Genomic DNA, 57671 nt, shown 5'->3' on the forward strand with positions numbered 1-57671 from the left:
CGTACTCGACGTCGCCGCGGGTGCGTTCGTACATGAGCTGTGCGAGCTCGCCGCGGAAGATCTCCACGTCGCCGCTCATCATCTCCGACGGCAGGTCCACCCGCGGCGAGCCGTCCGCGCCGACGACGATCTGGCGGCCCATGTGCGTCTGCCGGGCGTGGATCTCGTCCCAGATGCCCATGGCGGTGAGGATCTCGCGGTGGACGTGCCCGCGGAAGTCGACCGCGAAGCCGCCCGCGCGCAGGTCCGTGGACTTCTCGACGACGGTGACGCGGGCGCCGTACCGCAGGAGGTTGAGCGCGAGGGCCGGGCCGGCGACGCTCGCGCCGGAGATCAGGACGTCGAGATGGCTGAGGCTGTGCCGTGTGTTCGTCATGTGCGGAAGCCTCGCGGCGGCCGCTGACCGTCCGCGTACCGTTCTCCTACCGTGCGCTGACCGCCGCCGACCGCAGCGCGCGCCCCCGCTCGAACGCCTCGTCGTACGCCCGGCCGTGCCCCTGGCCGTGCCCTCGGCCGTCCCCCTGGCCGTCCGCCTGTGAGGACAGCTTCGTACGGGCGTCCCGTTCGATCCGTACGACGTCGGGGTCGCCGTGGGTCTGCGCGCCCCGCAGGCCCGCCGCCGCGCCCAGCAGCTCGGCGGCCCGCTCGGGTCCCGCGGCGACCTCCGCCAGCGCCTCGGCGACGGCGGCGACGGCCTCGGCGCCGGGCTGCTCCTCGGCGAGGGCGAGAGCCTGCGCGCACCACTCACGGGCCTGCTCGACGTCCCCCTCCGCGGCGGCCGTACGGCCCAGCCCGACCAGGATGAAGACGGTCTCGCCGAGGCTGAACCAGTTCGCCGAGCACGCCTCCAGGGCGCTTTCGTAGTGCACGCGCGCGTGAGCGGTGTCCCCGGACAGCCGGGCGGTGTCGCCGAGCCCGCGCCGGGCGGACGCCACCTTGTCGGAGGCGCCCGCGGTGCGCGCCAGGGCCGCGGACTGCGTGAAGTGCGCGGCGGCCGCCTCGGCGTCGCCCCGGTGCAGCAGCACGAAGCCGCGCGAGCGCAGCAGGTCCGCCGTCTCCTCCGGCGCCTGGAGCTCGCGCACGTACGTCAGACCCTCGTCGAGCAGCTCCAGGGCGCGTGCGTACTCCCCGCGCCGGTTCGCGTACCCGCCGAGCGGATCGAGGCAGTTGGCCATGCCCCAGCGGTCGCCCGTCTCCCGGAAGCCGGCCAGCGCGCGCGTGAAGGCTTCCTCGGAGGCGGGCGCCTCGCCCGAGAACTGGTGCTGGTAGGCGGTCCCCAGGTCGAGCAGCGCGCGCCGCCAGGCGCCCTCGCCCAGCTGCACGCGCACGTGGTCGTTGAGCGCCGTCGACATGGGGCCGCCGGTCAGCGACCACAGCACCATCGTGAACGGCAGCCGCAGCGGCCCCTTCAGCGACTCCATGAGCGTGTGCACGCGCGCGATGCGGTCGGGCTCGGCGGGGTCGTCGCCGCGCCCGGTGACGGTGTTCATCAGGCACAGCGCGTACTCCTCGACCAGCCCCTCGGGCGGCTCGTCGCCGACGGCCGCGAGGAGCGCGCGGGCTTGCGGCACCTGCGCGCCGTGCAGCCCGCGCAGCCGCCGGAACCAGGTCAGCGCCGCCGTCAGCCGCAGTGCCGCGCGGGAGTCGACGGCGGTCAGCCGGCCCACGGCAGCGTCCAGGTCGCCGAGCTCGGCGTCCAGCCGGGCCAGCCAGGGGAGCTGCTCCCGGCCGCGCAGATACGGTTCCGCGCGTTCGGCCAGCTGCAGGAAGTAGCTGGCGTGCGCGGCTCGCGCGGCCGACTCGGCGGTGCGCTCGTCGGTGTGCCGGCCTTTGTGCTCGTCGGTGTGCCGGCCGGTGTGCTCGTCGGTGTGCTGCTCGGCGGCGAACGCGCGGATCGTCTCCAGCATGCGGTAGCGGCCCTCGGTCACCTCCAGGAAGGACTTCTCCACCAGCGAGGCCAGCAGATCCTCCGGGTACGGCACCGCGCACACCGCCTCCACCGCGTCCAGCGTGGCACCTCCGCAGAACACCGTGAACCGCCGGGCCAGCTCCCGTTCCTCCTCGTCCAGCAGGTCCCAGCTCCACTCCACGACCGCGCGCAGCGTGCGGTGCCGGGGCGCCTTGGAACGGTCGCCCCGGGACAGCAGCCGGAAGCGGTCGTCGAGCCGGTCGGCCAGCTCCTGCGGGGTCAGGGTGCGCAGCCGGGCCGCCGCCAGCTCGATCGCCAGCGGCAGTCCGTCGAGCGCCGCGCAGATGTCGGCCACGCGCGCGTGGCCCTCGAAACCGGGCCGCACGGCACGCGCGCGGTCCAGGAACAGCCGCACCGCGGGATCCGGCGGCAACGGCGGCACGGGCATCAGCGCCTCGCCGGTGATCCCGAGGGACTCCCGGCTGGTCGCCAGCACCCGCACCCCCGGGCAGGCCGCGAGCAACAGGGCGGCCAGCCGGGCCGCGTCGTCGACCAGGTGCTCGCAGTTGTCGAGGACCAGCAGCAGCTCCCGGTCCTCCAGCGCGACCAACAGCCGGTCCGTGCCGTCCCCGGCGGGCGTGCGGAACCCTTCCCGCACCCCGAGCGCCGTGAGGACGGCGTACGGGATCCGCGCCCCGTCGGTGAGCGGCGCGAGTTCGACGAAGCACACGTCCGCACGCGTGCGTGCCGCCTCGATCGCCAGTCGGGTCTTCCCGGCGCCGCCCGGTCCGGTGAGGGTGACGAGCCGGGCGCCGGCGTCGGAGAGGGCCTCGGCGATCCGGGCGAGTTCGTCCTCCCGGCCGATGAACCGGGTGAGCTGCACGGGGACGGCGGGCCGCGCGGGTCCGTCGCCCCGGAGCAGCTCCAGGTGGAGCGCGGCCAGCTCGGGCGACGGGTCGGCGCCCAGCTCGTCGGCGAGGGTGCGCCGGGCCTGTTCGAACACCGTGAGCGCCTCGGCGGGCCGCCCCGCCGCGTGCAGGGCGCGCATCAGCTGTCCGTACAGCCGCTCGCTCAGCGGATGCGCGTCCAGCAGCCCCCGCAGCTCGGCCACCAGTTCGGCCCCGCCGCCGAGCCCGAGATCCGCTTCGACCCGGTCCTGGACGGCCGTCAGCCGCAGCTCGTCGAGCCGAGCCCGCTCGGCGTGCGCGTCGGGCAGGTCGGGCAGGGCCGGGCCGCGCCACAGGGTGAGGGCCTCGCGCAGCAGCCCGGCCGCGCCGGGACCGTCCCCGGCGGCCAGCGCGGCGCGCCCCTCGGCGGCCAGGCGCTCGAAGCGGTGCCGGTCGACGGCGTCGGGCGGGACGGCCAGACGGTAGCCGGTGGGGGTGGCCTCGATCTCGGCGTGCGGGGCCAGTCGGCGGCGCAGCCGGGAGATCTGGGACTGGAGCGCGTTCGCCGCTCCCGCGGGCGGCTCGGCGCCGTACAGACCGTCGGTCAGGCGCTCCAGCGAGACGCCGTGCCCCGCGTCGAGCAGCAGCAGGGTCAGCAGGGCCCGGGGGCGGGGACCGCCGGGGTCGACGGGGGCGCCGTCGTCGGTGCGGAGATCGAGGGAGCCCAGGATGCCGAAGCGCATTCACCCGAGTCTGGCAGGCGCCGGGCTCCCGAGGCCTGCCCTTTGGCCGGTCGAGGGTTCCTGAACAGGCAGAACACAGCAGAAAGCCGGCCCACCCGAGGTGGACCGGCTCAATGCAGCGAACCAGCAGTGGCCGCGCACTTAGCTGTGCGTCAGCGCGAGACCTTGCCGGCCTTGATGCACGAGGTGCAAGCGTTCACGCGCTTCGGCGTCCCGCCGACCACGGTACGCACGCGCTGGATGTTCGGGTTCCAGCGACGGGACGTACGGCGGTGCGAGTGCGAGATGTTGTTGCCGAAGCTCGGCCCCTTGCCACAGACGTCGCAGTTGGCAGCCACGGGTCACTCCAAAGACTTCAGATGCACTTACGGTTGATCCCGGCATGCCGGGATCAGGATCTAGGATCTGAGTGGCGGTGCCAGGGGGAAAGCCCGACGGGATCGGGCAACCGGAGCAGCATACAACGACTGCGCCAGTACAACGAAACTACCATGGCTGCTCAGGGCCCCTGCCCCCGGCCCCGGCGGTCCCGGCCGGTCTCCCGGCCCGGTCCGGCCCGTTTTCCGGCGGACCCCGGCGCTGGGTTTACGCTGCGTCCAGTCCAGCAGCTCAAGGAGGCGCAGGTGGCGCAGGTGCCGCAGACATTCTTCGATGCTCTCGCGGTGCGCACCTGGTGCGGCCTCGCGCTCACGGCGCTGGGCCGGGCCCGCGAGGAGATCGACGCGATCAACGTCTTTCCGGTCGCGGACGGGGACACCGGCACCAACCTGTATCTGACCGTCGAGTCGGCGGCCACCGCGGTCGAGGCGGTGTTCGCCGGGTACGAGTTCGGCTCCCGTTCGGGCGGCGCGTTCGTCGATCAGCCCTCGCTCGCCGACGCCTCGCGCGCGATGGCGCACGGTGCGCTGATCGGGGCGCGCGGGAACTCGGGGACGATCCTCGCGCAGCTGCTGCGCGGCATGGCCCAGGTGCTCGCCGCCGAGGGCGCGGGTCCGCACACCGACGGGGACGGGCTGCGCCTGGCCCTTCGGCACGCGGCCGACTCCGCCCGCCTCGCCGTCGCCCACCCCGTCGAGGGCACCGTCCTGTCGGTCGCCTCGGCCGCCGCCGACGCCGCCGACGCGGCCGGGGGAGCGGAGGGGGACTGCGGGACGGTCGCCAGGGCCGCCTACCGGGGCGCGTGCGCGGCGCTCGCCGCGACCCCGGGGCAGTTGGCCGTACTGGAGCGCGCCGGGGTGGTGGACGCGGGCGGCCGGGGGCTGGTCGCGGTCCTCGCGGCCCTGGTGGAGACGTTCACGGGAGAGACGCCGGGGCTCTCCGGCGCGGTGTCCGCGTCCACGGGGTCGCACACGCGCGTGCAGCAGACCCGGGCGGCGGCCGCGACGGACGCGGCGGACGGCGCCGGCACGGACAGGGAGGACGGGGTGGACGGCGAGGGCGGTCCCGCCTTCGAGGTGATCTACCTTCTGGAGGCGGAGGACGCGGCGGTGGCCCGGCTGCGGCAGCGCCTGGACGCCCTGGGGGACTCGCTCGTCGTGGTCGGCGGCGACGGCCTGTGGAACGTCCATGTGCACGTGGACGACGCGGGCGCCGCCGTGGAGGCCGGCGTCGAGGCGGGCCGGCCCTACCGGATCCGCATCACGCACTTCGGCGTCGGTGACGCGCACACGCGCGGGGGCGAGCGTCCGCCCCGCGAACGCGTCCAGCGCGCGGTCGTCGCCGTCGTGCCCGGCGAGGGCCTGGCCGGGCTGTACACCGAGGCCGGCGCGACGACCGTGCTCGCGCGCCCCGGGGAGCCGCCCGCCAGCGGCGAACTCGTCGAGGCCGTCCGACGGGCCCACGCGCGCGAGGTCGTGCTGCTGCCCAACGACGCCGACCTGCGGCACACCGCCGCCGCGGCCGCCGAGCAGGCCCGCGCGGAGGGCATCCGGGTGGCCCTGATCCCGACCCGCTCCGCGGTCCAGGGCATCGCCGCGCTCGCCGTCCACGAGCCGGACCGCCGATTCGACGAGGACGTCGTCTCGATGACCTCGGCGGCCGGCGCCACCCGCTACGCCGAGGTCGTCGTCGCCGAGCGCCAGTCGTGGACCATGGCCGGCATCTGCCAGGCCGGCGACGTCCTCGGGCTCGTCGACGGCGATGTGGCCGTCATCGGCTCCGACGTCACCGCCGCCGCCGAGACCGTCCTGAACCGCATGCTGTCGGCCGGCGGCGAACTGGTCACCCTCGTGCTCGGCGACGAAGCCCCCGAAGGCGTCGCCGAGCACCTGGAGGCGCGGGTGCGGGAGGCGTACCTCGCCGTGGACACGGTGGTGTACCGGGGCGGACGGCAAGGGGCGTTGTTGCTGATCGGGGTCGAGTGAGCGTGAGCCGGTAGGGAGCGAAGGGATCGTTCAACGATCGGATCGTTCAACGATCCCTTTGTTCCTCCGCCGCCTGCAGCAACTGCTCCGCCTCGGCCCGCCGCGCCCGCACGGTCTCGTCCTCCTCCTGATCACCGCTGCCCATGCCGATGTCGTTGCCCCCGACGCCGTCGGCATCGACGTCCGCGTAGGCCCGCAACACCGCACGCGCGCGTGCCGCCGCGTCCGCGGGGCGTCCCAGGTCCGTCTCCAGCCAGCCCGCGGCCAGCTCCGCGCCGGTCCGGGCGTGCAGCGCGTCCTCGCCCAGGGTGACGAACACCGCGACGGCCTCGGACATCTGGGAGAGCGCCCCGTCCAGGGCGGCCCGGATCGAGTCGTCGTCGGCGTCCTCGGCGGCGGAACGCGCGAGCAGGTCCCCGAACTGGCGGTGGGTGTGGCCGAGTTCGCCGACCAACCGGCGGCGGGCCGCGTCGTCGTCCGCCGCGTCGAAGGCGTCCGCGCACTCCTCCACCGCGCGCTGCATCAGCTCGCGCGCGGTGTCCGGGGTGTCCTGCGTGCGCAACGCCAGCCACGCGCGGGCGCGCAGGGAGCGGACCAGCCCGTGCACATTGCCCAGGTCCCGCCACAACCCGCCCGCGCGCGCGTAGGCCTGGTCCGCCTCGGCGTGCAGACCGGCCTGGGCGAGCGACTCCGCGGCCAGATGGGCGAGGGTCGCGTGGTCGTGCTGCTCGGGCCAGTGCCGGGCGATCTCGGCGGCCTGGAGGCGACGTTCGGCGGCGTCCCGGTGCTCCCCGAGCTCGCTCAGACAGTCGCCGAGCCACCACTGCGTCTGGACGACCGCGCCGTCGCCGTGCGTCTCGGCGGTCAGGTCCGCCAGCGCCGACTCCAGCACCTCCGCCGCCTCCGCCCAGCGGCCCAGCCGGACCAGGAACCCGCCGAGCTGGTGCCGCGCCCATGCGCCGAACGTCGGGCCCGCGCCCGCCTCGTCGGCCCAGTGCGCCGCCTCCAGGGCGTGCTCAGCGGCCTCGTCGGCCTCGCCCCGGCCGCCGACGACCTCGGCGAGCTGAAGATGCAGCTGGGCCCGCCCGACGGCCTCCAGGAACGGCCCGCCGTGCTCCAGGGCCGCCCGCAGCGCCCGCTCCGCCTCCACCATGTCGTCCAGCTGGTGGGCGAGACCGGCCAGCCGGGCCTCGTACTCCACGGCGAACCACGGCAGACCCGCCTCGACGAACTCGGCCGCGGCCCGCGCGAGCAACTCCGCGCCCGCCTCCGGGTCCCCGGACTGCGTCGCGAGCTCCGCGAGCATCGCGTGCCCCTCGGCGACCCGCGCGGCGAGCCGTACGTCGTTGCCGGCCCGCCCGTCCACGAGCGCCAGCAGCTCTCCCACGGCCGCCTCCGCCGCCGTCAGAACGGCTTCGGGCACCTGCCCCTCGGCCTCGTGGACGCGGCGCATCAGGATCCTTGCCCGCGCCATCAGCACGCTCGCCGCCTGGGGCACCTCCGTGCCGCCCTCGGCGTACAGCGCGAGGACCCGGTCGTACGGGTCGGCGACGGCCGCGAGCGCCTCGTCGACCTCGCCGGCGAGCGCACGGACGTACGCCGCACGCGCGCGTGCCGCGAGAGCCTCTCCGGGGTCGCCCGCCTCCGCGTACAGCTCGGCGGCCTGCTCGAACGTTTCCGCGCCCTCCGGGCCGAGACCGATCGCCTCATGGTCGGCGATCTCCGCACGGTCACGCGCGGCCAGCTCGACGCGCTCCGCGCCGTCCGCCCCCGCGGCCAGCTCGGCCACCCGTGCCCACGCCTCCACGGCCTGCGGCCGGAGCGTGTCCGACAGCCGCCGGGCCTCGACCAGCAGAGCCGACAGATCCGGCTCACCGGCCTCCTCGGCCGCAGCCGGCGCCACGGGCGCCGGTGCGGACACCGCGGCCGCCGGGCGCGCGGCCCGCACCCCCAGGGGCAGCCGTTCCACCAGCGGCCGCTGCTCCATACGCGCGCGTGCCCGCTCGCTGACGTGCGCGGTGCCGTTGCGCTCGTCGAAGCGCGCGGCCAGCGCGAGGGCCTCCGCGCGCGCGTGCGCCGCGAGTTCGACGGCCGTCCACTCCCGCCCGGCCGCCCCGGGCACCCGCTGCCCGCCGAGCCCGAGCGCGCACAGGCGCTCCATGAGCAGCACGACGACGCTCAGGAACTCCATCCTGCTGCGCGGCTGCCCCTCGTCCGTGAAATACGCCGGCCGCTCCGCGAGCAGCTCCAGACCCCGCGCCTCGTTGCCGGTCAGCGCGCAGAACTCGACGTGGTCGGCGTAGGCGCTCCGCATGCTCTCCATGGGCCGCACCAGCCGGAAACCCCGCAGATGGTGGGCGCGCGCCTCCTCCACCCGCCCCAGCCGCAGCAGCGGCAGCAGGGACGACGCGAGCACGGTGTGCGGCTCGTGCGCGCACGAGTACTCGCCGTCCAGGACCGGCGCCCACACCTCGAGCGCCTGCGCGTCACGCCCGCGTTCCGTCTGCCACCAGCCCTGTCCGTGCAGCTCGCACGCATGGCAGTCGGCCATGGCGTCCCGGTCCGCCGCCAGCCAGGCGGCGAACGCCCGCTCGGCCCGCTCGCCGTCCCCGATGTGCGCGGCCACGCTGAACTCGGCGCTGCGCACCGCCCGCTCGGAGTGCCCGGCGAGCCGGTAACGGTGCTCCATCTCGCCGAGCCACTTCTCCACCGACGCCAGCGGCACATGCGGCTGGTCGAGCATGCCGGCCGACACCCACTTGAAGACCCAGTGCAGCGAATGCGTCTCGAACTCGTCGAAGTCCTCGGGTCGTTCGTCCCACATCCGCAGCAGCCGCGCGAAGGGGACGAACATCTTCGCCTTCTCGGAGCTGTAGTTGTAGACCTTCAACTGGTGCCCGAGCGCCTCGATCACCGCCAACGGGATCTTCAGCGCCTCGGCGTCGACCAGCAGCTGCTCCGCGCGCGCGTTGCGGGCCGGCCCCTCCGGCTGCTCGCCGTTGTCCGCCATCGCCCGGCGCAGGGAGTCGAAGTCCGTGATCTCACCCATCAGTGTCCCCCTGCCCGTCCGCAGCGTGCCCGTCCGCCGACTGCCCGTGTGTGGCCCATTCCAGGAGCCCGATGAACGCCCGGTTCAGCAGCGCCGAGTCCGCCGGCCGCAGCGGACGCTGAGCCATCAGCAGCGCCTGCCCGTAGAGCGACTCCGCGGCCGTGCCGATCAGCTCAGGATCGTTCAACGAACTGATCCGCCGGATCAGCGGGTTGAGATGGTTCAGCACCAGACGCGCGCGCGGGGCGCTCCCGCGCAACGAGCCCAGGATGCCCGCCCACAGATCGTCGGCCTGTGTCTCGGCCTGCGCGCGTGCCTGTTCGTGCCGAGCCCCCCGGTCGTCGAGATGCAGCGCGGGCACCGACAGCGGATGAAAGGCCCGCAGGACGACGTCACAGCCCAACGGGTCGAGCTTCGCCCGCGCGGCGGCCAGGAAGCCCGCCAGCGCCAGCTCGTCGGCCGGGGCGACGGCGTCCAGATGGGCGGTCACCGTGTCCGCGTCCAGCTCGGCGACGACCGTCCCCGGCCGCACCGACGGCAGCGCCTCGACCAGCTCGCTGTCGTACGTGTAACCGCCGTTGATCACCCCGATGCCCTGCGCGGACGCGATCGGCGCGACCTGCCGGTACTCCTCCACCGTCCGCGTGAAGTGCACCACCGGGTGCCGCTGCGCGAACTCCTCCAGCGACAGCCGTCCGTCGGTCGTCTCGAACGGCAGCCACGGCAGCATCGTCCGCAGCATCTCCCGGTCGTGCCGGGCCAGGGACTTCACGCCCAGGTGGTGCACCGCCAGGAACGCCGCGAGCCGCTCCGGATCACCGGCCGCCAGACCCGTCAGCCATGACCGGATCCGTTCTCCCAGCGCCTCGCGGACCGCGGCCAGCGTCTCGTCCTCGTACAGCGACTCGCGCGACGCCGTCGGCCGCAGACTGTCGGTGTCCAGGACGCAGCGCACGAAGAACGCCCAGTCGGGCAGCAGCTGTTCGCCCCGCTCGGTGAGCAGCATGCCCTTGAGATGCACCCGGTGCGTCGCCCGCTGCGCCGGACTGACCGCCGCCGGCAGCACGTACGCCACCCCGCGGATCCCCGCCAGCGGCACGTCCAGCTCGACCGAGTCCAGCGGCGTGAACCCGAACAGCTCATGGCAGTGCCGGGCCAGCGCCACCCGCCGGTTGGCGGGGGAGGCGTACGTCCGGTCCCAGGGCGCGGGCAGATCGGTGACCGCCTCCTCGCCGACCCGCACGTCGTAGGGCAGCAGCGAGCCGAAGTCCCGGGCCAGCGCCAGCACCCGCGCCTCGGCGAGCCACTCCCCGGCGCCGGCCCGCGCCACCAGATGCACGGTGGTGCCCGGCTCGGGGCGCTCGGAGTGGGGCAGCGTGCGCACGGTGTACGAACCGTCGTCGCGCGCCGTCCACTCCACGGGCGGCGCGTCGGGGGTACGGGCGCTGCGGCTGACCACCCGGATCCGCTCGGCGACCACGAAACAGGCCAGCAGCCCGATGCCGAACTGCCCGAGGAAGTCCGAACGCACGTCCTGGAGGCCCTCGGCGCGCTTGGAACTGCGTCCGATGGTCGCCAGCAGGCTGTGCACATCGGCCTCGGTGAGCCCGATGCCGGAGTCCTCTACCCGCAGCCGGCCGTCCGCCGCGAACAGCCGTACCCGCGCCGGGGCGTCCGGGTCCTCGGTCCGCCGGGCGGTGATGGCGTCCACGGCGTTCTGCAGCAGTTCGCGCAGGTAAACCTTGGGACTGGAATAGAGGTGATGGGACAGCAGGTCCACCAGACCGCGCAGGTCGACCTGGAACGTATGGGGAGGCTGTGATGCCTGGGATGACTGTGAGGTCTGGGAGTCCATCGCTGCAGCGCCGCGGGCTGGGGGATGAGCACGGCGCGGGGTCGGGCGGTCCCGGTGGGGCGGTGACCGCGGATGATGGCCGGAGCGCGCCATCCTAGAGCCCGAGCGAGCCGTCTGACCAGGGGTTTCAGGACACGTATACGTCAATGTCAGTGGCGTGGTGTGCAATGGATCTCGTGCCCGCACTGGAAGAACCACTGAAAAAAGTGCTCGGCCCCGCCACCGCGAAGGTGATGGCCGAGCACCTCGGCCTGCACACCGTCGGCGACCTCCTGCACCACTACCCCCGCAGATACGAGGAGCGCGGCCAGCTCACCCACCTCGCCGACCTCCCGATGGACGAGCACGTCACCGTGGTCGCCCAGGTCGCCGACGCCCGTCTGCACAGCTTCGCCTCCGCCAAGGCCCCCCGGGGCAAGGGCCAGCGCCTGGAGGTGACGATCACTGACGGCAGCGGCCGGCTCCAGCTCGTCTTCTTCGGCAGCGGCGTGCACAAACCCCACAAGGAGCTGCTCCCCGGCACGCGCGCGATGTTCGCGGGCAAGGTCTCGGTCTTCAACCGCCGCCTCCAACTGGCCCACCCGGCCTACGAACTGCTGCGCGCGGACACCGGCGAAGCGGGCGCCGAGGAATCCGTCGAGACCTGGGCCGGCGCCCTCATCCCGCTCTACCCCGCCACCGCGAAACTGGAGTCCTGGAAGATCGGCAAGGCGATCCAGACCGTCCTGCCCCATGCGCAGGAGGCCGTCGACCCGCTGCCCGACTCCCTGCGCGGCGGCCGCGGCCTGGTCTCCCTCCCCGAGGCCCTCCTGAAGATCCACCGCCCGCACACCAAGGCCGACATCGCCGACGCCCGCACCCGCCTCAAGTGGGACGAGGCCTTCGTCCTCCAGGTCGCCCTCGCCCGCCGCCGCCACGCCGACGCCCAACTCCCCGCCGTCCCCCGCAGACCCGCCCCCGACGGCCTCCTCACCGCCTTCGACGCCCGCCTCCCCTTCACCCTCACCGAAGGCCAGCAGAAGGTCTCCAAGGAGATCTTCGACGACCTGGCCACGGACCACCCGATGCACCGCCTCCTCCAGGGCGAGGTCGGATCGGGCAAGACCCTGGTGGCGCTGCGCGCCATGCTCGCCGTGGTCGACGCCGGCGGGCAGGCCGCGATGCTCGCCCCCACCGAGGTCCTCGCCCAGCAGCACCACCGGTCCGTCGTCGAGATGATGGGCGATCTGGCCGAGGGCGGGATGCTCGGCGGGTCCGACCAGGCCACCAAGGTCGTGCTGCTGACCGGGTCCATGGGCATGGCCGCCCGTCGGCAGGCCCTGCTCGACCTCGTCACCGGCGAGGCCGGCATCGTCATCGGCACGCACGCGCTGATCGAGGACAAGGTCCAGTTCCACGACCTCGGCCTGGTCGTGGTCGACGAACAGCACCGCTTCGGCGTCGAACAGCGGGACGCCCTGCGCGGCAAGGGCAGGCAACCCCCGCACCTGCTCGTCATGACGGCCACGCCGATCCCGCGCACCGTCGCCATGACCGTCTTCGGCGACCTGGAGACCTCCGTCCTCGACCAGCTCCCGGCCGGCCGCTCGCCCATCGCCAGCCATGTCGTCCCGGCCGCCGAGAAACCCCGCTTCCTGACCCGCGCCTGGGAACGCGTCCGCGAGGAGGTCGAAAGCGGCCATCAGGCGTACGTCGTCTGCCCGCGCATCGGGGACGAGGAGGAGGACGCGAAGAAGTCCGGCAAGGCCAAGCAGAAGTCCCCCGAGGACGAGGCCGAGAAGCGGCCCCCGCTGGCGGTCGTCGACATCGCCGAGCAGCTGAGCGCCGGCCCCCTGCACGGCCTCAAGGTCGAGATCCTGCACGGCCGGATGCCCCCGGACGACAAGGACGCCGTCATGCGCCGCTTCGCCGCAGGCGAGACCGGCGTCCTGGTCGCCACGACCGTCATCGAGGTCGGCGTCAACGTCCCGAACGCCACCGCGATGGTGATCATGGACGCGGACCGCTTCGGCGTCTCCCAGCTGCACCAGCTGCGCGGTCGCGTGGGCCGGGGCTCGGCACCCGGTCTGTGCCTCCTGGTCACCGAGATGCCGGAGGCGAGCGCGGCCCGCCGGCGGCTCGACGCGGTCGCCGCCACGCTCGACGGCTTCGAGCTCTCCCGCATCGACCTCGAACAGCGCCGCGAGGGCGACGTCCTGGGCCAGGCCCAGTCCGGCGCCCGCACCAGCCTGCGCGTACTCGCCGTCATCGAGGACGAAGAGGTCATCGCGGAGGCGAGAGCGGAGGCGGTGGCGGTGGTGACGTCCGACCCGGAGCTCACCGGGCTGCCCGGCCTGCGGACGGCTCTGGACGCCCTCTTGGACGACGAAAGGGAGCAGTACCTGGAAAAGGGCTGAGGAGCAGCCGACCCCGAGGCGCGCGGAGCTGTACCGGAGATGCGGCTACCGCCGCGCGTGCGCGACCAGCCACACTGAAACCTGAACCTGAACCTGAAACCCGCAACCTGAAGCCGCCCACGACCAAGGACCCAAGATGACCCGCGTGATCGCCGGCACAGCCGGCGGACGACGCCTGGCCGTCCCGCCAGGGACCGGCACCCGCCCCACCTCCGACCGCGCACGCGAAGGACTCTTCTCCACCTGGCAGTCCCTCCTGGGCGGCCCCCTGGCCGGCGAACGCGTCCTCGACCTCTACGCCGGATCGGGCGCCGTAGGCCTGGAGGCCCTCTCCCGAGGCGCGAGCCACACCCTTCTCGTGGAGGCGGACGCCAGAGCCGCCCGCGTCATCCGGGAGAACGTCAAGACCCTCGCCCTCCCCGGCGCCGAGGTCCGCGCGGGCAAGGCCCTGCAGGTGATCCAGACGGCGCCGACGGCCCCCTACGACCTCGTCTTCCTCGACCCCCCGTACGCCGTCACGGACGACGATCTTCGGGAGATTCTGCTCACACTCCGCACGGGGGGCTGGCTCGCGGCCGACGCCCTCGTCACCGTGGAGCGCAGCACCAGAGGCGGAGAGTTCGGTTGGCCGGACGGCTTCGAAGCGCTCCGGGCCCGTCGCTACGGCGAGGGAACGTTTTGGTACGGTCGCGCCGCCTCTACGTGTGAAGACGCACGATGACCGGACTGGAGAGCGAGGGACCACAAGTGCGCCGTGCCGTCTGTCCCGGGTCGTTCGACCCGATCACCAACGGACACCTCGACATCATTTCCCGCGCCTCCCGTCTCTACGACGAGGTCTATGTCGCGGTCATGATCAACAAGTCCAAGAAGGGCCTGTTCGAGATCGACGAGCGGATCGAGCTCATCCGCCAGGTCACCGCCGAGTACGGCAACGTCCGGGTCGAGGCCTTCCACGGCCTCCTCGTCGACTTCTGCAAGCAGCGCGACATCCCGGCCATCGTCAAGGGCCTGCGCGCGGTCAGCGACTTCGACTACGAGCTGCAGATGGCCCAGATGAACAACGGCCTCTCCGGCGTCGAGACGCTCTTCGTGCCCACCAACCCCACCTACAGCTTCCTCTCCTCCTCGCTCGTCAAAGAGGTCGCGACCTGGGGCGGAGACGTCTCCCACCTGGTTCCGCCGCTGGTCCTGGAAGCCCTGAACAAGCGCCTTCGCGGCGACTGATGGGGCTACAGTCGTCCCGTCCGTCTCCAACACAGCTGTAGAGAGTGGCGAGCAACCGGTGGACGTGCAGAAGAAGCTCGACGAGATCGTCACCGCGGTCTCCAGTGCCCGGTCGATGCCGATGTCGGCCTCGTGCGTGGTCAACCGCGCCGACCTGCTCGCTCTGCTGGAAGAGGTGCGCGCGGCCCTTCCCGACTCTCTCGCCCAGGCCCAGGAGCTGATCGGCGGCCGTGAGCAGATGGTCGAGCAGGCCCGCCAGGAGGCCGAGCGGATCATCTCCACCGCCCACGCCGAGCGCGGCTCCCTGATCTCCGACACCGAGATCGCCCGCCGCTCCCAGACCGAGGCCGACCGCATCCTCGCCGAGGCCCGCAAGGAGGCCGAGGAGGTCCGCGCGGACGCCGACGACTACGTCGACTCCAAGCTCGCCAACTTCGAGGTCGTCCTCACCAAGACCCTCGGCTCCGTCGGCCGCGGCCGCGAGAAGCTCCTCGGCACCGGTCCCGGCCTCGACGAGAACGGCTACGACGACGAGGACGCCCCGGAGCGCAGCCACGACCCGGAGACCCTGCGCCGCGACGCCGACGCGTACGTCGACACCAAGCTGGGCGCCTTCGAAGCGGTGCTCGCCAAGACCCTGGAGGCCGTCGGCCGCGGCCGCCAGAAGCTGCACGGCCGCATCGCCTCGGACGACCTCGGCGCCCTCTCCGAGGACCTCACCACCTTCCAGCACTCCTCCGACGCCGACTACCTCGCCGACCTGGCCGCCCTCGCCGAGCGGGACACCGCGGCCGAGCAGCCCGTCCAGCAGCCCTACGAGCAGCCGCAGGAGGCCTACGCCTACCAGCAGCAGCCGCAGCAGTCGGACCCGTACGGCGGCGGCTACGGGCAGCAGCCGGCCTACGGCCAGCAGGACGCGTACGGCTATCAGCAGGCCGATCCCTACGCGTACCAGGGCTACGACACCCAGCAGGCCCCCTACGACCCGAACCAGGCCGGGCAGCAGCCGCAGACGCACCAGGACCCCCAGCAGGGGTACGCCCTCGACGAGACCAGCCTCTTCGACACCGGCATGATCAGCGCCGAGCAGCTGCGCGCCTACGAGCAGGGGCGCGGGCTGTAGCAGCCCCACCGACCCCGGATTGGGCTGTGGGCGAAAGCTCCAGTATCCTGGCTCTTCGGTCGCGTGTACGTCCGCGATCACCGCTGCCCGCAACACCGAGGGGCAGCGTCCCCTGAGCTCAGAAGATCGAAAGCAGGAATGGCCCTGAACGCCCGCCTCGACCACCGCAAGCCTCTCGTGTTCGACACACACGAGCTGGGGCGGCGGCCTGGTGCGCTGCAGCGCCTGACCCGTGAGATCGACGCCCCCCAGGATCTCGGGATCCCGGGAGTCGTCGGAGTGCCGGAAGGCGCTCCGACGGAGCTCGAACTCCGACTCGAGTCGGTCATGGAAGGGGTGCTCGTCACAGGCACCGTCCGTGCGCAGGCCGAGGGGGAGTGCGTAAGGTGTCTGGAGCCGCTCGAGCTGGAGCTCGAAGCGGACTTCCAGGAGATGTTCTCGTACCCTGACGCCGACGACCGGGGCCGCCCCAAGGCGGAGCCGGCCGACGACGCCGAGGAAGACGAGGACACGCTCTTCATCGAGGACGGCCTGTTCGACCTCGAACCCGTGCTGCGCGATGCGGTGGTGCTCGCACTGCCGATGCAGCCGGTGTGCCAGGACGACTGTCTGGGCCTGTGCTCCGAGTGCGGAGCACGGCTCACGGACGACCCGGACCACCACCACGATGCCACCGACATCCGTTGGGCGGCACTGCAGGGACTCGCCGGTTCACTCGGAGACGGCGAGAAGGACGAGATGAGCGGCGGCGCGCTTCCTTCAGCGCACGCCGACGAGAAGCAGGAGAAGTAGCCGTGGCTGTTCCGAAGCGGAAGATGTCGCGCAGCAACACGCGCCACCGCCGGTCGCAGTGGAAGGCTGCGGTCCCCACCCTGGTTGCGTGCGAGCGCTGCCACGAGCCCAAGCTGCAGCACATCGCGTGCCCGTCTTGCGGCACCTACAACAAGCGCCAGGTCCTCGAGGTCTGAGCGGCTGGTGAGAGGCTTCATGTCTGACGCCAAGGCGGACACGACCGCCAAGAAACAGGCGGACAACACGGCCTCGTCCCACACGCTTCTGGAAGGGCGGCTCGGCTATCAGCTCGAGTCCGCCCTTCTGGTGCGTGCACTGACCCACCGTTCCTACGCGTACGAGAACGGCGGTCTGCCGACGAACGAACGGCTGGAGTTCCTCGGGGACTCCGTGCTCGGCCTCGTCGTCACGGACACGCTGTATCGCACCCACCCCGATCTGCCCGAAGGCCAACTGGCCAAGCTGCGGGCCGCGGTGGTCAACTCTCGTGCGCTGGCGGAGGTCGGTCGTGGCCTCGACCTGGGCTCCTTCATCCGGCTCGGCCGGGGTGAAGAGGGCACGGGCGGCCGGGACAAGGCGTCCATCCTCGCCGACACCCTCGAAGCGGTGATCGGCGCGGTCTATCTCGATCAGGGCCTCGACGCGGCCTCCGAACTGGTGCACCGCCTGTTCGACCCGCTCATCGAGAAGTCCTCGAACCTCGGTGCCGGCCTGGACTGGAAGACCAGTCTCCAGGAGCTCACCGCGACCGAAGGGCTCGGCGTCCCCGAGTACCTGGTCACGGAGACCGGCCCCGACCACGAGAAGACCTTCACTGCTGCCGCCCGCGTCGGAGGCGTCTCGTACGGCACCGGCACCGGCCGCAGCAAGAAGGAGGCGGAGCAACAGGCCGCCGAGTCCGCTTGGCGGTCCATCCGGGCCGACGCGGACGAGCGAGCCAAGGCGGCGAAGGCGGCCCCGGCCGCTCCGGCCGCCGACGGCAGCCCGGACCCCGAGTCCGCCTCCGCCTGACAAAGCAGTGAAAGCGGCACAACCGTAGAACAGCAGTAGGACATCAGTACGAGACGAGCGCCCGCCTCCACTGGAGGCGGGCGTTCCGTACAGGGGGGCCCATGCCCGAGTTGCCCGAGGTCGAGGTCGTCCGGCGCGGACTGGAACGGTGGGTCGCCCATCGCACGGTCGCCGAGGCCGAGGTGCTGCACCCGCGTGCCGTACGCCGTCACCTGGCCGGCGCCGACGACTTCGCGCACCGCCTCAAGGGCCACCGCATCGGCGCCCCGAGCCGCCGGGGCAAGTACCTGTGGCTGCCGCTGGAGGACACCGACCAGGCGATCCTGGCCCACCTCGGCATGAGCGGCCAGCTTCTGGTCCAGCCGCACGAGGCTCCCGACGAGAAGCATCTACGCGTGCGCGTGCGCTTCGCGGACGAGGTGGACACCGAGCTGCGCTTCGTCGACCAGCGCACCTTCGGCGGCCTGTCGCTGCACGACACCACCCCCGACGGCCTCCCGGACGTCATCGCGCACATCGCCCGCGACCCCCTCGACCCGCTCTTCGACGACGAGGCCTTCCACCAGGCGCTGCGCCGCAAGCGCACGACCATCAAGCGGGCCCTGCTCGACCAGTCCCTGATCAGCGGCGTCGGCAACATCTACGCGGACGAGGCGCTGTGGCGCGCCCGGCTGCACTACGAACGTCCGACCGCGCACCTCACGCGACCGCGCACGCTCGAACTCCTGGGCCACACCCGCGACGTGATGAATGCGGCGCTCGCCGTCGGCGGCACCAGCTTCGACAGCCTGTACGTCAACGTCAACGGCGAGTCGGGCTACTTCGACCGCTCCCTGGACGCCTATGGGCGCGAGGGGCTGCCCTGCAAGCGGTGCGCCACGCCGATGCGCCGGCGCCCGTGGATGAACCGGTCGAGCTACTTCTGCCCGAAGTGTCAGAAAGCGCCGCGGGTCGCGTCGTAGCGCTCGCGTGCGTCGAGGACGTCGCCCATCCGCCCTTCGAGCAGGTGGATGAGGCTCAGCAGGCGCTCGGCCACCTCGTGCCCGAGCGGGGTCAGCTCGTAGTCCACGCGGGGCGGGTTGGTGGGCTGCGCCTCGCGGTGCACCAGTCCGTCGCGTTCCAGCGCGTGCAGGGTCTGGGACAGCATCTTCTCGCTCACGCCGTCGACCCGGCGGCGCAGCTCGTTGAAACGCAGCGAGCCCTCGTGCAGCGCCCCGAGCGTGAGACCGCCCCAGCGGCCCGTGACGTGCTCCAGAGTGCCGCGCGAGGGGCAGGCCTTGGCGAACACGTTGAACGGGAGGTCCTGGTCCTCCGCACGCTCCACGGTGATGTCCATACGCCGAGCGTACCCGAGGGCGGCGCTGGCCAACAGATTGCGCTAACCGCGGGTTAGTGCCTGGGCTCGGTGCCTGCTTGATCGTTTCTGCGGATTCCGTTCCGCGCGCTCAGTACCCGAAGTCCTGCGTCCACCAGGGTCCGCCGGACCCGAAGTGGACACCGACGCCCAGCGTCTTGAAGTCGCAGTTCAGTATGTTCGCCTTGTGACCGGGGCTGTTCATCCAGGCCTCCATGACCGCGGCCGCGTCGGCCTGGCCCCGGGCTATGTTCTCGCCCCCGAGGTCGGCTATCCCGGCCTCGGCAGCCCGGTCCCACGGGCTCGCGCCGTCCGGGTCGGTGTGGTCGAAGAAGCCCCGGGCGGCCATGTCGTCGCTGAACTTCTCGGCGAGCTGCGACAGTGCGCTGTTCGCGGAGACGGCACTGCAGCCGACCCTGGCCCGCTCCTGGTTGACGAGTTTCAGCACCTGGGCCGCGGCCTGCGCCTCGGCCGAGACCGTCACCGGGGACTCGGGCTTCGCCGGCGCCCTGGTGGCCGTCTTCGACTTGGACGGGGTGGTCTTCGGCTTCTTCGAAGGCGTGACCTCGGGCTTCTCGGTGGCCGTCTCGGTCGGCGAGGCGGGCGCCGAGGCCGAAGCCGAAGGCGACGAGGTGGTCGCGGAGGCGGAGGGCGAGACGGACGGCGAGGTGGACCGGTCGGCGTCGCGGCTGGTCGAGGAGCCGCCGCGACCGGTCTGGCCGGAGCCGGACGTGCCGCCCTGCTCCACGGCCGAGTTGGTCGGCGACTCGGCGGCCTGCACCTTGTCGCCCGAACCGCTGCCGCCGCCGAGCCGGTAGCTGTCCAGGCCGGGCACCACACCCGTGGCCACCGCGACGGTGCCTATCGCGACCGCCGCGGAGACGCCGAGCAGACCGGTCTTGACCGGGGTGGCGACCCTCTTCTTCCGGCGGCGGTTCGCACCGCCGCCCGGCCCCGTCCGCAGGGCGCCGCCCCCGGACGAGAAGCCGTCGGCGGCGAGCACCGCGGTGTCGGCGCGGGCGCGCTCGTCGTCCGTGGCGAACAGGTAGTCCTGGCTTCTGGTGACGGAGTCGGCGTACGCCTCCGGGTTCAGATACGGCGCGATGCCCATCGTGGGCCCGTCGCTCCCGTACCGGTCCTGCGGGGTGTGACTGTCCGCGTGCGAGCCGTGCGTCTGTGTGACCCCCGTGGCGCGGCTCGTGGCGGCGCGGCCGGCGGCGGAGCGTCGGTGGCGTCCCATGTCCTTGCCTTCCTGGTCCAAGCGGTGTTCCCACGGTCGGCCAAGGTCCTGGGGCGGCGCGCGCCCCCTGCTCCCTCTGGTCAACCCGACTCACCCGATCGAGTGAGTTTCGTATGAGAATCGTTGGGTGGGGACGGTACCGCATGGCGCTGGGGGCGGAAGTGCTCCGAGTGACTTTGCCCGGTTAGGTTGCACCCATGAGCGAGGATGTACGGCTGGTCGCCTGGGTGCGCGGACACGTCCAGGGCGTGGGATTCCGCTGGTTCACGCGGGCGAAGGCGCTGGAGATCGGCGGCCTGAGTGGTTTTGCTCTCAATTTGGCCGATGGCCGGGTCCAGGTGGTCGCCGAAGGGGCCCGTGAGGGCTGTGAGGGACTGCTCGGCTGGCTCCTGGGTGACGACACGCCCGGGCGCGTGGACGGCGTCACCGAGATATGGGACACACCACGCGGCGGCTACGACGGCTTCGCGATCCGCTGAGGACTGCGCGCGCGGCGGGCCCGGAGAAGCGGAGGGGCATGCCACCAGCATGTGCCCCGAGCAGAAAGGGCCAGGTGGTTGCCAAGAATCGCTTGCAGTGGCAGGCTCCGCACGTAAGGATGATCGCCACGCCTCGAGAGCCCCGCAGGAGTCGCAGCGCCGCCGTTTCGGCCGCGCGCCACCGGGATGCCCGCCAATACGGGGCGTGATCGTGTTGACCGTCAAACTTTTTGGTGAGACGCTGAAAGCACCCCGCGCACCTTAGCTGTTTGGCATGGATGAACGTCAGCACGAACAAGATCCTGCCAGGCACCGCGGGTGCGAATCCCTCACGACCCACACCGCTTCGGTCGGTCACTCAGTGTGGAGGACCATCCATCATGGCAAAGGCGCTTCTCGGTTACGTCGGCGGCTCCGACCCGCGACTCCTCGCCGAGATGCGACGGCTCCAGCAGCGTGTACAGGACCTGGAATCCGAGCTCGGACGGATCCAGGCCGAGAACGACGCGCTGACGGCTGCCGCTTCTCACGAATCGCTTCTGGAGAGCATCGACGCACGCCAGGCGGAGCCTGCGCTCACCTGATCGCTGCACCGCTGCACAACGGCATACGCAGTGGTCGGGCGGCTCATCGAACCCGCGTCGGACCGCTAAGTTGTCAGAGTTTGCAAGGGACGCTTCGGCGTCCCTTCTTTCTTTTCCTTCTTTTCTTGTTTTTCTTTTTCGCTTCCCCGTGCCCCCTGCGCGCTAGCCCTGCGTTGCCTCCCCCGCGCACCCTTTCAGTCTCTTAACGTTTGGTGTGCCCTGCGCGTTCAGGGGTGAAACCGCGGGTTCATGGAGTGGGACATCCCCGAAAGGTAGAGTCCAGCGGCGTGCACCTCAAGGCCCTGACCCTCCGAGGGTTCAAGTCGTTCGCCTCCGCGACTACGCTCCGGTTCGAACCGGGGATCACCTGCGTCGTCGGACCGAACGGCTCGGGCAAGTCCAATGTCGTCGACGCGCTCAGCTGGGTCATGGGCGAACAGGGCGCCAAGTCGCTGCGCGGCGGCAAGATGGAGGACGTCATCTTCGCCGGCACCACCGGGCGTCCCCCGCTGGGCCGCGCCGAGGTGTCCCTGACCATCGACAACTCCGACGGGGCGCTGCCCATCGAGTACGCCGAGGTCACCATCACGCGGATCATGTTCCGCAACGGCGGCAGCGAGTACCAGATCAACGGCGACACCTGCCGCCTCCTCGACATCCAGGATCTGCTGTCCGACTCCGGCATCGGCCGGGAGATGCACGTCATCGTCGGCCAGGGCCAGCTCGACTCCGTCCTGCACGCCGACCCCATGGGCCGGCGCGCCTTCATCGAAGAGGCCGCCGGAGTCCTCAAGCACCGCAAGCGCAAGGAGAAGGCGCTCCGGAAACTGGACGCGATGCAGGCCAACCTCGCGCGCGTGCAGGACCTGACCGACGAACTCCGGCGCCAGCTCAAGCCCCTGGGCCGCCAGGCGGCGGTGGCGAGAAGAGCGGCCGTCATCCAGGCCGATCTGCGCGACGCCCGGCTGCGCCTGCTCGCCGACGATCTCGTACGGCTCCGGGAGGCGCTGCAGACCGAGGTCGCCGACGAGGCCGCGCTCAAGGAGCGCAAGGAGGCCGCCGAGCAGGAGCTGCGCAAGGCGCTCCAGCGGGAGTCCCTTCTGGAGGACGAGGTGCGGCAGCTGACGCCGCGCCTGCAGCGGGCCCAGCAGACCTGGTACGAGCTGTCGCAGCTCGCCGAACGCGTCCGCGGCACGATCTCGCTCGCCGACGCGCGCGTGAAGAGCGCCACCTCCGCGCCCCCCGAGGAGCGGCGCGGCCGCGACCCCGAGGACATGGAGCGCGAGGCCGCCCGGGTCCGTGAGCAGGAGGCCGAGCTGGAGGCCGCCCTCGAAGCGGCCCAGCACGCCCTGGACGACACCGTCTCGCACCGCGCCGACCTGGAGCGCGAGCTCGCCGTCGAGGAACGGCGGCTGAAGGACGTCGCCCGAGCCATCGCCGACCGCCGGGAGGGGCTGGCCCGGTTGAACGGCCAGGTCAACGCGGCCCGTTCGCGCGCCGCCTCCGCCCAGGCCGAGATCGACCGGCTGGCCGCCGCCCGCGACGAGGCCCAGGAGCGGGCCGTCACCGCGCAGGAGGAGTACGAGGCGCTGAAGGCCGAGGTCGACGGCCTGGACGCCGGCGATCAGGAGCTGGGCGCACAGCACGAGGCGGCCAAACGGCAGCTCGCCGAGGCCGAGGCCGCGCTCACCGCCGCCCGCGAGGCGGTCACCGCGGCCGAACGCGAGCGCGCGGCGACCAGGGCCCGCCGCGAAGCACTGGCGCTGGGCCTGAGGCGGAAGGACGGCACGGGCGCCCTGCTCGGTGCCGGGGACCGCCTCGCCGGCCTGCTGGGCCCGGCGGCCGAGTTGCTCACGGTGACACCGGGCCACGAGGTCGCCCTGGCGGCGGCCTTCGGCGCGGCGGCGGACGCGATCGCCGTCATGACCCCCGCTGCGGCGGCCGACGCACTCCGCCTGCTGCGCAAACAGGACGCGGGACGGGCGGCGCTGCTGCTCGCCGGGGCGCCGGACGCGCCATCGAGGGGCGCGGGGCAGGGCGCGACCAGCCACGACGCACCCGCGGACGGCCGACGACGCCTCGCGGCAGACCTCGTCCGCGGCCCCGCCGACCTGATGCCCGCCGTACGCCGTCTGCTCCACGACATCGTCGTCGTCGACACCCTGGAGGACGCGGAGGAACTGGTCTACCGGCACCCGGAGCTGACCGCCGTGACCGCCGAAGGCGACCTGCTGGGCGCCCACTTCGCCCACGGCGGCTCCGCGGGCGCCCCCAGCCTGCTGGAAGTGCAGGCGTCCGTGGACGAGGCGGCCGCACAGCTGGAGGAGCTGGCCGTGCGGTGCGAGGAACTGGCCCGGGAACAGCAGACGGCCGGTGCCCGCCGCAAGGAGTGCGCGGCGCTCGTCGAGGAGGTGGGGGAGCGGCGGCGGGCCGCCGACCGGGAGAAGTCGGCGGTGGCCCAGCAGCTCGGGCGGCTCTCGGGGCAGGCGAGGGGCGCCGCCGGCGAGGCCGAGCGGTCCACGGCGGCCGCGGCGCGCGCCCAGGACGCGCTCGACCGGGCCGTCGAGGAGGCCGAGGAGCTCGCGGAACGGCTCGCCGTCGCCGAGGAGATGCCGGTCGAGGAGGAACCCGACACCGCCGTGCGCGACCGGCTCGCCGCCGACGGGGCCAACGCCCGGCAGACCGAGATGGAGGCGAGGCTCCAGGTCCGCACCCACGAGGAGCGGGTCAAGGGGCTCGCCGGGCGGGCCGATTCGCTGGACCGGGCCGCGCGGGCGGAACGCGAGGCACGCGCGCGTGCCGACCAGCGCCGGGCGCGGCTGCGGCACGAGGCCGCCGTCGCCGAGGCCGTGGCCGCCGGTGCGCGGCAACTGCTCGCGCATGTCGAGGTGTCCGTCGGACGGGCCGAGGCCGAGCGGGTCGCCGCTGATGCCGCCAAGGCACGGCGGGAGCAGGAGCTGGCCGCGGCCCGCACCGCCGGGCGCGACCTCAAGGCCGAACTCGACAAGCTGACGGACTCGGTCCACCGCGGCGAGGTGCTCGGCGCCGAGAAGCGGATGCGGATCGAGCAGTTGGAGACCAAGGCGCTGGAGGAGCTGGGCGTGGAGCCTTCGGGGCTGGTCTCCGAGTACGGGCCGCACCAGCTCGTGCCGCCCTCGCCGCCTGCCGAGGGCGAGGTGCTGCCGGAGGACCCCGAGGACCCGCGCAACCAGCCGAGACGGTTCGTGCGGGCCGAGCAGGAGAAGCGGCTGAAGTCGGCCGAGCGCGCCTATCAGCAGCTCGGCAAGGTGAACCCGCTGGCCCTGGAGGAGTTCTCCGCGCTGGAGGAGCGGCACAAGTTCCTCAGCGAGCAGCTGGAGGACCTCAAGAAGACCCGCGCCGATCTTCTGCAAGTGGTGAAGGAGGTCGACGAGCGGGTCGAGCAGGTCTTCACCGAGGCCTTCCGGGACACCGCACGCCAGTTCGAAGGCGTCTTCAGCCGGCTCTTCCCGGGCGGCGAGGGGCGGCTGATCCTGACCGACCCCGACCACATGCTCACCACGGGCGTCGACGTCGAGGCGCGTCCGCCCGGCAAGAAGGTCAAGCGGCTCAGCCTGCTCTCCGGCGGCGAGCGCTCGCTGACCGCCGTGGCCATGCTGGTGTCGATCTTCAAGGCCCGCCCCAGCCCGTTCTATGTCATGGACGAGGTCGAGGCGGCCCTCGACGACACCAACCTGCAACGGCTGATCCGCATCATGCAGGAGCTGCAGGAGTCCTCGCAGCTGATCGTGATCACGCACCAGAAGCGCACGATGGAGGTCGCCGACGCCCTCTACGGCGTCTCCATGCAGGGCGACGGCGTCTCGAAGGTCATCAGCCAGCGCTTGCGCTGACCCTTCGGCCGGCAGCCGGCCCGGCTCACGCCCCGAGCCGGGGCAGGACGTCCTCGCAGAACAGCCGCAGGCTCCGCCATCCCTGCGCCACCGGCATCCCGCCCGCCAGCGGGTGCAGGACGAGATTGTCGAGCCCCTGCGCCACACACTCGTCCGGCGTGAGAATCCGGTACACGCCCTCCTCCCGCAGCTCCCGGGTGGTCGTCGCCGCCGACCGCACCGCCGAGCGGATGTCGGCGGACTGCCAGGAGGCGTAGGTGCGGGCCTCGTGCAGGAAGTGCTCGCCGCACTCGGCCCACGCCCGGTCCGGGTCCTCCGCGATGTGCAGCAGCGGGGTCTCGGCGGTCGGCATCATCGTCCAGCCCTCCGTCCCGTACTCCACCAGCCGCTCCTTGTAGTACGCCTCCAGCTCCGGCAGATGCGCGCTGGGGAAGAAGGGCAGGCCGAGCCGGGCGGCCCGGCGGGCGGCCGCCTTCGAGGAGCCGCCGACCAGCAGCAGCGGGTGCGGCTCGGTCTGCGGGCGCGGGGTGACCCGTACCGTACGGCCCCGGAACTCGAACTCCTCGCCGGTCCAGGCCTTGAGCAGGGTGTCGAGGAGCTCGTCCTGGAGGCGCCCGCGCCGCTTCCAGTCCACGCCGGCCCGCTCGTACTCCTCGGGCCGGTAGCCGATCCCGGCGACCGTGACCAGCCGGCCGCCGCTCAGCAGGTCGAGCACCGCGATGTCCTCGGCCAGGCGCAGCGGGTCGTGCAGCGGGCCGATGATCGCCGAGACCGTGACCGCCAGCCGCCGGGTCGCGCCCAGCACCGCGCCCGCGAAGGCGAACGGCGACGGCAGCCAGTTGTTCTCGACGCCGTGGTGCTCCTCGGTCTGCACGGTCGTGACGCCGTGCTCGTCGGCGTAGCAGGCCATCTCCAGCGCGGCCCGATAGCGGTCGCCCAGCTCGGCGCGGGTCGCGCCGGGGGCGACGAGATTGAAACGGACGACGGTGACGGGCATGGGGAAGCCCCCTTCGCCGGGTGGGTGGACGGGTGCCGACGCCGCAGGACGTTAGCTGACGACTCGTCAGGTAACCAGGGGTAGGGCACACCCGTGTGGCCCCCCGCCCAGGCGTGCGGGGGTCACGCATACTGGAGCGGTTATGGAAATCGTCATCCTTGCTGTAGTCATCGCCGTGGTCGTGCTCGGTGTGATCGGCGGGCTCGTCATCGGCAGCCGACGCAAGTCGCTGCCCCCGCCGCCCCCCACCGCGCCCGACATCACCGCGCCTCCCGCCGAGCCGCACGTCGGCGACGAGGCCGAGACCCCGCGCGACGAACCGCGCCGCACGATCGAGGAGGTGGATCTTCCCGACGGCGGACCGGCCGGTGTCGCCGTCGAGGAGCCGCCCGGCCCCGCCGTCGAGGTTCCCGAACTCGAGATCCCGGAGCCCACCGAGGGACGCCTGGTCCGCCTGCGCGCCCGTCTGTCCCGCTCGCAGAACGCCCTCGGCAAGGGGCTGCTCACGCTGCTCTCGCGCGAGCACCTCGACGACGACACCTGGGAGGAGATCGAGGACACGCTGCTCACCGCCGACGTCGGCGTGCAGCCCACCCAGGAGCTGGTCGAGCGGCTGCGCGAGCGCGTGCGGGTGCTCGGCACCCGGACCCCCGAGGAGCTGCGCGGCCTGCTGCGCGAGGAGCTGCTCAAGCTGATCGGCACCGACGTCGACCGCACCGTGAAGACCGAGCCCGAGGACCGCAAGCCCGGCATCGTGATGGTCGTCGGGGTCAACGGCACCGGCAAGACCACCACCACCGGCAAGCTCGCGCGCGTGCTCGTGGCCGACGGCCGGACCGTCGTCCTCGGCGCCGCCGACACCTTCCGGGCCGCCGCCGCCGACCAGCTCCAGACCTGGGGCGAGCGGGTCGGCGCGCACACCGTGCGCGGCCCCGAGGCCGGCGACCCCGCCTCCGTCGCGTTCGACGCGGTGAAGGAGGGCAAGCAGATGGGGGTCGACGTCGTCCTCATCGACACCGCCGGACGGCTGCACACCAAGACCGGGCTCATGGACGAGCTCGGCAAGGTCAAGCGGGTCGTCGAGAAGCACGCTCCGCTGGACGAGGTGCTGCTCGTCCTCGACGCCACCACCGGGCAGAACGGGCTCGTCCAGGCCCGGGTCTTCGCCGAGGTCGTCGACATCACCGGCATCGTGCTGACCAAGCTGGACGGCACCGCCAAGGGCGGCATCGTGATCGCGGTCCAGCGCGAGCTGGGCGTCCCGGTCAAGCTGGTCGGACTCGGCGAGGGCGCGGACGACCTGGCGCCGTTCGAGCCGGAGGCGTTCGTGGACGCTCTGGTCGGGGAGTGACACCCACCTCCGGAAATCCGGACACGGTGGAAGACATGGAAGACATGGCTGAAGCGAGAAGCGCCCGCCCCCAGGTCCAGTGGGAGCGGGCGCTTCGCCGTGTGAGGCCGGAAGGAACCGGTCTCTACCGGCAGGACCGGCAGGACCGGCAGGACCGGCAGGACCGGCAGGGCCGGCAGGGCCGGCAGGACCGGCAGGACCGGCAGGGCCGGCAGGGCCGGCAGGGCCGGCAGGGCCGGCAGGGCCGGCAGGGCCGGCAGGGCCGGTAGGGCCTACGCCCGGGAGCGATGCGCCAGATACGCCAGCGTCCCCAGCAGCAGCCGGGCCTCCGGCGGGCGGGTCGTCGAGTCCAGCGCGGGTGGGCGCAGCCAGCGCACCGGGCCGAGGCCGCCGCGGTCGGAGGGCGGGGCCGTGATGTGCGTACCGGGGCCGAGACCGCGCAGGTCGAGCGAGGACGGGTCGTCCCAGCCCATGCGGTAGAGCAGGCCCGTCAGCTCGGCGGCGGCGCCGGGGGCGACGAAGAACTGGGTGCGGCCCGCGGGGGTGGCGATGACCGGGCCGAGCGGCAGGCCCATGCGTTCGAGGCGGACCAGGGCGCGCCGCCCGGCGGGCTCGGCGACGTCGATCACGTCGAACGCGCGGCCGACGGGCAGCATCACCGCGGCGCCGGGGAACTCCGACCAGGTCCGGCTGACATCGTCGAGGGTGGCGCCGGCCGGCACCCGCGGGGCGAACTCCAGGGGGTGTGCGCCCGGTTCGCGGCACTCGGGGCGGCCGCACGAGCAGACGCCCGCCGCGGCGCGCGCACCCGGCACCGCGTCCCAGCCCCACAGCCCCGTGAACTCGGCGACCGCGGTGCACTCGGACGAGCGACCGCGCCTGCGCGCGCCGGAGCGGATCTCGCGAATGCCGCCGATCGTGAAGCCCATGCCCCCTCCAACGGGTCCGACGCGCCGATGGTTACGCAGTGGTCGCGCACAGTGACGCTCTGTGTTTTCGCTTCCCGGTGGCCGCTCGATCCAGTCGGCGTCCGGAAGCGCTTGCGGTGGTGTGTCGGGCTGCGCGCGCCCCTGAGTGCTTCCTTCCGCTCACTCCCGGCCGTCCTGTGTCAAGTGAATCGCGTGCAGGCCATCGGGAGTTCATTCGAAGGGGTGGCGAATGGTGGCGTTTCCGGGATCGCCGTGGCTGGAGCCGTGATCGTAGGATTACTTTGAGTGTGCGGGTCCTGGAGGCACATGCGCTTGTGGGTATGCCGGAGGCAACTCGGCTTTCCGTTCGAAGGGTGACAAGTACCGGACGGAGAGCCGTATTTACCGGCATTCTGATAAGGCTTGGCGCACTCAGTGACAAGTGGTCTCAGGGATGGGGGCGTTCCAGTGAGCGGCAACGGCGGAAGCGGAAACAACGCTGCGAGCGCGGACAAGCGCCCGAACGAGCTGCTCACGTCGTGGTTCGTGCGCAGCGGCTGGTCGAAGGGCGAACTGGCACGTCAAGTCAACCGGCGCGCACGCCAGTTGGGCGCCAACCACATCTCCACGGACACCTCGCGCGTGCGCCGCTGGCTCGACGGCGAGAACCCCCGCGAGCCCATCCCCAGAATCCTGTCCGAGCTGTTCTCCGAGCGGTTCGGCTGCGTCGTCTCCGTCGAGGACCTCGGGCTGCGCGCCGCGCGCCAGGCACCCTCCGTGACCGGCGTCGACCTGCCGTGGACGGCCCCGCAGACGGTGGCCCAGCTCAGCGAGTTCTCCCGCAGCGACCTGATGCTGGCCCGACGCGGCTTCCTCGGCACCTCGCTGGCCCTGTGCGCCGGACCGTCCCTCATCGAGCCCATGCAGCGCTGGCTGGTCCCCTCGCCGCCCGCCCCGCTCGAGGAACCGGACTCGGTGCCCACCAGCCGGGCCCGCGGCCGGCTCTCCCGGCCCGAGCTGGACCTGCTGGAGTCCACCACGGTGATGTTCCGGCAGTGGGACGCGCAGTGCGGCGGCGGGCTGCGCCGCAAGGCGGTCGTCGGCCAGCTGCACGAGGTGACGGACCTGCTCCAGGAGCCCCAGCCCGAGTCCACCGCCAGGCGGCTCTTCAAGGTCGCCGCCGAGCTGGCCGAGCTCGCCGGCTGGATGAGCTACGACGTCGGACTGCAGCCGACCGCCCAGAAATACTTCGTCCTCGCCCTGCACGCGGCCAAGGAGGCCGGCGACCGGCCGCTCGGTTCCTACGTGCTGTCCAGCATGAGCCGCCAGATGATCCACCTCGGCCGGCCCGAGGACGCCCTGGAGCTGATCCACCTCGCGCAGTACGGCAGCCGGGACTGCGCGAGCCCGCGCACCCAGTCCATGCTGTATGCGATGGAGGCCCGCGCCTACGCCAACATGGGGCAGCCCGGGCGGTGCAAGCGGGCCGTGCGGATGGCCGAGGACACCTTCGCCGAGACCGACGAGTGGGACGAGCCGGACCCGGACTGGATCCGCTTCTTCTCCGAGGCCGAGCTGTACGGCGAGAACAGCCACTCCTTCCGCGACCTCGCCTATGTCGCGGGCCGCAGCCCCACCTACGCCTCCCTCGCCGAGCCCCTGATGCGCAAGGCCGTGGAGCGGTTCGCGGGCGACTCCGACCACCAGCGGTCCTATGTGCTGAACCTGATCGGCATGGCCACGGTCCATCTGCTGCAGCAGGAGCCCGAACAGAGCGCCACCCTCGCCATCCAGGCCATGAAGGAAGCCAAGAAGGTGCGCTCCGAGCGCGTCAACACTCGTATCCGAAAGACCGTCGACAGCGCCGTACGCGATTTCGGGGATCTCACCGAAGTAGTGGATCTGACCGAGCGGCTCACCATCGAACTTCCGGAGACCGCCGAAGCGGTCTGATCGATCCGCAGCGGCGCGAAAAACCCTAGAACCCCGGCCGCGGCCGGCCCTCCCGAACAGCCCGACTCGGCTCCCCCATGCCAGGTCATCGGAAGGCCGACCGTGGCCGGTTCCACTTCCTTCAGTGAAGGTTGCGCCACGATAACGATCCACTCGGCGAACATCAGGCAGTTCATCGAGGCGTAACGCACAAGGCGTCTTCGTCACGGCGGCGAAACAACGAGGGGCTTCCACCGAAACGGCGCTGCGTCAATCTCATGGCGCATAACCGGCCCACCCCTCACCACCCGCTCTGGCTTCGCCCGCACGGGGCCGTACCTACGACGAGGAGACGCCGATGGCACAGGCCGCCATCACGCTTGCGGCGGACGCACCCACGCTGTCGTCCGCGAACACAGGCTTCATGCTCATCTGTTCCGCCCTGGTGCTGATCATGACCCCGGGCCTCGCCTTCTTCTACGGAGGCATGGTCCGCGTCAAGAGCACGCTGAACATGCTGATGATGAGTTTCATCAGCATCGGGATAGTCACCATCCTGTGGGTGCTGTACGGCTTCTCGATGGCATTCGGCACCGACTCCGGCAGCCTCATCGGCTGGAACTCCGACTGGGTCGGCCTCAGCGACATCGGACTGACGGAGCTGTGGGACGGCTACACCATCCCGATCTTCGTGTTCATGGTCTTCCAGATGATGTTCGCGATCATCACCCCCGCCCTGATCAGCGGAGCGCTCGCGGACCGCGTCAAGTTCTCCGCCTGGGCGCTGTTCGTCGCCCTGTGGGCCACGGTCGTCTACTTCCCGGTCGCGCACTGGGTCTGGGGCGCCGGCGGCTGGGCCTTCGAGCTGGGCGTCATCGACTTCGCCGGCGGCACGGCGGTCCACATCAACGCCGGCGCCGCGGCCCTCGGCGTGATCCTGGTCATCGGCAAGCGCGTCGGCTTCAAGAAGGACCCGATGCGCCCGCACAGCCTCCCGCTGGTCATGCTCGGCGCCGGTCTGCTGTGGTTCGGCTGGTTCGGCTTCAACGCCGGCTCGTGGCTCGGCAACGACGACGGCGTCGGCGCGCTGATGTTCGTCAACACGCAGGTCGCGACGGCCGCCGCCATGCTCGCCTGGCTCATCTACGAGAAGATCCGCCACGGCGCGTTCACCACGCTGGGCGCCGCCTCCGGCGCGGTCGCCGGTCTGGTCGCCATCACCCCCTCGGGCGGTGCGGTCTCCCCGCTCGGCGCGATCGCGGTCGGCGCCATCGCCGGTCTGCTGTGCGCCATGGCCGTCGGCCTGAAGTACAAGTTCGGCTACGACGACTCGCTCGACGTCGTCGGCGTCCACCTCGTCGGCGGTGTCGTCGGCTCCCTGCTGATCGGCTTCTTCGCCAGCGGCAAGGGCCAGTCCGACGTCGAGGGCCTCTTCTACGGCGGCGGCCTCGACCAGTTCTGGAAGCAGTGCGCCGGAGTCTTCGCGGTCCTCGCCTACTCCCTGGTGGCCTCCGCGATCCTCGCCTTCCTCATCGACAAGACCCTCGGCATGCGGGTCCCCGAGGACGACGAGATCGCCGGCATCGACCAGGCCGAGCACGCCGAGACCGCATACGACTTCAGCGGTGCCGGTGGCGGCGCCGCCCGCACGACCGCCCTTCCGACCGCGGTCGCAGGCGCGAGCAAGAAGGTGGACGCATGAAGCTCATCACCGCCGTCGTGAAGCCCCACCGGCTCGACGAGATCAAGGAAGCCCTGCAGGCCTTCGGCGTGCACGGCCTCACGGTCACCGAGGCCAGCGGCTACGGTCGTCAGCGGGGACACACCGAGGTCTACCGTGGAGCCGAGTACACGGTCGACCTGGTCCCCAAGATCCGCATCGAGGTGCTGGCCGAGGACGACGACGCCGAGCAGCTGATCGACGTCATCGTCAAGGCCGCCCGCACCGGCAAGATCGGTGACGGCAAGGTCTGGTCCCTCCCGGTCGAGACGGCCGTACGGGTCCGCACCGGCGAGCGCGGCCCGGACGCGCTCTGACGGCAGAACAGAACAGGAGTCGCTGGGTGACGAGTACGGACATGCGCAAGGATGCAGAGGACTCCGGACCCAGCGGCTACGCGGCGGCCCGGCTGCGCCTCCTCACCGAGGAGGCGCGGTCCGGGCCGCCGCGCCGTGCGGCCCTCGCACAACTGACCGACGACTGGCTGACAGGGCTCTTCACCGCCGCCGCCGAGGACCTCCGCGGGGTCTCCCTGGTCGCCGTCGGCGGCTACGGCCGCGGCGAGCTCTCCCCGCGCAGCGACCTCGACCTCCTCCTGCTGCACGACGGCTCCGACCCCAAGGCGATCGCCGGCCTCGCCGACCGCCTCTGGTACCCCGTCTGGGACCTGGGCCTCGCCCTCGACCACTCCGTGCGCACCCCGGCGGAGGCCCGCAAGACCACCGCGGAGGACCTGAAGGTCCAGCTCGGCCTGCTCGACGCCCGCCACCTCGCCGGCGACCTCGGCCTGACCGCCGGACTGCGGACGTCCGTCCTCGCCGACTGGCGCAACCAGGCGCCCAAGCGCCTCCCCGAACTCCAGGAACTGTGCGCCGAGCGCGCCGAGCGCCAGGGCGAGCTCCAGTACCTGCTGGAGCCCGACCTCAAGGAGGCCCGCGGCGGACTGAGAGACGCCACCGCCCTGCGCGCCGTCGCCGCCTCCTGGCTCGCCGACGCACCCCGCGAGGGCCTCGACGACGCCCGCCGCCGCCTCCTCGACGTCCGCGACGCCCTGCACCTGGCCACCGGCCGCGCCACCGACCGCCTCGCCCTCCAGGAACAGGACCAGGTCGCCGCCGAGCTGGGCCTGCTCGACGCCGACACCCTGCTGCGGCAGGTGTACGAGGCCGCGCGCGTCATCTCGTACGCGAGCGACGTCACCTGGCGCGAAGTGGGGCGCGTGCTGCGCTCGCGCGCCGTGCGGCCGCGGCTGCGCGCCATGCTCGGCGGCGGAAAGCCCGTCGCCGAGCGCTCTCCGCTGGCCGAAGGCGTCGTCGAGCAGGACGGCGAGGTGGTGCTCGCCCGCGCCGCCCGCCCCGAACGCGACCCCGTGCTCCCGCTGCGCGCCGCGGCCGCCGCCGCACAGGCCGGCCTCCCGCTCTCCCTGCACGCCGTACGCCGCCTCGCCGCCACCGTGCGCCCCCTGCCCACGCCCTGGCCCGCCGAGGCGCGCGAGCAGCTCGTGACCCTGCTCGGCTCCGGCCAGCCCACCGTCGAGGTCTGGGAGGCGCTGGAGGCCGAAGGGCTCATCACCCAGCTGCTGCCCGACTGGGAGCGGGTGCGCTGCCGCCCGCAGCGCAACGCGGTCCACATCTGGACCGTCGACCGGCACCTCATCGAGACGGCCGTGCGCGCCTCCGAGTTCACCCGCCGGGTCAGCCGCCCCGACCTCCTCCTGGTCTCCGCGCTGCTGCACGACATCGGCAAGGGCTGGCCCGGCGACCACTCCGTCGCGGGCGAGATCATCGCCAAGGACGTCGCCGCCCGCATCGGCTTCGACCGGGCGGACGTCGCCGTCCTGTCCACCCTCGTCCGGCACCACCTGCTGCTCGTCGAGACGGCCACCCGACGCGACCTGGAGGACCCGGTCACGGTCCGCTCGGTCGCCGACGCGGTCGGCTCGCAGAGCACCCTGGAGCTGCTGCACGCGCTCACCGAGGCGGACGCCCTGGCCACCGGGCCCGCCGCCTGGTCCACCTGGCGGGGTTCGCTCGTGGCGGACCTGGTCAAGCGGGTCGGCGCGGTGCTCGCCGGGAACGAACCCGAGGAACCCGCCGCGGCCGCGCCCACCGCCGAGCAGGAACGCCTCGCCATCGAGGCGGTCGCCACCGGCAGCCCCGTGCTCGCGCTGCGCGCGCAGACGGAACCGCCTGCGGAGGAACAGCCGTCCGGCGACCCCGAGCCGCTCGGCGTGGAACTCCTCATCGCCGTGCCCGACCAGGAGGGCGTGCTGCCCGCCGTGGCCGGCGTCCTCGCCATGCACCGGCTGACCGTGCGCACCGCCGAACTGCGCGCCCAGGACCTGCCGACCGGCGTCGAGGGCTCCGTCCTGCTGCTGAACTGGCGGGTCGCCGCCGAGTACGGCTCGCTGCCCCAGGCGGCCCGGCTGCGCGCCGACCTCGTCCGCGCCCTGGACGGCTCCCTGGACATCGCCGGCCGGCTCGCGGAGCGCGACGCCGCCTACCCCCGGCGGCGGGGCTGGGTCGCGCCGCCGCCGCGCGTCACGGTGGCCTCCGCGGCCTCCCGGCACGCCACGGTCATCGAGGTCCGCGCCCAGGACGCGCCGGGCCTGCTGTTCCGCATCGGCTCGGCGCTGGAGGACGAGGGCCTGCGGGTGCGCAGCATGCACGTCTCGACGCTGGGCGCGAACGCGGTGGACGCGTTCTACGTGACGCAAGCGCAGGGCACGCCCCTGGCGGGGGACGAGGCGGCGGCCGTGGCTCGGAAACTGGAGGAAGCGTTGCGGGCGTGACCTTGGAGTCATCCTGTGCGTTAGCCGGATGTGTCCCCGCTGACGCGGGGGTGGTCCGATCGTCAACGACGAGCTTGTCACGATCCTTGGTTGCTCCCCGCCGACGCGGGGGTTCCGTCCCCGTCCGCTGACTACAGCGGGCGGGGACGATTTGTTGGCTGGGCCAGATACTCTGGAGGGCAGCCCACCGCCCCCGACTCCGAGGACCGACGTCGCCGTGTTCGATACCCTCTCCGACCGCCTCAGCGCGACTTTCAAGAATCTCCGCGGCAAGGGCAGGCTGTCCGAGGCGGACATCGACGCCACCGCGCGCGAGATCCGCATCGCCCTCCTCGAAGCCGACGTGGCCCTGCCGGTCGTCCGCACGTTCATCAAGAACGTCAAGGAACGCGCCCTCGGCACCGATGTCTCCCGGGCACTGAATCCGGCCCAGCAGGTGCTCAAGATCGTCAATGACGAACTTGTGCAGATTTTGGGCGGCGAGACCCGGCGGCTGCGCTTCGCCAAGCAGCCGCCGACCGTGATCATGCTCGCGGGTCTGCAGGGCGCCGGTAAGACCACCCTCGCGGGCAAGCTCGGCCACTGGCTGAAGGGGCAGGGCCACTCGCCGCTCCTGGTCGCCGCCGACCTCCAGCGCCCCAACGCCGTCAACCAGCTCAGCGTCGTCGCCGAGCGGGCCGGTGTGGCCGTCTACGCGCCGGAGCCGGGCAACGGCGTCGGCGACCCGGTCAAGGTCGCCAAGGACTCCATCGAGTTCGCCAAGACCAAGGTCCACGACATCGTGATCGTGGACACCGCCGGCCGCCTCGGCATCGACGCCGAGCTGATGCAGCAGGCCGCGGACATCCGCGACGCCGTCTCGCCCGACGAGATCCTCTTCGTCGTCGACGCGATGATCGGTCAGGACGCCGTCAACACCGCCGAGGCCTTCCGGGACGGCGTCGGCTTCGACGGCGTCGTGCTGTCGAAGCTCGACGGCGACGCCCGCGGTGGTGCCGCCCTGTCGATCGCCTCCGTGACCGGCAAGCCGATCATGTTCGCGTCGAACGGTGAGAAGCTCGACGACTTCGACGCCTTCCACCCCGACCGGATGGCCTCCCGCATCCTCGACATGGGCGACCTGCTCACCCTGATCGAGCAGGCGGAGAAGACGTTCAGCCAAGAAGAGGCCGAGAAGATGGCCTCCAAGCTGGCGTCCAAGAAGGGCCAGGACTTCACCCTGGACGACTTCCTGGCCCAGATGGAGCAGGTCAGGAAGATGGGCAGCATCAGCAAGCTGCTCGGCATGCTGCCCGGCATGGGCCAGATCAAGGACCAGATCGCCAACCTGGACGAGCGGGACGTCGACCGCACGGCCGCGATCATCAAGTCGATGACCCCGGGCGAGCGCCAGGACCCGATGATCATCAACGGCTCGCGCCGCGCCCGTATCGCCAAGGGTTCCGGTGTCGAGGTCAGCGCGGTGAAGGGCCTGGTCGAGCGGTTCTTCGAGGCCCGCAAGATGATGTCCCGGATGGCCCAGGGCGGCGGCATGCCCGGTATGCCGGGGATCCCGGGCATGGGCGGCGGCCCCGGCCGCACCAAGAAGCAGCCCAAGCAGGCCAAGGGCAAGCAGCGCTCCGGCAACCCGATGAAGCGCAAGCAGCAGGAGCTGGAGGCGGCCCAGCGCCGTGAGGCCCAGGCCCAGGGCGGCAACCCGCTGGGGCTGCCGCAGCAGGGCGCACAGGACTTCGAACTGCCCGACGAGTTCAAGAAGTTCATGGGCTGACGGCCCTGCCGCACCCGACGCCGAGGGCGCTCTTCCCGCACGGGAGGGCGCCCTCAGCGCATGCCGGGGCCCGTTCCGTGCCGTAACGTCCAGATATGGGCAATGCCGCGCCGTCTCGCAAGGCACCGGACCAGCCTTGGCGCACCGAGGGCACCCCGGAGGAGCCGCCCCGGCGGCCCGGCGGCCGTCGGCCACGCGGCCGGTGGTGGGGCCTCGCGGTCACCGCGGTGATCGTCTTCCTGCTGGTCTACGTGGGGCTGAACTACCTCGGCCAGGGCGACGAGCCGACGATCTCGTACACGGAGTTCAGCCGGCAGGTCGACGAGGGCAACGTCGAGAAGATCTACTCCAAGGGCGACGCCATCCAGGGCCAGCTCAAGGAGGCCCGGGACGACCCCGACGGCGACGGCGAGTACACCAAGTTCAAGACCCAGCGGCCGGCCTTCGCGGACGACGACCTCTGGCAGAGCCTGGACCGCCGCGATGTCACGGTGACCGCGCGGCCGGTGGTGCAGCAGCGCGGTCTGCTGTCCAACCTGCTGCTGTCGCTGGTGCCGATCGTGATCCTGGTCGCGGTGTGGATCTTCTTCGCGCGGCGGTTCGGCGGCGGCATGGGCGGGGCGGGCGGCATGCTCGGCCGCAAGGCGCCGCCCAAACCGGTCGAGCTGCGGCCCGGCACCCAGCGCACCACCTTCGCCGACGTGGCCGGCATCGACGAGGTCAAGGGCGAGCTGGACGACGTCGTCGACTTCCTGGAGCATCCGGACGTCTACCGCCGGATGGGCGCGAAGATGCCGCGCGGGGTGCTGCTGGCCGGTTCGCCGGGCACCGGCAAGACCCTGCTGGCGCGGGCGGTGGCGGGCGAGGCGGGGGTGCCGTTCTTCTCGGCCTCGGCCTCCGAGTTCATCGAGATGATCGTCGGCGTCGGCGCCTCCCGGGTGCGGGAGCTGTTCGCCGAGGCGCGCAAGGTGGCCCCCTCGATCATCTTCATCGACGAGATCGACACCATCGGGCGGGTCCGCAGCGGGGGCGCCTCGGTCGGCGGGCACGACGAGCGTGAGCAGACGCTGAACCAGATCCTCACCGAGATGGACGGCTTCTCCGGCGCGGAGGGCGTGATCGTCATCGCGGCCACCAACCGCGCCGACATCCTCGACCCGGCGCTGACCCGGCCCGGCCGTTTCGACCGGGTGGTCAACGTCTCCCCGCCGGACCGCGCCGGACGCGCGGCGATCCTGCGGATCCACACCCGGGAGATCCCGCTCGCCGCCGATGTGGATCTGGTCCAGGTGGCCCGTACGACCCCGGGCATGACCGGTGCGGATCTGGCCAATCTCGCCAACGAGGCCGCCCTGCTCGCCGTCAAGCGGGGGCAGGAGCAGGTGACCGCGTCGGATCTCTCCGAAGCGCTGGAGAAGGTGCAGCTCGGGGCCGAGCGCACGCTCGTGATGCCCGAGGAGGACCGGCGGCGCACGGCCTACCACGAGAGCGGCCACGCCCTGCTCGGCATGCTCCAGCCCGGCGCCGACCCCGTCCGCAAGGTCACCATCGTGCCGCGCGGCCGGGCGCTCGGCGTGACGCTGTCCACCCCCGAGGTGGAGCGGTACGCGCTGTCCGAGGAGTACCTGCGCGGCCGCATCATCGGCGCTCTCGGCGGGATGGCCGCCGAGCACGTGATCTATGGGGTGGTCACGACGGGTGCGGAGAACGACCTGGAACAGGTCAGCAACATCGCCCGCGGGATGGTCGCGCGCTGGGGCATGAGCCCGCGGGTCGGCCGGCTCTCCGCCCTCCCGAGCGACGCCCAGCAGGCCTACGGCCTCGCCGCCGCGCCGGCCACCCTCGACGCGATCGACCACGAGATGCGCCGGATCGTCGACGAGTGCTACGAGGAGGCGTGCCGCAGACTCCGCGAGCACCAGGGGCAGTTGGACGCCCTCGCCGAGGCGCTGCTGGAGAACGAGACCCTGGAGGAGGCGGACGCCTACCGCATCGCCGGGATCGCCAGGCTGACCAAGGGAGAGGTGTAAGCGCTCCGCTGCCGCGAAGTGCCGCGATGTGCCGTCGTTCTGCTGCGGCACCGTCGTGGCCGGTCGCGCCCGCGCGGCGGAGCCGCAGATGTCAGCGCCCCGCGCCCCTGCAGGGCGCTGCCGCACCCGGGGGCGTGTCTCAGGGCGTGCGGGCGATGAGGTAGCGGAACACGTTCGGCATCCACACCGTCCCGTCCGGCCGCCGGTACGGGTGCAGGGCCTCCGTCAGCTCCTTGTCGACCTGCGCCTGGTCCGTCGCCGCGACCGCCGCGTCGAACAGGCCGGTGGACAGCAGGCCCTTGAGGGCGCTCTCCACGTCCGCGTATCCGAACGGGCAGGCCACCCGCCCCGAGCCGTCCGGCCGCAGCCCGGCCCGTCCGGCGACCTCCTCCAGGTCGTCGCGCAGCGCCGGACGCAGCCGGACCGTGCCGCCGCGCAGCGGATCGGCCAGCTTCGCCGCGACCCGCAGCACCGCCGAGGTGGCACACCGCTCCGGCGGCCCCCAGCCGACCAGCACCACGGGCGCGCCGCGCACGGCGAGCGGCTTCGCGCCGGTGAGCGCAGCGGCGAGCCGGTCCGCGTCGCCCGCGCGGCAGCCGATCGGCTCGAAGGCGGTCACCAGGTTGTACGCGGGCGCCGCCGGCTCGGCCGCGTCCTTCGGCGCGTGGTCGGTGAGCCGGACGGCGCCGCCGGTGACGCCGCTGCTGGCGCCGCCGCTGCCGTTGTCTCCCGCACGCGTGCGCGTGGCGCGCTCCTCGGGCTCCTTCGGCAGCAGCCGCTCACGGGCGAGGGCCAGCCGCTCGGGGGAGGAGGGCTCGACGCCCGTGAGGGCGGCCGCGCCTCTGGCGGCGGCCATCAGCAGGGCGAGCCCGGAGCCGCAGCCGAGGGCGAGGAGCCGGGTGCCGGCTCCCACGTCCAGTCGCTCGTGGACGGCCTCGTAGAGCGGTACCAGCATCCGCTCCTGGATCTCCGACCAGTCACGCGCGCGTGCACCCAGGTCCGCGCGGGACGTCGGTCCCGCGTGCGGCAGGTGCTGTCGCACGAGCGTAGGTGTCATGGATAAGCGCCCCAATCCGCCGAGAATCGACGCAGTAACCGATCAGGTGGCCCCCGTGCAGTGCGCTCGCACTTCCCCCGTATGTCAGGTAACTCCCCGTACGCGACCGCGTCCAGGGGTCGCGGGGCCCGGCTTGGGGACTTGCTGTGCCTGTGGCCAGAATTCACATCCCGGCAACTTGGGCCCGTACCATCGCGCCATGGCAAAGGCACCCGTTCTCACCCCGCGGGCAGACGATTTCCCCCGCTGGTACCAGGATCTGATCAACAAGGCGGAACTGGCCGACAACGGCCCAGTGCGCGGCACGATGGTGATCCGACCGTACGGTTACGGGCTGTGGGAGCGGATGCAGGCGGAGATGGACGCCCGCATCAAGGAGACGGGCACCGAGAACGCGTACTTCCCGCTGCTGATCCCGCAGTCGTACCTCACGCGCGAGGCGGACCATGTCGAGGGTTTCGCGCCCGAGTTGGCGGTGGTCACGCACGGCGGCGGCAAGGAGCTGGAGGAGCCGGCGGTCGTCCGGCCCACGTCCGAGACGATCATCAACGAGTACTTCTCCAAGTGGGTGCAGAGCTACCGCGATCTGCCCCTGCTGATCAACCAGTGGGCCAACGTGGTCCGTTGGGAGCTGCGGCCCCGGCTCTTCCTGCGCACCTCCGAGTTCCTCTGGCAGGAGGGGCACACCGCCCATGCCACATACGAGGAGGCCCGCGACTTCGCCGCGCGCATCCACCGCGAGGTCTACGGCGACTTCCTGGAGAACGTCCTGGCGATCGACTTCGTCGCCGGCCGCAAGACGGTCAAGGAGCGGTTCGCGGGGGCGATCAACACGCTGACCCTCGAAAGCATGATGGGCGACGGCAAGGCCCTCCAGATGGTCACCAGCCATGAGCTGGGCCAGAACTTCGCCAAGGCCTTCAACACCCGCTACCTCTCGAAGGACGGCGCCCAGGAACTGGTCTGGCAGACCTCCTGGGGTTCGACGACCCGCATGATCGGCGCGCTGGTGATGACCCACGGCGACGACGACGGGCTGCGGGTGCCGCCGCGGCTGGCGCACGTCCAGGTCGTCGTCCTGGCGATCAAGGGCGACGAGGCGGTTCTGGCCAAGGTCCGCGAGCTGGGCGACCGGCTGCGGGCGGCGGGCCTGCGCGTCCGCGTCGACGACCGTACCGACGTCCCGTTCGGGCGGCGCGCGGTCGACTGGGAGCTCAAGGGCGTGCCCGTCCGCATCGAGATCGGGCCCCGTGACCTGGAGAACGGCACGGCGATGCTGGCCCGCCGCATCCCGGGCGGGAAGGCGCCGGTGGCGATCGACACGATCGTCGGCCTGCTGCCCGCGCTCCTGGAGGAGGACCAGGCGCTGCTGCTGCGGCAGTCCCGAGAGCGCCGCGAGTCCCGGACGACGGATGTGTCGACGATCGAGGAGGCGGCCGAGGCGGCCGTCGCCGGCGGCTGGGCGCGCATCCCGTGGGCGACCCTCGGCGAGGAGGGCGAGGCCAGGCTGGCCGAGCAGTCGCTGACCGTACGGTGTCTGGTCGCCGAGGACGGGTCGGTGCCGGACGACGGGGACGCTCCCGGTAACGTCGCGATCGTCGCGCGCGCTTACTGAGACGGCGCCCTCCGCGCGAGAGAGCGACCGAAACGCCTCTTGCGTCGCGGGGGATCATCCCTGCCCCGGCGCGCGGACATGGTCTACGCGCCGGGTCGTAAGGGGTCTACGCACCAGCTTGGTACGAGCTGTGAGGCTTCTCCGCAGATCAGCGCACCCGCCCTCGTCTCCACGCATCAGTGCCAACTGACGGGTACGTGCAAATTATTTGGGATGCCCCGGAATAGGAACACAGGGGCACTCCCGCTCGTTGTCATTACGTGAGCACGACACAGACACCACCAGTTCTCGCCGCAGAGCTGGCAGAGGCGTGGGCCGACATTCAGCGGTACCACCCCGAACTGCCGGATCTCGCCGCGCCAGAGTCCCTGATCGGGGAGTCGTCGTCCGCCTGCGGTCACGAGCTCTCCTTCGAGCGACTGCTTCACGAGGCAGTCCATGGCATCGCCGCCGCCCGAGGTGTCCGGGACACCTCCCGTGCCGGCCGCTACCACAACCGCAGATTCCTCGCGATCGCCGAGGAGCTGGGCCTGGACCACCCCGAGGAACCGCATCCGAGCAGCGGTTTCTCCCTGGTCACGCTCAACCCCGAGGCCAAGCGGCGCTACCGGCCGACGATCGAGCGCCTCCAGCGGGCCCTCAAGGCCCATACGGCGGCCACCTCCGCCGACACCACCCGCACGTTCCGCGGCCCGGCGGCCCGCCACGGCTCCTCCGGCGGAGGCGTCCGGGTGAAGGCCGTCTGCGACTGCGGGCGCAATGTGCGGGTCGTGCCCTCGGTCCTGGCCCAGGCGCCGATCGTGTGCGGGGGCTGCGGCAAGCCGTTCCGGATCCCGGAGATCGTCGGCGCGGCCTAGTTCCGGGCAGATCATGCACCGGCATCTCGTGGCTGCCGGTTCAGCGTGGTGCGGGGAGCCGTCGTCGCCCTGTCGACGGCGCCCCGCCGGCGCCGGGCGTCTGTCAGGCATGCCCGGAAGTCGTGCGGACCACCCGTGGCCGGAAGGCACCCAGGTGGTGTGGCACAATGGCTAGCTGTACTCGACAGTCGCACAGGACCCCTCTCTCCTCCGGCTGACGCGTCCATCGGGCACTCGGGTACCGCAACCCCACGCGGCAATCTGCCGTGCCCAACCACGTCAAAACCAGGAGAACCCACTCCCGTGGCAGTCAAGATCAAGCTGAAGCGTCTGGGCAAGATCCGTTCGCCTCACTACCGCATCGTCGTCGCCGACTCCCGCACCCGTCGTGACGGCCGTGCGATCGAGGAGATCGGCAAGTACCAGCCGACGTACAACCCGTCGGTCATGGAGGTCGACGCCGACCGCGTGGCGTACTGGCTGGGTGTCGGCGCGCAGCCGACCGAGCCCGTGCTCGCCATCCTGAAGAAGACCGGCGACTGGCAGAAGTTCAAGGGCGAGCCCGCCCCGGCGCCGCTGCTCGTCGCCGAGCCGAAGAAGGCTCGCCCGCTGTTCGAGGCCCTCGGCGGCGACGACTCGGGCAAGGGTGAGGCCATCACCCAGAAGAAGAAGGCCGAGAAGAAGGACGAGGCCGCGGCCGAGTCCTCTGAGTCGACCGAGGCCTGAGCAGCATGCTCGAAGAGGCGCTTGAGCACCTCGTGAAGGGCATCGTCGACAACCCCGACGATGTGCAGGTCGCATCCCGCAACCTGCGCCGCGGGCGCGTGCTCGAGGTCCGGGTCCACCCGGACGACCTCGGCAAGGTGATCGGCCGCAACGGCCGCACCGCACGCGCTCTGCGCACCGTCGTGGGCGCCATCGGCGGCCGGGGCGTCCGCGTCGACCTCGTCGACGTGGACCACGTTCGCTGAACGCGTTTCGCAGCACCGGCTCGGGCCGGGGAGGGCCACTGGGCCGTCCCCGGCCCGTGGTCATATCCACAGGAGATCAAGCACAGTGCAGCTGGTAGTCGCTCGTATCGGCCGCGCCCACGGCATCAAGGGCGAGGTCACCGTAGAGGTCCGTACCGACGAGCCGGAGCTGAGGCTCGGGCCCGGCGCCGTACTCGCCACCGATCCCGCGGCCGCGGGCCCGCTCACCATCGAGACCGGCCGGGTCCACAGCGGGCGCCTGCTGCTGCGCTTCGAGGGAGTCGAGGACCGCACCGCCGCCGAGGCGCTCCGAAACATCCTCCTGATCGCCGAGATCGACCCGGAGGCGTTGCCGGAGGAGGACGACGAGTACTACGACCACCAGCTCATGGACCTCGATGTGGTCACCGTGGACGGCGTGGAGGTCGGCAGGATCACCGAGATCTCGCATCTGCCCTCGCAGGACCTGTTCATCGTGGAGCGGCCCGACGGCAGCGAGGTGATGATCCCGTTCGTCTCGGAGATCGTCACCGAGATCGACCTGGAGGAGCAGCGGGCGGTCATCGACCCGCCGCCCGGTCTCATCGACGACCGGGCCGAGATCGTCTCCTCGCGGGAAGAGGCGTAGGAGATGCGCCTCGACGTCGTCACGATCTTCCCCGAGTACCTCGACCCGCTGAACGTCTCCCTCGTCGGCAAGGCACGCGCGCGTGGGCAGCTCGACGTCCATGTGCACGACCTGCGGGAGTGGACGTACGACCGGCACAACACCGTCGACGACACCCCCTACGGCGGCGGGCCCGGCATGGTCATGAAGACCGACCCCTGGGGCGCCGCCCTCGACTCCGTCCTCGCCGACGGCTACGAGCGGGGCGCGCACGCGCCGGCGATCGTCGTACCGACCCCCAGCGGCCGCCCCTTCACCCAGGAACTCGCGGTCGAGCTCTCCGAACGCCCCTGGCTGATCTTCACCCCGGCCCGCTACGAGGGCATCGACCGACGGGTCATCGACGAGTACGCGACCCGGATCCCGGTCTACGAGGTCTCCATCGGCGACTACGTCCTGGCCGGCGGAGAGGCCGCCGTCCTCGTCGTCACGGAGGCCGTGGCGCGCCTGCTGCCCGGGGTGCTCGGCAACGCCGAGTCGCACCGCGACGACTCCTTCGCCCCCGGCGCCATGGCCAACCTCCTGGAAGGCCCCGTCTACACCAAGCCGCCCGCCTGGCGCGGCCGGGGGATCCCCGACGTGCTGCTCAGCGGCCACCACGGGAAGATCGCCCGCTGGCGCCGCGACGAGGCCCTGCGCCGCACCACGGCCAACCGGCCCGACCTGATAGAGCGCTGCGATCCGAAGACCTTCGACAAGAAGGACCGCGAGATGCTCTCCATCCTGGGCTGGGCGCCCGACCCGGAGGGTGCGCCGTACGGTCGATTTTGGCGCAGGACCGAGGGCATGGAACAATAGGTCGCTGTTGTGCGCCGTCCGGTGTGCGCCCCTGCCGCAGGGGGACACGACGCCCGCCTCGACGGGCACACGGCACTCAATCCTCGAACATCTAGTTCCGTTGATGACCTGTGGCATCAGCGAAGAAAGCAGACGAAATGTCTCACCTGCTCGACAATGTCGACGCCGCGTCGCTGCGCACCGACATCCCGGCCTTCCGCCCGGGTGACACCGTCAACGTCCACGTCCGCGTCATCGAGGGCAACCGCTCCCGTGTGCAGCAGTTCAAGGGCGTAGTCATCCGCCGTCAGGGCGCGGGCGTCCGCGAGACCTTCACGGTCCGCAAGGTCTCCTTCTCCGTCGGCGTCGAGCGCACGTTCCCGGTGCACACCCCGATCGTCGAGAAGATCGAGCTCGTCACCCGCGGTGACGTGCGTCGCGCGAAGCTGTACTACCTCCGTGAGCTGCGCGGCAAGGCCGCGAAGATCAAGGAGAAGCGCGACAACTGAGTGCCTTCAGGGGTTCATAGAGGGGCCGGATAGCATCTGGCTCCGATGGACACCGAAGCTCGAACGACGACGGAGCGCGACCGCTCCTCCAGCCCTGAACCAGCGGGCGCGGAGGGCCGGTCGCGTTTCGCGTTGGCGACCTGGGTCACGGAGCGGATCCCGGGCGGCCGGATCAGTCTCACCCTGCTGGTCTGCCTGGCGTTTTTGCTGGTCCTCAACGCTTTCGTGGCTCAACCATTCCAGATTCCCAGCGGATCCATGGAAAACGGATTGAGGATCGGCGACCGGGTTCTCGTAAATAAGTTGGCGTACCGTTTCGGTGCCGAGCCGCGGCGCGGCGACGTCATCGTGTTCGACGGCACCGGGTACTTCGGGAACTCCGACTACATCAAGCGCGTCGTGGGTGTAGGGGGAGACCACGTTGTCTGCTGTGACAAGGAGGGGAGAATCCAGGTGAACGGCCGGTCGGTCGACGAGTCGACGTTCCTGTACCCCGGCGACAGCCCGTCCACGGTGGACTTCGACGCGGTCGTGCCGGACGGCGCGCTGTTCGTCCTCGGCGACCATCGCAGCCACTCCAGCGACTCCCGGGACCATCTGGGCTCACCGGGCGGCGGCATGATCCCCCTCGACGCGGTGATCGGCCGTGCCGACTGGGTCGTGTGGCCCTATGCCCACCTCACGCGGCTGCCCCGACCGGGCGCCTACGCGCGCGTGCCCGGCCCGGAGGGCGCCCATGGGTAACCGCGGCAAGCCGCGCGGCGTGCCCACGTCCGCCGCGGACCAGCTCCTGCCCACCGGCGTCCGGCGCGCCTCGAGCCCGGCCGGCGGTCGCTCGCGCGCGGAGCGGCGCCAGCTCCAGCGCAAGGTCAAGCGCAAGCGCAGGCGGTCGGCCGTCCGGGAGATACCGCTGCTGGTCGGCGTCGCCGTCCTGATAGCCCTGGTGCTGAAGACGTTTCTGGTCCAGGCCTTCGTGATCCCGTCCGGCTCCATGGAGCAGACGATCCAGATCGGCGACCGCGTCCTGGTCGACAAGTTCACCCCGTGGTTCGGCTCGAAGCCCGAGCGCGGGGACGTCGTCGTCTTCAAGGATCCCGGCGGCTGGCTGGACGACGAGCAGACGACGGCGAAGAAGGAGGACCCGATCGTCGTCAAGCAGGTGAAGGAAGCGCTCACCTTCATCGGTCTGCTGCCGTCCGACGACGAGAAGGACCTCATCAAGCGGGTCGTCGGGGTGGGCGGCGACCGCGTCGTGTGCTGTGACACGCAGGGCAAGGTGACCGTCAACGGCATTCCCCTGGAGGAGGGGCCGTATCTGTACCCCGGCAACCAGCCCTCCGCCACGGCCTTCGACATCACCGTCCCCCAGGGGCGGCTGTGGGTGATGGGCGATCACCGGGCCAACTCCGCGGACTCCCGCGCCCATCAGAACACCGACTACGGCGGCACCGTCTCGGAGGACGAGGTGGTGGGGCGGGCGATGGTCATCGCCTGGCCGGTGGGCCACGTGGTCCGCCTCAAAGAACCGCAAACTTTTTCTTCCGTGTCCGGCTCGACGGCCACGACGACCGCGTCCGCCCAGCTGTCGCATAGGGTTGCTCCCGGCGATCCGAACGGATCGATCCGACAACTCCCGAGCCCTGCGGAACTCCCGCTCGTTATGGGAGTGGTGGGCCTGCGCCGTATGTGGGGCAGGCAGCGGCACAGAGTGAGGAGTTGGCGTGGGGGATGTGGCGGTTGGCGCACGGTCCGGGCACGACGGCGAGGATCACCGCGGGCACCCCGTGGAAGCCGCCGACCCGGCTCTGGACGGCGGCGTGACCTCCGGGAGTGACCCCGCGGCGGGCGGCGACGGCCCCCCGGCGGACGGGCCGCCCGGGGGCGACGAAGCGGGGTCCGGCGGCTCGGCCCCGAAGCCGAGGAAGCCGCGCTCCTTCTGGAAGGAGCTGCCGATCCTGATCGGCATCGCGCTGGTCCTCGCCCTGCTGATCAAGACGTTCCTGGTGCAGGCGTTCTCCATCCCGTCGGCTTCGATGGAGAACACGCTGCGGATCGGCGACCGGGTCCTGGTGGACAAACTGACCCCGTGGTTCGGCTCCGAGCCGGAGCGCGGCGAGGTCGTCGTCTTCCACGACCCCGACGACTGGCTGGCCGGTGAGGCCACCGTCGACCCGAACGCCTTCCAGACCTTCCTCAGCTGGATCGGCCTGATGCCGTCCGCGGAGGAGAAGGACCTGATCAAGCGGGTCGTCGGGGTCGGCGGCGACACGGTCTCCTGCAAGGGCACGGGCCCGCTCACGGTCAACGGCAAGGCGCTGAACGAGCCGTACGTGTACCCCGGCAACACCCCGTGCAGCCAGGACGACCAGGGCGGTCAGTTCACGGTGAAGGTCCCCAAGGGGTTCGTCTGGGTGATGGGCGACCACCGGCAGAACTCCCGCGACTCGCGCTACAACCAGTCGGACGAGAACCACGGCATGGTCCCCGTCGACCAGGTCGTCGGCCGTGCCATCGTCAAGGCCTGGCCGATCACCCGCTGGGGCACCCTGCCGGTGCCGGACACCTTCGACCAGGTCGGCCTGAACGACCAGTCCGCGGCCTCCGCGGCGCTGACGATCGCCCCGCAGGGCCTCGCCCTCGCCGGGGTCGTGCCGGTGGTGCTGTGGCGCCGTCGGCGCACGGCGGACTCCGAGACCCGCTGACCCCCTTCCCCCGGCCGCTCGGCAAACCCTTTCCCAAGGTTGCGGCCCTGGCGGGGAAGACCGGGGAAGAGGGGCTGCCCCGGTTCGGTACCGCCGGGTAGGGTGCGGATCCATGGGTGGCGAGAGCACGACGCGTACGGCCCCGCACAGCGGCGGTGGCATCAGCAGTGGCCCGGTGGGCAGCCGGACCGGACAGCGTCTGTCCGGACTGGCCGTCGCACTGGGCCTCGTGCTGTTCCTCGCCGGATTCGGCTGGGGCGCCCTCGTCTACCGGCCGTACACCGTGCCCACCTCCTCCATGAGCCCCACGATCGCCGCCGGCGACCGCGTCCTGGCCGAGCGGATCGACGGCGGCGAGGTGCGCCGCGGGGACGTCGTCGTCTTCACCGACAAGACGTGGGCGAGCGGCTCGGCCGTGGTCAAGCGGGTGGTGGCGGTCGGCGGCGACACGGTCTCCTGCTGCACCGACGGCAAGCTGACCGTCAACGGCAAGCAGATCGAGGAACCGTATCTGCCGCCGGGCAGCCTGGCCGAGATCAAGAACTTCCCGACCGTGACCGTCCCAGAGGGCAGGCTGTTCCTGCTCGGCGACGAGCGGGAGGGCTCCCTGGACTCCACCGCCCATCTCTCGGACGCGGCGCAGGGCACGGTCGCGCGCAGCGCCGTGACGTCGCGCGTCGACGCCGTCGTATGGCCCATGAACGGCATGCTGGAGCGCCCCACGGGCTTCGAGACCCTGGGCGCCCTCTCCCAGCAGGGTCCGCTGCGGACGATGGGCTGGATGATCGTCGTCGGCGCGGTGCTGGTGCTGGGCGGCGGGGCGTACGGCCCGATCGCCAAGCGGACGTCGGCCCGCCGCAACCGCAGCCGGCCGGAGCCCGCCGGTGTCCGCTGACCCGGCGGACGAGTCGTCGGGCGCGGCTCTCGACTCCTACGAAGGCGGGCTGCGCAAGGTCGCCCGGGTCGTCCTCCTCGACCCGCAGGACCGCATCCTGCTGCTGCACGGCCATGAGCCCGACGACCCGGCCGACGACTGGTGGTTCACACCGGGCGGCGGCGTGGAGGGCGACGAGACCCGGGAAGAGGCCGCCCTGCGGGAACTCGTCGAGGAGACCGGGATCGCCGAGGTCGACCTCGGCCCGGTGCTGTGGCGGCGCAGATGCTCCTTCCCCTTCGCCGGCCGCCGCTGGGACCAGGACGAGTGGTACTACCTCGCCCGTACGACGGTGACGGCGACCCGCGCGACGGCGCTGACCGAGCTGGAGCGGCGCAGCGTCGCCGGAGCACGTTGGTGGACGTGTCAGGAACTGACCCGGGCACATGAGACGGTGTATCCGACCAGACTCGCCGAGCTGCTGCGCAGGCTGCTCGACGAAGGTCCTCCGGCCGGACCGGTGACCCTTGACACGGAAATCGTCTAGGGGCGCACGGGACTGGCGCACAATGGGGGGATCGCACGGCTGAAGGGGAACATGCCATGAGCGCCGAGGACCTCGAGAAGTACGAGACCGAGATGGAGCTGAAGCTCTACCGGGAGTACCGCGATGTCGTCGGTCTGTTCAAATATGTGATCGAGACCGAGCGGCGCTTCTACCTCACCAATGACTACGAGATGCAGGTGCACTCGGTCCAGGGCGAGGTGTTCTTCGAGGTGTCGATGGCTGACGCCTGGGTGTGGGACATGTACCGGCCGGCCCGGTTCGTGAAGCAGGTGCGGGTGCTCACGTTCAAGGACGTGAACATCGAGGAGCTGAACAAGAGCGACCTGGAGCTTCCGGGAAGCTGAGTTCGCTCGCCCGGGTGACCAGGTTGTCCACAGCCGCCGAGTTCTCCACCAAGATCCTTTCGGTGGCGGCGGATGCGTGAGTGTCGGTGCCGGAGGTGGTGCCGACATGAACGCGGATCTGGCACGTGGTGCACGCGGCAAATACGGCGAGGAGCTGGCCGCCCGGCGGCTGGCCGAGGCCGGAATGACGATCCTGGAGCGCAACTGGCGCTGTGGCAGGACCGGTGAGATCGACATCGTCGCGAGGGACGGCGACGTCCTGGTCGTCTGCGAGGTGAAGACCCGCAGCGAGGGCGGATTCCAGCACCCGATGGCGGCGGTGACGCCCGAGAAGGCCGAGCGCCTGCGCGGGCTGGCCGAGCAGTGGATCCAGGCGCACGGCGGAGCCCCGCCGGGCGGCGTACGCATCGACCTGATCGGCGTCGTCCTGCCCCGCCGTGGAGCCGCCGTCGTCGAGCACGCGCGGGGGGTGGCCTGAGATGGGGTTCGCGCGCACGTGCTCGGTGACGCTGGTGGGCGTCGAGGGAGTCGTCGTCGAGGTGCAGGCCGACCTCGAACCGGGAGTGGCGGCCTTCACGCTGGTGGGGCTGCCGGACAAGAGCCTGACCGAGAGCCGCGAGCGGGTCCGGGCGGCGGTGGTCAACTCGGGCGGCGAATGGCCGCAGAAGAAGCTCACCGTCGGCCTCAGCCCGGCCTCGGTGCCCAAGGGCGGCAGCGGTTTCGACCTCGCGGTGGCCTGCGCCGTGCTCGGCGCCGCCGAGCGGATCGACCCGCGGGTGCTCACCGACATCGTGATGATCGGGGAGCTGGGCCTGGACGGACGGGTGCGCCCGGTGCGGGGCATCCTGCCCGCCGTGCTGGCCGCGGCCGACGCCGGATACGAACAGGTGGTCGTGCCGGAGTGCGCCGCGGCCGAAGCGGCGCTGGTCCCGGGCGTCTCGGTGCTCGGGGTGCGCAGCCTGCGCCAGCTGATCGCCGTCCTCGCGGACGAGCCCGTGCCCGAGGAGGAGCCGGACGACACCGGCCGCCCGGATCCGCTCCTGGCCGGTCTGCGGATGCCCGGCACGGGCGCTGCCACCGGCATGCACAGCTTCGGCGCCGTCCAGCACGACCACGAGCACGACCTCGCGGACGTCGTCGGCCAGGGCTCGGCGCGCACCGCCGTGGAGGTGGCCGCCGCGGGCGGACACCACCTCTTCCTGGAAGGGCCGCCAGGGGCGGGCAAGACCATGCTCGCGGAGCGCCTGCCGGCCGTGCTGCCCCGGCTGGGCCGGCAGGAGTCGCTGGAGGTCACCGCGGTGCACTCGGTGGCCGGACTGCTGCCGCCGGGCAAGCCCCTCATCGACGTGCCCCCGTACTGCGCCCCGCACCACTCGGCCACCATGCAGTCGCTGATCGGGGGCGGGGCGGGGATGGCCCGGCCCGGAGCCGTGTCGCTGGCCCACCGGGGCGTGCTCTTCCTCGACGAGACCCCGGAATTCGGCAGCCACGCACTCGACGCGCTGCGGCAGCCGCTGGAGGCGGGGCATGTGGTGATCGCGCGCAGCGCGGGCGTGGTCCGGTTCCCGGCCCGCTTTCTGATGGTGCTCGCGGCCAACCCCTGCCCCTGCGGCCGGTTCTCGCAGCGGGACAGCATGTGCGAGTGTCCGCCCTCCGTGATCCGCCGCTATCAGGCGCGGCTCTCCGGCCCGCTGCTCGACCGGGTCGATCTGCGCGTCGAGGTCGACCCGGTCAGCCGGGCCCAGCTCGCGCACCGCGGTTCCGGCGGCGAGTCCACGGCGACCGTCGCCGACCGGGTCAGGGCCGCCCGGGAGCGCGCGGCGGCCCGGCTGGCGGGCACGCCGTGGCGGACCAACAGCGAGGTGCCGGGCCGTGAGCTGCGCAGTCGCTGGCATGCCTCCGCCGGGGCCATGGACGAGGCGGAGCGGAACCTGGAGCGCGGGGTGCTGACCGCCCGGGGGCTCGACCGGGTGCTGCGCGTGGCCTGGACCGTCGCCGACCTCGTCGGGCACGACCGCCCCGGCGCGATGGACGTGGCGCTGGCCCTGCAACTGCGCACAGGGGTGCCGCGCGGTGTCCCGATGGCCCTCGGGGCCCTGACGTGAACGGCGGCGGTGGTGGGCCTGCCGACGAGCGGCTGGCCCGGGTCTTCCTCGGGCGGGTCCTCGAGCCCGGGGACGAGGTGGGCGGGCAGTGGGTGCGCGAGCGCGGGGTGCCGGAGGTGGTGCGGCGGCTGCGGGGCGACGGGGAGCCGCTGCCGGGGGTGACCGCCCGGCGCTGGGCCGGCCTGCGGGCGCGCGCCGGGCGGGCCGAGCCGGAGCGCGATCTGGCCGTCGCCCGGGAGACCGGCGTGCGCTACGTGTGTCCGGGAGACGCCGAGTGGCCGGGAACGCTGGACGAGCTCGGGGACGCCCGGCCGCTGGGGCTGTGGGTGCGCGGGCGGCCCAGTCTGCGGATATGGGCGCTGCGGTCGGTCGCCGTCGTCGGAGCCCGCGCCTGCACCGAGTACGGCGCCCACATGGCCGCCACCCTCGCCTGCGGCCTCGCCGAACGCGGCTGGGTCGTGGTGTCCGGCGGGGCCTACGGGGTCGACGGCGCCGCCCACCGGGGCGCCCTCGGCGCGGGCGGCGCCACCGTCGCCGTCCTCGCCTGCGGGGTCGACCAGCCCTATCCGCGCGGCCACACGGAGTTGATCAACCGGATCGCGGAACAGGGCCTGGTGGTCGGGGAGTTGCCGCCCGGGGACCACCCGACGCCGAGCAGGTTCATCCAGCGCAACCGGGTGATCGCCGCGCTCACCCGGGGCACGGTCGTCGTCGAGGCCGCCCACCGCAGCGGCTCGCTGGTCACCGCGCGGGCGGCGCAGCGGCTGGGCCGCCACACGATAGGAGTGCCCGGGCCGGCCACCAGCGGCCTGTCCACCGGGGTGCACGAGCTGCTGCGGGGGGAGGCCGTGCTGGTCACCGACGCCGCGGAGATCGTCGAACTGGTGGGTGACATGGGCGAGCTGGCCCCCGACCGGCGTGGGCCGGTGCTGCCGCGCGACCTGCTGGAGCCGGCCGCCCGGCAGGTCCTGGCCGCGCTGCCCGCCCGCAGGCCCGCGGCCGCCGCGGAGATCGCCCGCGAGGCCCGCACCACACCCGACGACGCGATCGCGAGGCTGTACGAGCTCAAGGCGCTCGGCTATGTCGAACGACACGGCGACGGCTGGAAGTTGACACGCCAGGCGATGGTCTCCGTCCGAGGGGGTCGCCCGGCGTGTTGACCCGGGGTGTTCGGCCGTCCGGGGGAACGCCGAAAGCCTTGGGAATTCCGGTAGTTGACCCACTCCGATGATCATCCACGGCCGTCGGCGGGGCCCCGGAGCGCACCCAGCGGAACGTATCTGCGCACCGCTCCGGGCGCGACCTTCGCGCACCGCGACACTCCAGTCACGCTACGCTCACGAGGATTCCGGCACAGAACGGCACCACTGCACCACGCGGTACCCACCTCGCACACTTCACGGCAGAACGGCACAAGGCGACGAATGCCCCAGCACACCTCCGGGTCCGACCGGGCGGCGCTCCCCCCAGCCGCCCGTGACGGTGGCAGCGTGCGCCCGCCCGCTCCCTCGACGCTCGACGAGCTGTGGCGCTCGTACAAGACGACCGGGGACGAGCGGCTGCGGGAGCAGCTGATCCTGCACTACTCACCGCTGGTGAAGTACGTGGCCGGAAGGGTGAGCGTCGGTCTGCCGCCCAATGTGGAGCAGGCCGACTTCGTGTCCTCCGGGGTCTTCGGGCTGATCGACGCGATCGAGAAGTTCGACATCGACCGGGAGATCAAGTTCGAGACGTACGCGATCACCCGCATCCGGGGCGCGATGATCGACGAGCTGCGCGCGCTGGACTGGATCCCGCGGTCGGTGCGGCAGAAGGCCCGTAACGTCGAGCGGGCCTACGCCACGCTGGAGGCGCGGCTGCGGCGCACCCCGTCGGAGTGCGAGGTGGCCGCCGAGCTGGGCATCGCGGTGGACGAACTGCACGCCGTATTCAGCCAGTTGTCGCTGGCCAACGTGGTCGCGCTGGAGGAGCTGCTGCATGTCGGGGGCGAGGGCGGCGACCGGCTGAGCCTGATGGACACGCTGGAGGACACGGCCGCGGACAACCCCGTGGAGGTGGCCGAGGACCGGGAGCTCAGGCGGTTCCTGGCGCGGGCCATCAACACCCTGCCCGACCGGGAGAAGACGGTCGTCACGCTGTACTACTACGAAGGGCTGACGCTCGCCGAGATCGGGAACGTGCTGGGCGTGACCGAGAGCCGGGTCAGCCAGATCCATACCAAGTCCGTGCTCCAGCTGCGCGCGAAGCTGGCCGGCTTCGGTCGTTGAGCCGCGTTCGCGCGGGTTCCGCGCGCTCGCCGACCTGGCCGGATGTCACAAGTGCGGGCGGAGTCACTCCCGCCGGGGGTGGCGCGTCCGTAGAGTGGTTGACGTGCCAAGGATTCGAGCGGCCTCCGTGGCCGAGCACCGATCGATGCAGCGCGCCTCCCTCCTGGACGCGGCACGCTCCCTGTTGTCCGAGGGCGGGACGGAGGCGCTGACCTTCCCGGCCCTCGCCGAGCGGACCGGCCTCGCGCGCTCGTCCGTGTACGAGTACTTCCGCTCGCGCGCCGCCGTGGTCGAGGAGCTGTGCGAGGTCGACTTCCCCGTGTGGGCGGCGGAGGTCGAGGCGGCCATGGCCGCCGTCGACGGGACGGAGGCCAAGGTCGAGGCGTATGTCCGAAGCCAGCTCGCGCTGGTGGGCGACCGGCGGCACCGGGCCGTCGTCGCGATCTCGGCCAGCGAGCTGGACGCGGGGGCCCGCGAGAAGATCCGGGCCGCGCACGGCGGCCTCGTGACGATGATCGGGGAGGCGCTGGCGGAGCTGGGACACACGGAGCCCCGCCTGGCGGCGATGCTCCTGCAGGGTGTCGTGGACGCGGCGGTGCGACGGATCGAGCTGGGCGCCGCTGAGGACCCTTCGGCGATCACGGAAGCGGCGGTGGCGATGGTGCTGAGGGGCGTCCAGGGCTGAGGGGCGTCCAGGGCTGAGAAGTGTCCAGGGCCGAGGGGCGTCACGGCAGCGGCACGCCCAGTACCGGGAGCAGGCGGGACGGGCCCGTGCGGCGCAGCCATGGGGGCAGTAGCGACAAGGGGTCCAGATAGGTTCTGCCGGTCAGCAGGCCCCAGTGGACGCAGGTTCGGGTGCAGTGGGAGCCGGTCGGTTCCACCGTGCCGATCGGCTGGCCCGGGGCCACCTCGTCGCCCTTGCGCACCGAGGCCCGCACCGGTTCGTAGGTCGTGCGCAGGGGCGGTTCGCCCGTAGCCGTCAGTTCGACCGAGACGACGCCCCGGCCCGCCACCCGGCCCGCGAAGGACACCCGGCCGGCCGCCACCGTCCGTACCGGGGCGCCCGGCGGGGCCGCCAGGTCGACGCCCCGGTGACCGCGGGCGTACGGCGTCGCCGGCGGTTCCCAGCCGCGCAGCACCGCCGGCCGCGTGCCCACCGGCCAGGCGCGGCCGATCGCCGGGACCGCGGGCGGAGCGGGCGCGGGGGCCCGCGGCGGGGGGTGCGGGTTCGCCCCTGCCGCGGACGCCAGGACCAGGATCGTCATCGACAGGAGCGGCGCCAGGCCGCCGAGGCATCGCTTCGCGTGCATATGCATGGGAAAACCGTTCCGCATCCGGGCGATCACGGCCCCGACCTGTGGACCACTCGCCGGTTGTGGACAGCGGCGTCACCCGTCGGCCCGCGGGTCCCGTACACTTCTTCTGGCGATCCGGGTCACCGGGTCGACTTCGCACGCCCCGGTATCGGGTGCCGGCCACGGTCGGTCTCCCGGTGTCAGCGCCCCTCGGTCCTTCGTGGCTCGGCGCATCGCGGGCGTCAGGCGCGGGAGCCGTCCGGTTCCCGCGGCACAACCGAGAAACCCAAGGAGAACGGCCATGGCCGTCGTCACGATGCGGGAGCTGCTGGAAAGCGGCGTCCACTTCGGTCACCAGACCCGTCGCTGGAACCCGAAGATGAAGCGCTTCATCTTCACCGAGCGCAACGGCATCTACATCATCGACCTGCTCCAGTCGCTGTCGTACATCGACCGCGCCTACGAGTTCGTCAAGGAGACCGTCGCCCACGGCGGCACGGTCATGTTCGTCGGCACGAAGAAGCAGGCGCAGGAAGCGATCGCCGAGCAGGCGACCCGCGTCGGCATGCCCTACGTCAACCAGCGCTGGCTGGGCGGCATGCTCACCAACTTCTCGACCGTCTACAAGCGCCTGCAGCGCCTCAAGGAGCTCGAGCTCATCGACTTCGAGGACGTCGCCGCTTCGGGTCTGACGAAGAAGGAGCTCCTGGTCCTCTCGCGTGAGAAGGCCAAGCTCGAGAAGACCCTCGGTGGTATCCGCGAGATGTCCAAGGTGCCCAGCGCCGTCTGGATCGTGGACACCAAGAAGGAGCACATCGCGGTCGGCGAGGCCCGGAAGCTCAACATCCCGGTCGTCGCCATCCTCGACACCAACTGCGACCCCGACGAGGTCGACTACAAGATCCCGGGCAACGACGACGCGATCCGCTCCGTCACCCTGCTCACCCGCGTGATCGCCGACGCGGTCGCCGAGGGCCTCATCTCCCGCTCCGGCGTCGCCACCGGCGACAAGGGCGACAAGGCCGCCGCCGAGCCGCTGGCCGCCTGGGAGCGCGACCTGCTCGAGGGCGAGAAGAAGGCCGACGAGGCCGAGAAGCCCGCCGAGGCCGCTGCCGAGGCCCCCGCGGCTGAGGCTCCGGTCGCCGAGGCGCCCGCCGCCGAGGCTCCGGCCGCCGAAGAGGCGCCCGCCGCCGAGGAGGCCCCCGCTGCCGAGGCCGCTCCGGCCGCCGAGGGCGAGCAGGCCTGAGTCAGGCCGTAGGCCGTCCGGCGGCTGAGCCGTCGGTACGGCCCCAGGGACGATAGTGACGGCGGGTGGCGTCTTGACCGAGCCGCCCGCCGTTCACCCACCGCCCCAGATCTTCGTAGATCTTCGAGACTTCGAACTCCGAGAGAGATTCACAGATCATGGCGAACTACACCGCCGCTGACGTCAAGAAGCTCCGTGAGCTGACCGGCGCCGGCATGATGGACTGCAAGAAGGCCCTGGACGAGGCCGAGGGCAACGTCGAGAAGGCCGTCGAGGCGCTCCGGATCAAGGGCCAGAAGGGCGTCGCCAAGCGCGAGGGCCGCTCCGCCGAGAACGGCGCCGTGGTCTCGATCATCGCCGACGACAACTCCTCCGGCGTCCTCGTCGAGCTGAAGTGCGAGACGGACTTCGTCGCCAAGGGCGAGAAGTTCCAGGCCGCGGCCAACGCCATCGCCGAGCACGTTGCCAAGACCTCCCCGGCCGACCTCGAGACGCTGCTCGCGTCCGAGATCGAGGCCGGCAAGACCGTCCAGGCGTTCGTGGACGAGGCCAACGCCAACCTCGGCGAGAAGATCGTGCTGGACCGCTTCGCGGTCTTCGCCGACGGCTTCGTGTTCGCGTACATGCACCGCACGATGCCCGACCTGCCCCCGCAGATCGGTGTCCTCGTCGAGCTGGACAAGCCGAACGCCGAGGTCGCCAAGGGCATCGCCCAGCACATCGCCGCCTTCGCGCCGAAGTACCTCTCCAAGGAGGACGTGCCGGCCGAGGTCGTCGAGTCCGAGCGCCGCGTCGCCGAGGAGACCACCCGCGCCGAGGGCAAGCCCGAGGCCGCCCTGCCGAAGATCGTCGAGGGTCGCCTCAACGGCTTCTTCAAGGACGCCACGCTGCTCGGCCAGCCGTACGCGCTGGACAACAAGAAGTCCGTCCAGAAGGTCCTGGACGAGGCCGGTGTCGCCCTGAAGCGCTTCACGCGCATCAAGGTCGGCATCTGAGTCCGTACCGCGATCGACGCGTCGGCCCGATAGGGTCGGGTGCAGTCGTCCGGTACGCCGTCACGCGCACGCGTGACGGACGACAGCAGATCTGACGAGGAGGCCATTGCCGAGCACGGGTTGCGGACGACACCCCACCGGCAGTGGCCTTCTTCGTATGTGCACCACGTGAAAGAGGCGGGATCTCCCATGACCACCAAGCCCCAGAAGAGCGACGACGGCAAGGTACGCGGCCGGTTTCTGCTGAAGTTGTCCGGTGAGGCATTCTCCGGTGGCGGGGGCCTGGGCGTGGACCCGAACGTGGTGCACAAGATCGCCCGGGAGATCGCGGCCGTCGTCCGGGACGGCGCGGAGATCGCCGTCGTCATCGGCGGCGGCAACTTCTTCCGCGGCGCCGAACTCCAGGTGCGCGGCATGGACCGGGCCCGCTCGGACTACATG

The 57671-nt window shown here is 71.9% G+C and carries 52 protein-coding genes (1 of these 52 running past the window's edge); 41 read left to right on the plus strand and 11 right to left on the minus strand.

The genetic code is table 11. The annotated features are described in order from the left end of the window. The 3 genes from ACWCPF_RS21840 to rpmB all read right to left on the minus strand — a co-directional run. Positions 1-376: FAD-dependent monooxygenase (locus ACWCPF_RS21840; protein ID WP_451046723.1), on the minus strand; the 376-nt coding region annotated here is incomplete at its 3' end. Positions 377-422: 46 nt separating this feature from the next. Continuing rightward, positions 423-3539 (minus strand): BTAD domain-containing putative transcriptional regulator, encoded by a 3117-nt coding sequence (locus ACWCPF_RS21845; RefSeq protein ID WP_451046724.1) that lies wholly within the window; start codon positions 3537-3539, stop codon positions 423-425. Between the two features lie 152 nt (positions 3540-3691). Beyond that, positions 3692-3877, minus strand: a complete 186-nt coding sequence (gene rpmB / locus ACWCPF_RS21850) for a 50S ribosomal protein L28 (protein WP_013000438.1) — start codon at positions 3875-3877, stop codon at positions 3692-3694. A gap of 285 nt (positions 3878-4162) precedes the next feature. Here rpmB and ACWCPF_RS21855 point away from each other — a divergent pair, with 285 nt between their 5' ends. After that, positions 4163-5902: a DAK2 domain-containing protein gene (locus ACWCPF_RS21855; RefSeq protein ID WP_451046725.1), complete on the plus strand. Its 1740-nt coding sequence runs from the start codon at positions 4163-4165 to the stop codon at positions 5900-5902. A 46-nt stretch (positions 5903-5948) separates the two neighbouring features. Here ACWCPF_RS21855 and ACWCPF_RS21860 read toward each other — a convergent pair whose 3' ends face one another. Next, positions 5949-8951, minus strand: coding sequence for a tetratricopeptide repeat protein (locus tag ACWCPF_RS21860; RefSeq protein WP_451046726.1), 3003 nt, complete (start codon positions 8949-8951; stop codon positions 5949-5951). Then, positions 8944-10806 (minus strand): HSP90 family protein, encoded by a 1863-nt coding sequence (locus ACWCPF_RS21865; protein WP_451046727.1) that lies wholly within the window; start codon positions 10804-10806, stop codon positions 8944-8946. Before ACWCPF_RS21865 ends, ACWCPF_RS21860 begins: the two co-directional genes overlap by 8 nt. Before the next feature lie 167 nt (positions 10807-10973). Between ACWCPF_RS21865 and recG the strand changes: the two genes are divergently transcribed. The 8 genes from recG (at position 10974) to mutM (ending at position 18317) form a co-directional block, all read left to right on the plus strand. Next, on the plus strand, positions 10974-13202 hold the full coding sequence (gene recG / locus ACWCPF_RS21870; protein ID WP_451046728.1) for an ATP-dependent DNA helicase RecG: 2229 nt from the start codon (positions 10974-10976) through the stop codon (positions 13200-13202). Positions 13203-13338: 136 nt separating this feature from the next. Beyond that, the gene (gene rsmD / locus ACWCPF_RS21875; protein WP_451046729.1) at positions 13339-13923 is read left to right on the plus strand and encodes a 16S rRNA (guanine(966)-N(2))-methyltransferase RsmD; all 585 of its coding nucleotides are present in this window, start codon (positions 13339-13341) and stop codon (positions 13921-13923) included. Between the two features lie 26 nt (positions 13924-13949). Next, the gene (coaD, locus tag ACWCPF_RS21880) at positions 13950-14429 is read left to right on the plus strand and encodes a pantetheine-phosphate adenylyltransferase (RefSeq protein ID WP_451046851.1); all 480 of its coding nucleotides are present in this window, start codon (positions 13950-13952) and stop codon (positions 14427-14429) included. A gap of 58 nt (positions 14430-14487) precedes the next feature. Beyond that, positions 14488-15552: a cell division initiation protein gene (locus tag ACWCPF_RS21885; RefSeq protein WP_451046730.1), complete on the plus strand. Its 1065-nt coding sequence runs from the start codon at positions 14488-14490 to the stop codon at positions 15550-15552. Positions 15553-15690: 138 nt separating this feature from the next. Next, on the plus strand, positions 15691-16344 hold the full coding sequence (locus ACWCPF_RS21890) for a YceD family protein (protein WP_451046731.1): 654 nt from the start codon (positions 15691-15693) through the stop codon (positions 16342-16344). Between the two features lie 2 nt (positions 16345-16346). Beyond that, positions 16347-16520 (plus strand): 50S ribosomal protein L32, encoded by a 174-nt coding sequence (rpmF, locus tag ACWCPF_RS21895; protein WP_007493396.1) that lies wholly within the window; start codon positions 16347-16349, stop codon positions 16518-16520. Positions 16521-16539: 19 nt separating this feature from the next. Further along, the gene (gene rnc, locus ACWCPF_RS21900) at positions 16540-17355 is read left to right on the plus strand and encodes a ribonuclease III (protein ID WP_451046732.1); all 816 of its coding nucleotides are present in this window, start codon (positions 16540-16542) and stop codon (positions 17353-17355) included. Between the two features lie 101 nt (positions 17356-17456). After that, on the plus strand, positions 17457-18317 hold the full coding sequence (mutM, locus tag ACWCPF_RS21905; RefSeq protein ID WP_451046733.1) for a bifunctional DNA-formamidopyrimidine glycosylase/DNA-(apurinic or apyrimidinic site) lyase: 861 nt from the start codon (positions 17457-17459) through the stop codon (positions 18315-18317). Here mutM and ACWCPF_RS21910 read toward each other — a convergent pair. Continuing rightward, entirely contained in the window at positions 18290-18691 is a 402-nt protein-coding gene (locus ACWCPF_RS21910) for a winged helix-turn-helix transcriptional regulator (RefSeq protein ID WP_451046734.1), read from the minus strand. The genes mutM and ACWCPF_RS21910 overlap by 28 nt on opposite strands. A 109-nt stretch (positions 18692-18800) precedes the next feature. Then, a complete protein-coding gene (locus ACWCPF_RS21915) occupies positions 18801-19949 on the minus strand; it encodes a CAP domain-containing protein (RefSeq protein ID WP_451046735.1) in 1149 nt (382 codons plus the stop codon). A gap of 197 nt (positions 19950-20146) precedes the next feature. Between ACWCPF_RS21915 and ACWCPF_RS21920 the strand changes: the two genes are divergently transcribed. From ACWCPF_RS21920 to smc, 3 genes are all read left to right on the plus strand, one after another. Beyond that, complete coding sequence (locus ACWCPF_RS21920) at positions 20147-20428, plus strand: acylphosphatase (protein ID WP_307165601.1); 282 nt, start codon at positions 20147-20149, stop codon at positions 20426-20428. Between the two features lie 380 nt (positions 20429-20808). After that, entirely contained in the window at positions 20809-21012 is a 204-nt protein-coding gene (locus ACWCPF_RS21925; protein WP_020128723.1) for a hypothetical protein, read from the plus strand. Positions 21013-21299: 287 nt separating this feature from the next. After that, on the plus strand, positions 21300-24884 hold the full coding sequence (smc, locus tag ACWCPF_RS21930; RefSeq protein WP_451046736.1) for a chromosome segregation protein SMC: 3585 nt from the start codon (positions 21300-21302) through the stop codon (positions 24882-24884). A gap of 25 nt (positions 24885-24909) precedes the next feature. Here smc and ACWCPF_RS21935 read toward each other — a convergent pair whose 3' ends face one another. Then, the gene (locus ACWCPF_RS21935) at positions 24910-25881 is read right to left on the minus strand and encodes an LLM class flavin-dependent oxidoreductase (protein ID WP_451046737.1); all 972 of its coding nucleotides are present in this window, start codon (positions 25879-25881) and stop codon (positions 24910-24912) included. A gap of 142 nt (positions 25882-26023) precedes the next feature. On the opposite strand from ACWCPF_RS21935, the gene ftsY reads away from it, so the two are divergent. Continuing rightward, positions 26024-27232 carry a signal recognition particle-docking protein FtsY gene (ftsY, locus tag ACWCPF_RS21940; RefSeq protein ID WP_451046738.1) on the plus strand — a complete coding sequence of 403 codons (1209 nt, stop codon included), beginning with the start codon at positions 26024-26026 and terminating at the stop codon, positions 27230-27232. 44 nt (positions 27233-27276) lie between these two features. After that, the gene (locus ACWCPF_RS21945) at positions 27277-27501 is read left to right on the plus strand and encodes a hypothetical protein (RefSeq protein ID WP_451046739.1); all 225 of its coding nucleotides are present in this window, start codon (positions 27277-27279) and stop codon (positions 27499-27501) included. A gap of 3 nt (positions 27502-27504) precedes the next feature. On the opposite strand, the gene ACWCPF_RS21950 is transcribed toward ACWCPF_RS21945, so the two are convergent. After that, entirely contained in the window at positions 27505-28161 is a 657-nt protein-coding gene (locus ACWCPF_RS21950) for a bifunctional DNA primase/polymerase (protein ID WP_451046740.1), read from the minus strand. Positions 28162-28608: 447 nt separating this feature from the next. Between ACWCPF_RS21950 and nsdA the strand changes: the two genes are divergently transcribed. The 6 genes from nsdA to ftsH all read left to right on the plus strand — a co-directional run bounded on the left by nsdA (position 28609) and on the right by ftsH (position 38381). Further along, entirely contained in the window at positions 28609-30093 is a 1485-nt protein-coding gene (nsdA, locus tag ACWCPF_RS21955) for a transcriptional repressor NsdA (protein ID WP_451046741.1), read from the plus strand. 337 nt (positions 30094-30430) lie between these two features. Beyond that, a complete protein-coding gene (locus tag ACWCPF_RS21960) occupies positions 30431-31774 on the plus strand; it encodes an ammonium transporter (protein ID WP_451046742.1) in 1344 nt (447 codons plus the stop codon). Further along, complete coding sequence (locus ACWCPF_RS21965) at positions 31771-32109, plus strand: P-II family nitrogen regulator (RefSeq protein ID WP_003997576.1); 339 nt, start codon at positions 31771-31773, stop codon at positions 32107-32109. Before ACWCPF_RS21960 ends, ACWCPF_RS21965 begins: the two co-directional genes overlap by 4 nt. Before the next feature lie 26 nt (positions 32110-32135). After that, positions 32136-34583 (plus strand): [protein-PII] uridylyltransferase, encoded by a 2448-nt coding sequence (locus ACWCPF_RS21970; RefSeq protein ID WP_451046743.1) that lies wholly within the window; start codon positions 32136-32138, stop codon positions 34581-34583. Between the two features lie 217 nt (positions 34584-34800). Beyond that, entirely contained in the window at positions 34801-36351 is a 1551-nt protein-coding gene (gene ffh / locus ACWCPF_RS21975) for a signal recognition particle protein (RefSeq protein WP_451046744.1), read from the plus strand. A 95-nt stretch (positions 36352-36446) separates the two neighbouring features. Next, positions 36447-38381 (plus strand): ATP-dependent zinc metalloprotease FtsH, encoded by a 1935-nt coding sequence (gene ftsH / locus ACWCPF_RS21980; RefSeq protein ID WP_451046745.1) that lies wholly within the window; start codon positions 36447-36449, stop codon positions 38379-38381. Between the two features lie 139 nt (positions 38382-38520). Here the strand turns inward: ftsH and ACWCPF_RS21985 are convergent, their stop codons facing one another. Next, complete coding sequence (locus ACWCPF_RS21985; protein WP_451046746.1) at positions 38521-39438, minus strand: SAM-dependent methyltransferase; 918 nt, start codon at positions 39436-39438, stop codon at positions 38521-38523. A 199-nt stretch (positions 39439-39637) separates the two neighbouring features. Between ACWCPF_RS21985 and proS the strand changes: the two genes are divergently transcribed. The 18 genes from proS to ACWCPF_RS22075 all read left to right on the plus strand — a co-directional run bounded on the left by proS (position 39638) and on the right by ACWCPF_RS22075 (position 54379). Then, positions 39638-41053, plus strand: coding sequence for a proline--tRNA ligase (gene proS, locus ACWCPF_RS21990; protein ID WP_451046747.1), 1416 nt, complete (start codon positions 39638-39640; stop codon positions 41051-41053). Between the two features lie 260 nt (positions 41054-41313). Then, complete coding sequence (locus ACWCPF_RS21995; RefSeq protein ID WP_351911628.1) at positions 41314-41910, plus strand: hypothetical protein; 597 nt, start codon at positions 41314-41316, stop codon at positions 41908-41910. Positions 41911-42213: 303 nt separating this feature from the next. After that, positions 42214-42636: a 30S ribosomal protein S16 gene (gene rpsP / locus ACWCPF_RS22000; protein ID WP_351911627.1), complete on the plus strand. Its 423-nt coding sequence runs from the start codon at positions 42214-42216 to the stop codon at positions 42634-42636. 5 nt (positions 42637-42641) lie between these two features. Further along, a complete protein-coding gene (locus ACWCPF_RS22005; RefSeq protein WP_003973401.1) occupies positions 42642-42881 on the plus strand; it encodes an RNA-binding protein in 240 nt (79 codons plus the stop codon). Between the two features lie 85 nt (positions 42882-42966). Continuing rightward, a complete protein-coding gene (gene rimM, locus ACWCPF_RS22010) occupies positions 42967-43509 on the plus strand; it encodes a ribosome maturation factor RimM (protein WP_451046748.1) in 543 nt (180 codons plus the stop codon). Positions 43510-43512: 3 nt separating this feature from the next. Next, entirely contained in the window at positions 43513-44346 is an 834-nt protein-coding gene (trmD, locus tag ACWCPF_RS22015; RefSeq protein WP_451046749.1) for a tRNA (guanosine(37)-N1)-methyltransferase TrmD, read from the plus strand. Between the two features lie 137 nt (positions 44347-44483). Continuing rightward, positions 44484-44834: a 50S ribosomal protein L19 gene (gene rplS, locus ACWCPF_RS22020; RefSeq protein ID WP_351911624.1), complete on the plus strand. Its 351-nt coding sequence runs from the start codon at positions 44484-44486 to the stop codon at positions 44832-44834. Positions 44835-44879: 45 nt separating this feature from the next. Further along, positions 44880-45578 (plus strand): signal peptidase I, encoded by a 699-nt coding sequence (gene lepB, locus ACWCPF_RS22025; RefSeq protein WP_451046750.1) that lies wholly within the window; start codon positions 44880-44882, stop codon positions 45576-45578. Then, positions 45571-46668, plus strand: coding sequence for a signal peptidase I (gene lepB / locus ACWCPF_RS22030; RefSeq protein ID WP_451046751.1), 1098 nt, complete (start codon positions 45571-45573; stop codon positions 46666-46668). The genes lepB (ACWCPF_RS22025) and lepB (ACWCPF_RS22030) overlap by 8 nt, the downstream gene beginning before the upstream one ends. Then, positions 46556-47536 carry a signal peptidase I gene (lepB, locus tag ACWCPF_RS22035; protein ID WP_451046752.1) on the plus strand — a complete coding sequence of 327 codons (981 nt, stop codon included), beginning with the start codon at positions 46556-46558 and terminating at the stop codon, positions 47534-47536. Before lepB (ACWCPF_RS22030) ends, lepB (ACWCPF_RS22035) begins: the two co-directional genes overlap by 113 nt. Positions 47537-47648: 112 nt before the next feature. Continuing rightward, a complete protein-coding gene (gene lepB / locus ACWCPF_RS22040; protein WP_451046753.1) occupies positions 47649-48431 on the plus strand; it encodes a signal peptidase I in 783 nt (260 codons plus the stop codon). After that, positions 48421-48957, plus strand: coding sequence for an NUDIX hydrolase (locus ACWCPF_RS22045; RefSeq protein WP_451046754.1), 537 nt, complete (start codon positions 48421-48423; stop codon positions 48955-48957). Before lepB (ACWCPF_RS22040) ends, ACWCPF_RS22045 begins: the two co-directional genes overlap by 11 nt. A gap of 56 nt (positions 48958-49013) precedes the next feature. Further along, positions 49014-49322, plus strand: a complete 309-nt coding sequence (locus ACWCPF_RS22050; RefSeq protein WP_005311352.1) for a DUF2469 domain-containing protein — start codon at positions 49014-49016, stop codon at positions 49320-49322. Between the two features lie 106 nt (positions 49323-49428). Beyond that, positions 49429-49800: a YraN family protein gene (locus tag ACWCPF_RS22055; protein ID WP_451046755.1), complete on the plus strand. Its 372-nt coding sequence runs from the start codon at positions 49429-49431 to the stop codon at positions 49798-49800. 1 nt (position 49801) lies between these two features. Continuing rightward, complete coding sequence (locus tag ACWCPF_RS22060; RefSeq protein ID WP_451046756.1) at positions 49802-51427, plus strand: YifB family Mg chelatase-like AAA ATPase; 1626 nt, start codon at positions 49802-49804, stop codon at positions 51425-51427. Continuing rightward, the gene (gene dprA / locus ACWCPF_RS22065; RefSeq protein WP_451046757.1) at positions 51424-52587 is read left to right on the plus strand and encodes a DNA-processing protein DprA; all 1164 of its coding nucleotides are present in this window, start codon (positions 51424-51426) and stop codon (positions 52585-52587) included. Before ACWCPF_RS22060 ends, dprA begins: the two co-directional genes overlap by 4 nt. A gap of 264 nt (positions 52588-52851) precedes the next feature. Then, entirely contained in the window at positions 52852-53694 is an 843-nt protein-coding gene (whiG, locus tag ACWCPF_RS22070) for an RNA polymerase sigma factor WhiG (RefSeq protein WP_451046758.1), read from the plus strand. 127 nt (positions 53695-53821) lie between these two features. Next, positions 53822-54379 (plus strand): TetR/AcrR family transcriptional regulator, encoded by a 558-nt coding sequence (locus ACWCPF_RS22075; RefSeq protein WP_451046852.1) that lies wholly within the window; start codon positions 53822-53824, stop codon positions 54377-54379. A gap of 40 nt (positions 54380-54419) precedes the next feature. On the opposite strand, the gene ACWCPF_RS22080 is transcribed toward ACWCPF_RS22075, so the two are convergent. Further along, on the minus strand, positions 54420-55004 hold the full coding sequence (locus tag ACWCPF_RS22080) for a M23 family metallopeptidase (protein WP_451046853.1): 585 nt from the start codon (positions 55002-55004) through the stop codon (positions 54420-54422). A gap of 286 nt (positions 55005-55290) precedes the next feature. Between ACWCPF_RS22080 and rpsB the strand changes: the two genes are divergently transcribed. From rpsB to pyrH, 3 genes are all read left to right on the plus strand, one after another. Further along, complete coding sequence (gene rpsB / locus ACWCPF_RS22085; RefSeq protein ID WP_451046759.1) at positions 55291-56235, plus strand: 30S ribosomal protein S2; 945 nt, start codon at positions 55291-55293, stop codon at positions 56233-56235. A gap of 158 nt (positions 56236-56393) precedes the next feature. Further along, a complete protein-coding gene (gene tsf / locus ACWCPF_RS22090; RefSeq protein ID WP_451046760.1) occupies positions 56394-57230 on the plus strand; it encodes a translation elongation factor Ts in 837 nt (278 codons plus the stop codon). 189 nt (positions 57231-57419) lie between these two features. Next, positions 57420-57671: the 5' end (the start) of a UMP kinase gene (pyrH, locus tag ACWCPF_RS22095; RefSeq protein ID WP_451046761.1), read on the plus strand. 507 nt of this gene lie beyond the right edge of the window; the window shows 252 of its 759 coding nt (coding positions 1-252); its start codon is at positions 57420-57422; its stop codon lies off the right edge, out of view.

This window comes from Streptomyces sp. NPDC001858, from assembly GCF_053594615.1.

Bases quoted from the DNA above. Each gene is read 5' to 3' on its own strand.
- ACWCPF_RS21985 (WP_451046746.1), bottom strand. From the start codon at position 39,438: ATGACACCTACGCTCGTGCGACAGCACCTGCCGCACGCGGGACCGACG.
- trmD (WP_451046749.1), top strand. From the start codon at position 43,513: ATGCGCCTCGACGTCGTCACGATCTTCCCCGAGTACCTCGACCCGCTG.
- proS (WP_451046747.1), top strand. From the start codon at position 39,638: ATGGCAAAGGCACCCGTTCTCACCCCGCGGGCAGACGATTTCCCCCGC.
- ACWCPF_RS21965 (WP_003997576.1), top strand. From the start codon at position 31,771: ATGAAGCTCATCACCGCCGTCGTGAAGCCCCACCGGCTCGACGAGATC.
- ACWCPF_RS21865 (WP_451046727.1), bottom strand. From the start codon at position 10,806: ATGGACTCCCAGACCTCACAGTCATCCCAGGCATCACAGCCTCCCCAT.
- ACWCPF_RS21845 (WP_451046724.1), bottom strand. From the start codon at position 3,539: ATGCGCTTCGGCATCCTGGGCTCCCTCGATCTCCGCACCGACGACGGC.
- ACWCPF_RS21910 (WP_451046734.1), bottom strand. From the start codon at position 18,691: ATGGACATCACCGTGGAGCGTGCGGAGGACCAGGACCTCCCGTTCAAC.
- rsmD (WP_451046729.1), top strand. From the start codon at position 13,339: ATGACCCGCGTGATCGCCGGCACAGCCGGCGGACGACGCCTGGCCGTC.
- ACWCPF_RS22005 (WP_003973401.1), top strand. From the start codon at position 42,642: ATGCTCGAAGAGGCGCTTGAGCACCTCGTGAAGGGCATCGTCGACAAC.
- ACWCPF_RS21945 (WP_451046739.1), top strand. From the start codon at position 27,277: ATGGCTGAAGCGAGAAGCGCCCGCCCCCAGGTCCAGTGGGAGCGGGCG.
- recG (WP_451046728.1), top strand. From the start codon at position 10,974: ATGGATCTCGTGCCCGCACTGGAAGAACCACTGAAAAAAGTGCTCGGC.
- ACWCPF_RS22055 (WP_451046755.1), top strand. From the start codon at position 49,429: ATGAACGCGGATCTGGCACGTGGTGCACGCGGCAAATACGGCGAGGAG.
- rpsB (WP_451046759.1), top strand. From the start codon at position 55,291: ATGGCCGTCGTCACGATGCGGGAGCTGCTGGAAAGCGGCGTCCACTTC.
- ftsY (WP_451046738.1), top strand. From the start codon at position 26,024: ATGGAAATCGTCATCCTTGCTGTAGTCATCGCCGTGGTCGTGCTCGGT.
- lepB (WP_451046753.1), top strand. From the start codon at position 47,649: ATGGGTGGCGAGAGCACGACGCGTACGGCCCCGCACAGCGGCGGTGGC.
- rplS (WP_351911624.1), top strand. From the start codon at position 44,484: ATGTCTCACCTGCTCGACAATGTCGACGCCGCGTCGCTGCGCACCGAC.
- ACWCPF_RS21915 (WP_451046735.1), bottom strand. From the start codon at position 19,949: ATGGGACGCCACCGACGCTCCGCCGCCGGCCGCGCCGCCACGAGCCGC.
- ACWCPF_RS21860 (WP_451046726.1), bottom strand. From the start codon at position 8,951: ATGGGTGAGATCACGGACTTCGACTCCCTGCGCCGGGCGATGGCGGAC.
- whiG (WP_451046758.1), top strand. From the start codon at position 52,852: ATGCCCCAGCACACCTCCGGGTCCGACCGGGCGGCGCTCCCCCCAGCC.
- rnc (WP_451046732.1), top strand. From the start codon at position 16,540: ATGTCTGACGCCAAGGCGGACACGACCGCCAAGAAACAGGCGGACAAC.
- ACWCPF_RS21935 (WP_451046737.1), bottom strand. From the start codon at position 25,881: ATGCCCGTCACCGTCGTCCGTTTCAATCTCGTCGCCCCCGGCGCGACC.
- lepB (WP_451046751.1), top strand. From the start codon at position 45,571: ATGGGTAACCGCGGCAAGCCGCGCGGCGTGCCCACGTCCGCCGCGGAC.
- mutM (WP_451046733.1), top strand. From the start codon at position 17,457: ATGCCCGAGTTGCCCGAGGTCGAGGTCGTCCGGCGCGGACTGGAACGG.
- lepB (WP_451046750.1), top strand. From the start codon at position 44,880: ATGGACACCGAAGCTCGAACGACGACGGAGCGCGACCGCTCCTCCAGC.
- tsf (WP_451046760.1), top strand. From the start codon at position 56,394: ATGGCGAACTACACCGCCGCTGACGTCAAGAAGCTCCGTGAGCTGACC.
- ftsH (WP_451046745.1), top strand. From the start codon at position 36,447: ATGGGCAATGCCGCGCCGTCTCGCAAGGCACCGGACCAGCCTTGGCGC.
- ACWCPF_RS21925 (WP_020128723.1), top strand. From the start codon at position 20,809: ATGGCAAAGGCGCTTCTCGGTTACGTCGGCGGCTCCGACCCGCGACTC.
- ACWCPF_RS21960 (WP_451046742.1), top strand. From the start codon at position 30,431: ATGGCACAGGCCGCCATCACGCTTGCGGCGGACGCACCCACGCTGTCG.
- ACWCPF_RS21890 (WP_451046731.1), top strand. From the start codon at position 15,691: ATGGCCCTGAACGCCCGCCTCGACCACCGCAAGCCTCTCGTGTTCGAC.
- ACWCPF_RS22080 (WP_451046853.1), bottom strand. From the start codon at position 55,004: ATGCACGCGAAGCGATGCCTCGGCGGCCTGGCGCCGCTCCTGTCGATG.
- ACWCPF_RS22060 (WP_451046756.1), top strand. From the start codon at position 49,802: ATGGGGTTCGCGCGCACGTGCTCGGTGACGCTGGTGGGCGTCGAGGGA.
- ACWCPF_RS22050 (WP_005311352.1), top strand. From the start codon at position 49,014: ATGAGCGCCGAGGACCTCGAGAAGTACGAGACCGAGATGGAGCTGAAG.
- ACWCPF_RS21950 (WP_451046740.1), bottom strand. From the start codon at position 28,161: ATGGGCTTCACGATCGGCGGCATTCGCGAGATCCGCTCCGGCGCGCGC.
- ACWCPF_RS21920 (WP_307165601.1), top strand. From the start codon at position 20,147: ATGAGCGAGGATGTACGGCTGGTCGCCTGGGTGCGCGGACACGTCCAG.